This window comes from Pseudomonas sp. LBUM1648, from assembly GCF_059716145.1.
This window is the reverse complement of the sequence record NZ_CP166808.1, coordinates 704007-761677: the sequence shown is the minus strand read 5'-3', so window position 1 is coordinate 761677 and position 57671 is coordinate 704007. Positions and strand designations below refer to the sequence as shown.

Sequence of the window (57671 nt, the reverse complement as noted above, 5' to 3'; positions counted from 1 at the left end):
ATCGTTTTCGCCGGCCCAGTATTTCGCCAGTTGCTGTTCATCGGCACTACGCACCGCGAGGCGCAACACCCCGGCGCTGGACGCCAGCATCAAGCGGCTGACCAGTGGTTCCGGCACTGCCAGCACCACACTGCGGGCGGCCATGCGCTGTTGTTCCTGTTTGAGTCGCTCGTCATCACTGCGCGCCGGGCCGGCGGATTGGCCGTCGTTGGTCAGGCCCATCTGGCTGCCGACGCCGAGTACGCGCACGGCCGTCACCACCCGTTGCGCCGAAGCTTGTGGATTGTTTTCGTCCTTACGCAAGAACAGCAACACATCGACGTAATCGCCGGGGGCCAATTGCCCGCCGGCGTTGATCACTTCATCCACCGCCACCGCCAGTGCCCGCTCACCGGGACGGATCATCCGCGCCAAAGGGCTGCCCGGCTGGAAGCTTTCATCACTGAGCCAACTGCCGGCGCTCAAGGGCCGCCACGGTGTGCGGCCGATGACCTGATCGACATTGCCCAGGCTGCCGGCCGGCGCGGTGCGCAGTTTTTCCACGGCCACATCGGCGGCGGTGATCTTCACGAAAGGCGGGATGTCGCGCAGCAACACAACGACGGGCTGACGCGTTGGATCTTCAACAGGTTCGGTGCTGGCGACGGGCGTTGCGGCTGGCGCCACGGCGGGAGCCGCAACCGGTTCGGCCACCGGCGGCCGGCTCAAGGTGAGCCCCCAATACCCGGCAATGATGGCGCCTACCAGAAACAACCCGGCCAGACCCAGAGTGACGCGACTGTTCATGACGGCTCTCCCTTTCCCGCTGCGTTTTGTCTCTCATGCAATGACCCGTGACTTCCAACGAGATAACTTCGCAATCAGGCAGCTATGAACAAGCAACTATTTCGCTATTTGACGGTAGCGCAGCCAGAACAAAACGCCATTACGAACAGCAAAAAATCCAACGAAAGTAGCGGCTTGAAGCGCCAAATGTCGTTTTCTGCCGTTAAACGGCTCACTACTACTTAGGTATTAATCTGTTCTTACAGTTGTAGGCTCGCGATTTGCCAACAATGCTGATGCTGGCACAGGGAGATCATGTTGCGAACGCGCAACACCTGGCGTGCTCAAGGAGAATTCTCATGTCGTATTCCCGCGTTGTACAAAAAATCAAATCCGAGATCGCATTCTTCAAAGGCCTGGCCAAAGACACCGAGGGCGCGTCCGCCATCGAGTACGCACTGGTCGTCGGTCTGGTGGCGCTGGTGATTGCCGCGTTCGGTAACGGTATTGGCACTCAGGTCACCGCAATCCTGACCGCCATCCAGACCGCGCTCACTCCAACCCCGTGATCGGACCGATAACTTGTCAATGCGGCCATTGAGTTCTAACGTCAGCACTCAGTCCATTGCAGGTGTTGCCCATGAACTCCTCACATACTCCGCGCCAGCAGTTGCTCCTCGTCGACGATGAAGAGGACGCACTGCTGGAGCTTGCGGAGTTGCTGGAGGGCGAAGGGTTCATCTGTCATACGGCAACGTCGGTGAAACTCGCCCTGCACCACCTGACCCGCCATCCCGATATCGCCCTGGTGATTACCGATCTGCGCATGCCGGAAGAAAGCGGCATCTCGCTGATCAAGCGCCTGCGTGAACACACCTCGCGCCAGCATCTTCCGGTGATCGTCACTTCGGGGCATGCAGACATGGAAGACGTCAGCGATATGCTGCGCCTGCAGGTGCTGGACCTGTTCCGTAAACCGATCTATCACGTGCGCTTGCTGGAAACCCTGGACAACCTGTTTCCCAAGTCCAAGGCCAACATCGGTTGAGGGGTTTGACCCCGCTCAATGGGCGGGGTCATCAGCAATCAGTGCGCGGTCACCCGTTGACGCAGTCCTGAACTGCTCGGCGACAACGCAAGGGCTAACTGGGTGCGGTTATGCATGTGCGTCAGGCGCAAGACCTGCGAGACATACAGCTTGACGGTGTTCTCGGTGATCCCCAATTCACAGGCAATCTGATAGTTGGTCTGGCCCTTGCCCACCAACCGGGCAACGTCCAGCTGACGCGGCGACAGCTGATTGAAAATCGTCGGTATCTCCACCGCCCCTTCAGCATCACCCGCCCCCTCGTCCCTCACAGGCGCAGGGCCGCGGCGGACTTTGTCGAGGTCCTGGTAAAGATCGTCGATCGACTCGGAGAGGAATTGCAGCTTCTGATTCAGGTTGCCCAGTTGCAGGGTTTTCTGCCGTTCCTGCAACGCCACTTCCTGGCGCTGCAAACCCTGGAGCAGTTCGTTCAGATCAATAGGTTTCTGGTAGTAGTCGGCAATCCCGGCGCGCAAAGCTTTGATCACGTCCTGCTTGTCGGCACGCCCGGTGAGCATGATCGCTTCAAAGGCCCGATGCTTGCCCGATAAACGTTGCAGTTCCTGCACCAGTTGAATGCCGTCCATGTCCGGCATATGCAGGTCACACAGCACCAGACCGATGGCGGTGTCTTCGATAAATTGCTCGATCGCCTGCTTGCTCGATACGCAAGGGACACAACGGTAGCCGCTGCTCTCAATGAATTCGCAGAGTTCTTCGACAATCAGCGGCTGATCATCGACCACCAGAACTTTTACCGCAGACGTAAGCTTGTTCACTTGCCACTCCATGCCCAGGCCAAAGGCTGACCGTTCCTGTACTTACAGCGCGAGGCTGTACAACGTTGATTTGAAAGTAGACGCACTTTCCGACTATGTACATAGCAGTAGTGACAGGTGGCGACTAGCGGATCCAAAGCAACGCCAGGATTGTCCCAACCAGCACGAACGGCGCAAATGGCAGCTTTTTTGACTTTTCTGGAGCCATATATCGAAGACGTTCTCTAAGCCCTTGACTCATATGCAGCCAGAGTTTTGGCACCAGCAATAACCAGATCGCACTGGTCAGCGCTGCGCCGATAAACGCGCCAAGCAGGTGTGCACCGTCCGTCGCCAGCGCCAAGGCTGTCATTAGTTTCACATCACCGGCGCCAAAATGTTTCAACACGTAACCAGGAAGGGATAGCGCCAGGGCCAGCAGGACAGCCCAGCCCGCCTGCGTGGCTTCAGCGCCGAGCCAGGTAGTGCCGGTGATCAGCAAATACCCCAACGCCAACCCGCCAACTCCCAGGGTCAGCCCGTTGCCGATATGCCGTTGGCGGGCATCCTGTGCCGCGCAAAGGGTCAGCCAAATCAGTAGGACAAAGCTGTGCATACGGTAAAAAACGTCCGTTTTGGCCGATTGATTCTATGCTGAGATTACGTAGTGATTGTCAGGGTAGACGCACTCATGAAAACCGCCCTCCCCCGCAAGCAAAAAGGTGCCGTGGCCATCGAGTTTGCCTTGGTGTTCGTCACCTTCTTCGCCGTGTTTTATGGCTTGGTCAGCTACAGCCTGCCGCTGTTGTTGATGCAGTCGTTCAATGAGTCGACGGCCGAAGCCGTGCGCCGCAGCGTGGCGCTTGACCCGGCCACGGCCAATTACTCCACGGCGGTCACCGCCACGGCCCGAACCGAACTGGGCCGGCAATTGGCCTGGCTGCCCGGCGCGCTGAACTTCAACACCGCCACGGACAGCAACATCACCTATGTCGGTGGCGTGCTAACGGTGACCATCAACTATCCCACCAGCAAATTGAATCAGGCGCTGCCGTTTCTGGTGCTGCCGGGCATCGGTACGGTGCCGCGCCTGCCTGCGACTTTGCGCGCCTCGTCGAGCCTGCAATTTTGAGTTCCGGTGACAAGCTGTTCGGCCGCCTGCTCAATCGACACCCCGAAACGGTCCAGCCAATGGACAGTCCTCTGGTGCCGAGCGTCGGCCTGCAGCTCTATCTGGATGGCGAAGGCCGGGTCAATCATATGAGCGGGCCGTTGCGGCATGTGCTGGCGCAGCGGATATCCACCAGCCATCCCGCACCTCTGGTGGAGTATGTGTTGCCCCACAGCAGCCTCGCACTAGAGGGACAGCCTGCGGACTGGCAAGGACAATTGCTCGACCTGGATTTTTTCAGCCTGAGCGGCCCGCCGCTGCACCTGCGCGGTTGGGTGCAGGCGCAGGGGGACGGCTGGATTTTGCAGTTGTTGGACATCGGTGATCTGCTCAGCGAACGACGTCAGGCGCACAGCCGCGAGCAATGCCAGTGGCTGGCCACGCAGATTCGCGATCAATTGCGCCTGGGCAGCCTCGCACGCCTGCCCGAGGTGCTGGGCGAACAGTTGCAGCGCTTGAGCCAGCATTTGCACATTCCCTGCCTGGCAGTGGCGTTGCTCGATGAGCAAGGTCAGGGCTGGCAGATTCATCAGCATTATGCGGCGCTGAACGCGCCGCAGGTGTGGCGTGATCAACAGCAACTGGGCACGGGCCTCGACAGCCTGAACGGCGCATTGCCGCAACGTTTACTGGCTGGCGAGCAGCCACGCCTGAGCGCGCTGCTCGGCCCGAATGAGGGTTTCGCCGTGCCTTACCGCGATGCCCAGGGCGTGGCGGCGTGGTTGCTGTGCGCCGGCTATAACGCGCAGCAGCAGGCACCCGATCTCGGCGATCACGACTGGCTGTTGCTGGCCGCTGCCGTGGCCGCGCCCCTGCTGGAGCGCCTGCGCGAGCATCGCCATCATCTGCAATTGGAACGTCTGGAAAGCCTGCAAGCGCTGCTCGGCAGTGGATGGTGGGAAATGAGCAGCGACAGCACAGCAGTGCAACTGGCCCCGACTCTGGCTGACAGCTTGGGTTTGACGACTGCGCGGTTGCCGATTCAGGACTGGTTCAACCAGGTGCACCCTGCCGACCGTGATGAGCTACGCAGTCGTCTGCGAGCTTTGCAGGATGAAGGCGCACCGCTGGAGTTGAACGCGCGCTGGCAACGCAGCGATCAATCGTTGCCGCTGTGGTTTCGCTTGCAAGGCCGGTCTTTGGGCATCGGCGCCGAGCGGCGGCTGGTGGGGTTCATGCTCGACATCAGCGACATCAAGAATCAGCAGCAACAGGCGGCCGCTGCCCATGCGCGACTGGACAATCTGATCGCCAGCTCACCCGCGGTGATCTACGTGCAACGCTACGTCGAAGGGGCGCTGCAACCGACGTTTTTCAGCGCCAGTCTGCAACCGTTGCTGGGCTGGAATCTGGCCGATTGTGACGGCGGCCGACTGGTGGAACACGTCCACCCCGAAGACCGCCCTCGCTATTTCGAACGCACGCGGCAGTTGCTGCGCGAGGGCTCGGTAAGCGCGCGTTATCGGGTGCTCGACCGCCAGGGCCATGCACACTGGTTGCTCGACGAAGCCAAATTGCTGCGCGACGATCTCGGCCTGCCGGTGGAAGCTGTCGGGCTGTGGCTGGACGTCACCGAAGCGACCCTCGCCGCCGAGCAGGTCAAGGCCAGTGAGGAGCGCTACCGGATGCTGGTGGAAGATTCGCCGGCGATGATTTGCCGCTATCGTCCGGACTTGACCCTGACCTTCGGCAACCGGCCCTTGGCAACTTATCTGGAGTGCGCGCCGGAGCAATTGCCCGGCGTGAACCTGGGCGGCTGGATGTCCGACGAACAGCGCCAGGCGTTCGTCCAGCGCTTGGCGCAACTGACCCCGGAACTGCCAGTGAGCACTGCAGAAATCAATCTGCGCCTGCCCGGTCGCGAACATGCGTGGTGGGTCTGGTCGGATCGCGGGGTGTTCGATGAGCACGGGCAACTGATCGAGGTGCAGGCGGTGGGCCGTGACAACACCGAGGTGCGCCGCTCGCAACAACAGCTGACCCAAAGCGCGAAAATGGCCACCCTCGGCGAAATGGCCACCGGCCTGGCTCACGAGATCAATCAGCCGCTGAACGTGATGCGCATGGCCATCGTCAATGTGCTCAAGCGCTTGAGCAACGGCGATGTGCAGATCGACTACCTGACCGACAAGCTCAATCGCATCGACGCGCAAGTCCAGAGGGCGGCGCGGGTTGTGGATCACATGCGCGTGTTCGGCCGCCGTTCGGAAATCGAACAGCATCCGTTCAATCCCCTCGATGCAATCGAAGGCACGTTGTCGCTGTTGTCTGAGGGGCTGCGCGGCAAAGGCGTCGAGCTGCGCATCAAAGAGGCAGGCTTTGCGGTTCAGGTGCGCGGTTACGTCGATCAGCTTGAGCAGGTGCTGATCAACCTGATGGTCAACGCCCGCGATGCCTTGCTCGGCAAGCGCGAGGCCGATCGCGACTTCCAGCCGTGGATCGCCCTGTACGCCGAGTGCGACGAGCATGTGGTGCGGCTATGGGTCGAAGACAACGGCGGCGGCATTGATCCGCGGCTGCTGGAGCGGATTTTCGAGCCGTTCTTCACCACCAAACCGGTCGGTGTCGGCACCGGTCTGGGCTTGTCAGTGAGTTACGGCATCGTCGAAAACATGGGGGGACGCCTGAGCGTGCGCAATGGCGACGAGGGCGCGCGATTCTGTATCGAGTTACCGATTGCGCTGACCGACTAGATCACCAGGATCGGTTGCCCCGGTGGTCGACAACTGAGGTTGGCGCCGACGTCGACCTTGTTCAGGGTGATGCCGAGGTTGGCGAGCAAACCGTCAAGAATCGGGTCTAGCACCGGGCTGAGCAAGTTACCGATGACCACGCCCAGCGTGCTGTTGACGCCGGCCAGCACGTCGGCGGTAGTAGTGAGCAAGCCACCCAGCAGGCTCGAACCGGTGGGTTTGTAAGCCTGAACCTGAACCCCGCTCAAGGTGCCTTTGAGGCTATTGACGACCCCTTGCGTGCCGAAGCTGAAGTTCTGCGGCGTTTGCTTGATTTCCGGTGGCTGGTTGTAGGTGTGGATGCTCTGCATACTGGCCACCGAGGTATCCACCATCACCCCGAGGCCACCGCCGTAGAACGGTTTGCGCGAGTTGGGATCGCAGGTTGGCTGGCCCAGGCCCAGCAGTGGAATGGTGCAGGTAATAACGCCGACATCAATCAACGCCAGCGGCTGCACGGTGACATCCCCCGAGGATGAAAACGCGTTGGTGGCGTCGATCTTGCCGACCTTGAGTTTGACCACCGAGGAGTTGGTCTGGGTGGTCAGGGTCTTGGTCGCATCGCTTGTGCAGCTGTAATCGGTGACATGGCTGTCGGCGGCGGCGGCCTCCAGCAAAATGTCGATGGTCGAGGTGGGCAGAATCTTCAGATCGGTGCGCTGGCAGGTGCCACCCAAGGCACAGAACACCGAGTTCAATGCCCCGGCAATGTTCAGGTGCAGCACATTGTTCAAGGTATCGGTCAGCCCGCCCACCAGCGGCGTACTGACAATGGCATTGGCAAGCCCGGCCACGCCAGACAGCACCGGCAGATTCAGAGAGATCAGCGTGCGCACCTGCGCGGTTTTCACGTAGATCCGGTTGGCACCCATGGGATCAGCCTTGGCCAGCAGCGGATTGCCCACGGCCGACAATTGCGGCGGCTGGATGACTTTGGTTTTGACCGAGCCATTGACCAGTCCCGGAATGCTCAACGGCACGCTCGCTACCAGCGCGTTTTGACTGTTAGCCACTTGCACGACGGCTTCGATCAACTGGAACACTTGCAGATTGGCATTGAGCGCCGCCGATGTGGCCCCGGTCTGCAATTGCAGCAATTGCCCGAGCGCCACCGAAGTGCTGCCAACCGCCCCCTTCAGTCCGAGCAGACCGTTGACCGCCACGCTGGTGGTGGTACCGCCCTTGGTCAGTACGGTGATGGCGGTGTCGATCAGTTGGGTGATCTGGATGTTCTTGCTCAGCAATTGGGTGTAATTGCCCGCGTCCACATTAACGTCGACCGCCAGTTGATTGAGGTAACTGAGCAGATTGATATGGGTCTCGACCAGCCCCTGCCAGCCAGCGACGCTGAGGTTGAGGCTGCCGCCGAGCATCTGCCCGATCAACGAATTCAGAGCAGCCGACTTACTGGCATCGATGGTCAGCGCCGTGGTGCCGATGGTCAATTGGGCTTGCGGCGGCAGAATAGCCGAGGCACCAACCGCCGTGGCCGAGAGCCGCGTGGTCGGGGACACGCTGCCCGGCGAAAACAAGGCGTAGAGCGCGGCGGCCACACTGGTGGGCACAACATGGGTGGCGACCACACTGATGGCTTCTTTTTTCGAGGCGTCGGCGGCGAAGGCTCGCAGGTTGTTTGCACCGGTTTGCACGGTGCCGCACGTTACGGTCAGGGTCCTGCCCTGCGCCACGGTAAAACTGTTGCGTGCCGCACTGGCCGTGGCGTAGCCGTTTGCGCTGGCGCCTGTCAGGCAATCGCCACCGCGCGAAATCGCCTCCAGCGCGGCCACATCGACCACCCGCTGCAAGCTGCGTTGCTCCATGTATAAACGACCGCTGTCGACCACCAGCACCATGCACACCAAGGCCAGGCCGAGGGTCAGCGCCGCCACCAAACCGATCGCCCCGCGCTGGCGGGCCGGGCCATTGAATTGCGAACGAGGTGACATCGCGCACTCCTTTGCCGGCGCACTGCCGAGCGCTACCTCCGTGGGTGGTTTTGAGTGTAGACGGGGCTGGTGGCAACGCGCCATTCCGTGCGCCACAAAACAACAAGGGGTGGATGCTAGCGCGGTGGGTAGTTGGTGAGGATACGCGCCACCGTCTCGCGAATGGCATTGCTGCGATCCGTCGGGTTCGGCGTGCTGCTGAGCATCTGCTCATCGCTGCCGCGCCACACCAGTTTGCCGTCCTTGCCATCGAGCAGGTCGATCTGGATTGTCGCCACCTTGTAGGTAATGTTGCGCGTCTCGTTGTACATCGGCGCGCCCCAGTAACCATTCCACGGGCCACCCCAACCGCCGCCGTAGTTGGTCGTCACTTGCTGCTGACGATCCTCGACGATCAGGTAGGTCTGCACGCTCAAGTCACCCTTGGCGCCGGCAGGCGCCGGGCGCAAACCGCGCTGGTCCAGTTGATCGGTGACGGCCTGACGGATGCGTTGCTCGGTCAGGTCGCTTTTGATCCGTGGATCATCGGGACGGTATTGCAGGGCGGGGTCTTTCCAGCTCCAGTTGCGATAGCCGGCAAAGTCGCGGCTGGCGTCGAAGTCGTGATTGACCCGGTTGGCGGCACAGGCGCTAAGCAGCGCAACCATGGCGAATAAAGCAAGACGGCGGTACATGGTTTTTCTCCGGTTGAAAACATGAACCTGCTAGAGCTTCTCGATTAACCGAAGCTAGCTCGGAGGATACGCCGACATGGCCTTTTCCACAGCCTCGCGAATCGCGTCGGTGCGGTCGATCTGGCTGCCCTTGTTGGCGGTTTCGGCGCTGGCACTCCACACCGGTTGGCCGGTGCCGGCGTCGAACAGGTCGACTCGCACCACCACAACCTGTTCCTGATAGGTGCGCACGACCGGCACGCTGTTGTACATGCCATAACCGCGACCATAACGATCATAGCCACTGTATCCGCCGTAGCCGTATCCGTAATCGTCCTGGACCTGTCGCAAGCGGGTTTCCAGACGCAGATTGGCGGTAACGAACAGGTCGGCCGGGCGATTGTCGTGCAGCGGACGCAAGCCGCGCTGATCCAGCGCGTTGCTCACCGCTTCAGCCACTTGCGCCGAATCCGCCCATGCCGTGCCTGGCGGCAGTTGGCCGTTGAGCCAGGCCCAACTGCGGTAGCGCCCGTAATCACGCGGCGGCGCCGGATACGCGCTGCGGTCAAAGGTGTTGGCGGCTTGCGCTGGCGCCGGCGGCAAGGGCCGCGACTGCGCCACGTAGGGGTTGCTGCCCTGACAGGCGGCCAACCCCAGACAGATCAGCAGTAACCCCGATTGTGCTTTCATTTTGCGCTCCGATCAGATCGGCCGGCAGATCCAGTGCAGGTAGCGCCCAAGCCCGGCGAAGCTTGGGTGACGACGGTGGGCGAGTTCCATCTCGAGCAAATCCACGAGTTCGGCGCGGGCCTGGAACTCCACCGGCATGTAGTCGTGGAAAACCCGCACCCCGCTTTGGCTTTCGACCTGCCACAAGCCTTCGAGTTGCGTTGCCAATTCTCGTGGGTCAAGCGGCATCTGCGGGGTCAGGCTCTGTTTCTCGCCAGCCATGACGTTCTTGCGCATTTTCTTGAAATGGCCCTTGAGCAGATTGCGGTAGATCAGCGCGTCGCGGTTGTAGAACGCCAGCGACAGCCAGCCACCGGGTTTGGTCAATTGATGCAGCACCGGCAGGATTGCGTGGGGTTCGGACAGCCATTCCAGCACGGCGTGGCAGATCACCAGATCATAGGGTTCGGTGAGTTGCCCGAGCAGTTCCTGCCACGGCGCCTGAATAAACGTCGCCGTCTGCCCCGCTTCGGCGAACCGCTGGCGGGCGCCTTCGAGCATCGGCTCGGCCGGCTCGGTAAAGGTCACGTCGTGCCCGCGCTCGGCCAGCCACAACGACATGTGGCCCAGACCGCCACCGATGTCGAGCACCCGCAACGGACGATCCGGCAGTGCTTCGGCAAGGTCAGCCTGCAATACTGCAAGGCGAATCGCACCCTTGGCACCGCCGTAGATTTTTTCAGCGAAACGGGTCGCCAACTGATCGAAATGCCGGTCGCTCATCAGCCGAACCGCCGTTCGCTGTCGGCGAGCTTGCTGCGCACCACTTCATTCATGTCCAACCCCAATTCGCTGCACAGCAGCAACAGATACAGGACGATATCGCCGACTTCCTGCCCGGCGTGGGCGAGTTTGTCCGCCGGCAACTGGCGCGACTGGTCTTCCGTCAGCCACTGGAAAATCTCCACCAGTTCAGACATCTCGACGCTGGCGGCCATGGCGAGGTTTTTCGGGCTGTGAAATTGCCGCCAGTCATTGCGGTCGCGAATGGCATGCAGGCGTTCGGTCAGTTCAACAAGGTTCATCGGGCTCTCCTGAAGGCGTATAGCTTCGGGGGGTTGCCGGTTGAAGGCAAGGGCCAAAGAAAGCTCTATGCTTGCAGGGAACTCGGCCACCTGCGTTGTGGCCCAAGGCTCAGCTCTTTCATCAGGATGCACACATGCAGGTAGAAAGCTTTTTCGAATGGCTCGGCCAGGCACTCGGTTCGGTCATCCGCTTTATCGTCGATGGCCTCAGTGGCTTGTTCAACATGCTGAGCAATGCCGGCGGCAACTTTGTCGATGGGTTGGCCAAGACGCTGGGGATGGACACTTCGATCATCAGCATCATCGCGCTGATCGTCGGGTTGATGCTGCTGTGGTCGGCGATTCGCGCGTTCATGAATGCGTCGATCATTGCCGGGATTATCTGGTTGCTGCTGGGGTTGTGGTTGTTGAGCTGGATTATTCACTGACCTCACATAAAACCCCTCACCCCAGCCCTCTCCCAAGGGGAGAGGGGGCCGACCGAGTTGTTCTTCAGCTATACGCCGACCTGAAACTTCAGGGTTGAGCAGCATGAAGATCGGCTCCCTCTCCCTCGCGAGAGGGCTGGGGTGAGGGGCTGGTTATCCGAGCAAAGCAAATCCCCAACGAACCGCTACAATCCCCGCTCCCCCAAGGAGCCCGCATGTCCAACCTGATTGCCGACTGGCGCGACCGCCCGACTCACCGCAAGGTCTGGGTGCTTGCCGCGCCGATGATCCTCTCCAATATTTCCGTGCCGCTGGTAGCGCTGGTCGACAGCACCGTCATCGGCCACTTGCCCCACGCTCATCAATTGGGCGCCGTGGCGGTTGGCGCCAGTCTGTACACCTTTCTCGCCTGGGCCATGGGTTTTCTGCGCATGGGCACCACTGGCTTCGCCGCTCAGGCAGCAGGGCGCAGCGATGGCGCGGCGTTGCGGCAGATTCTCTTGCAAGGGCTGCTGCTGGCGATGGGGCTGGCGCTGGTTCTCGGCACCTTGGGCGTGCCGCTAAGCGGCGTTGCGCTGCACTTTATGCAGCCGTCGGCGGAACTCGATCAGCTCACTCGCGACTTCTTCCACACCCGACTGTTCGGGCTGCCTGCCGCACTGGCCAGTTATGCGCTGGTCGGCTGGTTCCTCGGCACCCAGAACGCCCGGGCGCCGCTGGCGATTCTGCTGACCACCAACCTGATCAACATTGCGCTGAATCTGTGGTTCGTCATCGGTCTGGACTGGGGCGTGGTCGGCTCGGCCCGGGCCTCGGTGATTGCCGAATGGAGCGGCGCCCTGCTCGGTCTGCTGCTGACCCGCAAAGCCTTGCGCGCCTATCCCGGGCACATCGCCTGGGCTGCGCTGAAAGTGTGGCAGAGCTGGCGCCCGCTGCTGGCGGTCAACCGCGACATTTTCATCCGCAGTCTGGCCCTGCAATCGGTGTTTTTCCTGATCACCGTGCAAGGCGCGCGACTCGGTGATGCGACGGTCGCCGCCAACGCGCTGTTGCTCAACGGCTTGCTGCTGACGGCCCACGCGCTGGACGGTCTGGCTCACGCGGTCGAAGCCCTGTGCGGACATGCCATCGGCGCCCGCGATCGCCTGGCCTTGCGCCGCTCGCTGGTGGTGTCCGGTGGCTGGTCGCTGATCGCCAGCCTTGGCTTTGCCCTGCTGTTTTTACTGGCCGGGCATTTGTTCATCGAGATGCAGACCAACATCCAGAGCGTGCGCGACACCGCGTTCGTCTACCTGCCTTACCTCGCCGTGCTGCCATTGATTGCGGTCTGGAGCTACCTGCTCGACGGCCTGTTCATCGGCGCCACCCGCGCCCGGGAAATGCGCAATGGCATGCTGCTGACGGTGGTTCTGCTGGTGCCATTCGCCTGGGCATTGCAAGGTCTGGGCAATCATGGCCTGTGGATTACGTTCCTGCTGTTCATGGTGCTGCGCAGCCTGACGCTCGGCGCACAGGCCCTGTGGCTCAAGCGTAATGACGGCTGGTTTAACGGCGCTGCTCACTGAGCCGGCGTGTGTTCGATAAAGCCGACCACTTGATCGAGCACCGGCGCCAGCCGCCGCAGTGGCCGTGACAATGTCGCCACCAGCGTGATGTGATTGGGTCTCGAGTAATACAAGTCCTGCACCGGCACACCCGCCTCGCGCAGTTTATGGGCGAGACCGCCGGTGTTTCGCGTCGGGTTGACCAGATTATCCTTGCTCGCAGCAATCAGCAGCGCTGGCGGCGCGCCGCGATTGACATGGTTGATCGGCTGCGATTGCGGCGGTGAGTCCGGCCAGAAAAACACCGGGCGCACATCAGGATTCACGATTGGCAGAAAATCGTACGGCCCGGCCAGACCGATCCAGCCACTGATGTCCTTGGGCGACATCCCCACCGCTGCGAGCAAGTCGCCATCCAGCGCCAGCATCGCCGCGTTGTAGCCACCGGAGCTGTGCCCCATCAGATACAAGCGCTGCGGATTACCGGAAAACTCGCGAATGTGCGCACGGGTCCACGCCACCGCCCGCGCGTTGTCTTCAAGAAACAGTGGATAACGCACCTGCGGATACAACCGATAATCCGCCACGACCGCGACAATCCCCCGGGACGCCAGCGCCTCGCCAACAAAAGCGTAATCCTCGCGCGCGCCGCTGTTCCAGCTGCCACCGTAGAAAAACACCACGACCGGCGCATCGGCCAATGCATCACGCGGCACGTAGACATCGAGCTTCTGCCGGGGATCGTCACCGTAGGCAATGCCCGTGGTTTTTTCAAACGTGCTATCCGGGGTCAGCGCATTGAGCAGTTTTACCGGCGAACACGCACTGAGCAGCAACAGTACTAAAGCGCCGATCACTGCGCCGAACCCTTGCCGGAAAAAACCTGCCATACGCGTGAACCTCACGATTGATCGCCACCCCATTGGCGACGCACATGGTCGAGCCGCTCCTGCTGGGTCAGCCCCACCGGCGGCGGCACCAGCACGGCACGCGGATGCAGCAAGCGTAGCCACAACCAGCCATCGAGCACACTGCGGTCGCTGAAGCCCAGCGCCAGACCCTGTTGAACATGGGAGGCCATCGTTACGTAATCGGTTCCGAATGATTGGCACCAGCGCCAGATGTGCTGCTCCAACAGGCAGGTTTGCAGGCGTTCGCGCTGCCGTCGCGTAAGGCTTTCTTCGATGTTCAATGGTTCTACGGCAAGCCCGGGGTTGCGCAACTGCTGCCAGCCCTGACTGCCAATCGCACGATCGGCCCAGGTGCCACCGAACCAGCGCAATTGGCGGATCGGGCCAAGCCAGCGACTCAATTCGCCAGCGTCACAGGCGTCGAAGAAATAGCTGGCGGTCTGGCGATTGTAATAACTGAGCAAGGCCCGATGGTTCAATCCGAACGAGACCGTGAGCATGCGTTGCAAGTGGCTCAGCAGTTCAGGCGCCGGCGCCTCGCTGCCGAGCAGCAAGCCGCGCCAGGTATCCGGATCGCGTTGACACAACGACCCCAGCGCCTGGCTATCACGCAGGTCGATCAGCACCGGGCCGTGCTCGCTGACCGGCTCGAACTCGGTACCGTCAAACAGCCAGAAGCGCCGCACGTCGGCGAAAGCCTGTCGCAGTAACGTCAAGGCCCGCGCTGCATCCGGGCCGTCGAGCAACAGCCATTGCGCCATCGGCTCCAGCGCCGCACCGCTCATGTTGCGCCGCTCTGTTCAAGCGCGGTGAGTAACCGACAACTGCAGACGACCTCTGTGCAGTGGCTGAAACTGCCGCCTCCGGGCATCAGGCATAGCAACAAAAGCGGCTCGCCGGACGTCAGCAATTGCTGCAAGCCTTCACTGACCAATTTCTCCGGCAATGGTGGTGGCGGGTCATCGGTGATGTTCGGGGCGGCAACCGGTGGTTGCAGAACCCCGCTGATCATCGGCTGATCCGGATCGCCTTCAAAGAAGCTCACCACTACCTCGACGCCATCGCCCAGCGCCGCCAGCGGCGCATCAGCCAAGGCTGGCGCGAGCGGCAGCCAACAGTGACTCGGCGCCGCACCTTCACCCTGATAGAGCCAGTCGAACTGCACCGCCACCGGGCGAAAATGATCGGGCTGCGGTTCGTCGACCGCCACCACCCAGGCCCGTTGCAGACTGTGCATACGCAGTCTCGACGGCTCGGCGGCCGACGCACACGCTGGCACCTGCTGCGCACCGAACAACCGGTTGGCATAAGGCAGATCAAGGGCCGGATCGGCGCTGTGTTCCACCTTGGTCAGCAACCAATGGCGATTGCATTCGGCGAAGGGATGCCCGACCAGACGCAGCCATTGGCCGCTACGCAACGCCGCCAGGTCACTGCGTCCTTCGGCCTGTGGTGCCAGCCAGGTGCCTTCGGCCTGACACGTTTCCTGCAATTGCCAATGGTGTACCGCGGGCCCGGCAAAAGGATCGCCGGGCTCGCCCTGATACAACGCGGCGTCAGCCAACGGCAACTGCGCCGGATCATCGCCGAATACCAGGCAATGGCCGCCGCGCTGGTGCTCGAAGAAATAGTGAATCCGCGCCTGCGCGCACAAGCGTTGCAGCAGTTGCAGATCCGATTCACGGTATTGCGTGCAGAACGTGCGCGCCGGGTAGTCGCCACGCAACTCGAAGCGGCGCTGCGCGCCGACGATGCCGTGCTCCCTGAGCACTTGCTCAATGATCTGTGGCACCGAACGGCCACTGAAAATCCGTTGACTGATCCGCAGATCGAGGCAGCCAAGTTTCGGCCCCAGGCGGATCCGGCTCAGTCTGGAACCGTGCCCCTGCTCATGCTGGACAAGGCTCTGCAATTGCCCGTGCACGCCCTCCCCCGACGGGCCGAAACACAGGAAAGCCGAACGGTAAAGCAGGCCGGCAAGGTCCAGTTGCGGATCGTCGATCAACACATCGATCTCGAACGCAAAGGGTTCGTTGAGGGCTTCGCTACCGGTAAAGGCCAGGACTTCGAAAGGGTCAGACAGGCCCGCTACATCGAGACGAAACGACGACTCGTTGACTGGATCGAACATAGGCGGATCTCTACAGGAGGGGCGGTCGGGGATTCTCGCCGAGAGCCATGGCCGAGTAGAGAGCTGAAGTACAACTTAGGAAATGACCTACGCGAAAAGCAGACCGGATGACTTTGCTGGCCAGGATAGCCAAGCATTTCGCGAAGATTTTGGGATGTATCCCACCGGGTCATCCGAATTTTCCACAGCCTGCGGGAAAATTTCAGACAACCCGGCGAGATCGCAACCTGGCCTCAGGAAGACAGGTAGGAGGAGCGGGTCAGGCCCAGACGCAAGGCATCGAGAAATTGCGTGCGCTCGCTGGCACTGATACGGGCACTGGCGCATTTGTCGCGATAGTGAGTCATCAGTTCTTCCGGCGACAGGTGCACGTAACGCAGCATGTCTTCGATGGTGTCGTGGGTTTCGATGCCGGCGTGGTACACGCTGCCATCGGCGTTCTGATAGATGTTCACCGAGTCGGTGTCACCGAACAGGTTGTGCATGTCGCCGAGGATTTCCTGATAGGCGCCGACCAGGAACACGCCCAGCAGGTAGTCTTCACCTTCGTTCAAACCGTGCACCGGCAGACTGGTCTCGATGCTCTGCTCGTCGACGTACTGGTTGATCTTGCCGTCGGAGTCGCAGGTCAGATCCTGCAGCACCGCGCGACGCAGCGGCTCTTCGTCGAGACGGTGCAGCGGGATGATCGGCAGCACCTGATCGATTGCCCAGGTGTCCGGCAGGCTCTGGAACACCGAGAAGTTGCAGATGTACTTGTCGGCCAGTTTGTCGTTGAGTTCGTCGAGCACTTGGCGGTGCGAACGCTGACGTGCTTTGAGCGAGTTGTGCAGGCGACGGCACACCGCGAAGTAGCACTGCTCGGCCAGGGCTTTTTCAGCCAGGGTCAGCTTGCCGTCGGCGTACTGTGCAGCCACGTCGCTCATGTAGTGGGTGGCGCGCCAGTAGGTCTCGGTGACCATTTCAATATCTGTAGGGCCGAGCAGGTCAACCAGCCACTGCACGGTTTCCGGCAGGTTTTCCTTGTTTTCGATCAGCGGGATTTCGTCGTTGTGTTTCTCGACGTCGGTCACCTGCACCACCAGCATGGCGTGGTGCGCGGTCAGCGAACGGCCGCTTTCGGAGAAAATGTGCGGATGCGGCAGGCTCTGCGCATCGCAGAATTCCTTGAGCATGCCGACCACGACACCGGCGTAATCGTCCATGTCGTAGTTGATCGAACTGGCGTTGCGCGAGTGGGTGCCGTCGTAGTCAACGCCCAGACCGCCACCGACGTCGATGTGATCGACCGGCAGACCGAGATTGCGCAGCTCGCCGTAGTAACGGATCGCTTCTTTGAAGCCGTGCTGATAGTCAGCCAGGTTGGCAATCTGCGAACCCATGTGGAAGTGCAGCAGGCGAATGCCCTGATCCAGGCCGGCCGCGCGGAAGCGCTCGACCACCGACAGCAACTGCGCCGCCGACAGACCGAATTTGGATTTCTCGCCACCGGTGTCCGCCCACTTCGACGACGCCAGCGACGACAGACGCACGCGCAGGCCAACCTGTGGCTTGACCTTCAGCGAGGCGGCCTCTTCGATCACCAGACCGACTTCGGATTCTTTCTCGATCACGATGAACACGTTGTGGCCGAGCTTCTGGCCCATCAGCGCCAGACGGATGAACTCGCGGTCCTTGTAGCCGTTGCAGACGATGGTGCCGCCCTTCGGCGCCAGTGCCAGCACCGCCAGCAGCTCAGGCTTGGAGCCGGCTTCCAGACCGATGGAGACGTCCTGGGTGGCGATGATGTTCTCGATCACCGCTTCTTGCTGGTTAACCTTGATCGGGTAAAGCGCGGTGTACTTGCTCTGGTATTCCAGGCGCTCGATGTTCGAATCGAAGGCGCCGGTCAACTGACGTACACGGTCTTGCAGGATGTCGGGGAAACGAACCAGCAACGGCAAGGACAAACCGCTTTTGCGCAGTTGGTCGACTTGCTCGAACAGGTCGATAGGCGAGCTGCTCGGGCCGTTCGGACGAACTTCGACGCGACCGGCGTCATTGATCGCGAAATACCCGGCCCCCCAATGGCGAATCCCGTAAACACTGCGGCTGTCCGCAACTGTCCATTGGCTGCCATCGTCTTTGCGTGTGCGTCGTACGGACATCGAAGTCCCCTATAAAGAAGTCATAGTGCGTTACCTGAAATGCAGGCTGGCGCAGTCTAAAGAATGAAAATGACGGTTCGTCAGCGCGGCGGTAGACCGCGCTGACCGCGTGGAGTTTAGAAACCGGTCATGAACAGGCTCTGTGAAAACCATGGAGACGACGCCGGAACTGACAACCATCAGCACCGGATCAAGCCGCAGGTGGTTTTCACAGAGGCTGCTAGCCGCCGGACTTCTTCGCTTTGAAACCGTGCTTGATCAGTTCAGCCAAGAGTAGCTCGACATGATCGCCCTGGATTTCGATGATCCCGTCTTTCAAGGCTCCGCCGGTGCCGCAACGTTTCTTCAACGTTGTAGCCAGCTCCTTGAGTGCGTCTTCGGCCAGGGGCAAGCCGGTGATGGTGGTCACCGTCTTGCCGCCACGGCCTTTGCTTTCGCGACGCACGCGGGCAATGCCGTCTCCGGCCGGGATCACGGTTTGTTTGCAGATACAGGCGTCAACCGGCTTACTGCATTCCGGGCAATGACGACCTGCGTCGGTGGAAAATACCAGACCGCCCAGGGCGGCGAAGGATGCGGCTTTTTTGGCCACCGGCAATCCTCTTGGGAGGACAAAGACTGATCGCGACCTTGGGCAAGGTCATCGACCGCGAAGCCCCACTCAGGCAGGGGCAGCGCTACTGCACCGATGCTTCAACAAACGCAGGCCGGTACAGCTTGAAAAGGTCGCGCAGTGTAACGGCAAAAAACCCAATTGCTAAGTGCCAATCGGCGCCAATTTATGTGTTCTTTGCGACGTCGTTTTGTTGAGCCTTGAGATAGCGCTGCAACGCTGCCAAAGAGTCCGGGCAATAGGGCTTTCGCTGGATTTCCTGCATGACTTGCTCGACCGGGATAAAGCGCGCTTCCAGCACTTCTTCCGGTTGCAGTTTCAGAGGCCCATCCCACACGGCGGAAAACGCCGAGCACCACAGGCGGTTGCCGGTGTCCTCGAAGTAGAAATGGTCGTGAGCGGTGAGTTCCACGCCACTGACGCCCAACTCTTCTTCCAGCTCACGGGCCGCCGATTCGGCGTAGGTTTCATCGGCTTGCACCATGCCGCCCGCCGCCACGTCCCAGTAACCGGGATAAATGGCTTTGCTCAAGGTGCGCCGATGCACACAAAGCTCACCAGCGGAATTGAACAACATGATGTAAGTGCCCCGCCCGATCAGCCCGCGTTCGCGCAAATCGGCACGCACCAAGGCGCCGAGCAGGTTGTCCTGCTCGTCGACCCAGGCGATCTGTTCGGCATCCGAGGCGGCGCGATGGGCCGCCTCTTTGGCGTTGTGGCTCATGAATCAACCCTGGTTGAGCAGTTGACGCAAGTCGATGACTGCCGCGTTGGCCCGGGAAATATAGTTGGCCATGACCAGCGAGTGGTTGGCCAGCACGCCGAAGCCGCTGCCGTTGAGAATCATCGGGCTCCAGACAGGCTCTTGCGAAGCCTCCAGTTCACGAATGATCTGACGCACGCTGACCGTAGCGTTCTTCTTCGCCAGTACGTCGGCGAAGTCGACTTCGATGGCACGCAGCAGATGCGACAGTGCCCAGGCCTGACCACGCGCTTCGTAGAACACGTTGTCGATCTGCATCCACGGGGTTTCGACGATTTCTTCATCAACCTGCGGTACTTCACCCACAGCCGGTGTTTCGGTTTTCAGCGCCGTATTGAGTTTGACTCGACCGACACTGGCCGACAGTCGCTGGGACAACGAACCCAGACGGGTGCCGACATCGCCCAGCCAGTTGTTCAGGTTGTCGGCGCGGGCATAGAACAGCGCGTTTTTCTGCGATGGATCAGACAGACGTGCCTGATAGCGGCTCAGGGAATTGATGCCTTCCTGATACTCCGACTCGCTGGACGGCAGGATCCAGCTCTTGTTGTCGAAGTTGAAGCGCGGTTCGGCCTTGGCCAGATCGGCGTCTTCGGCCGATTGCGATTGCGAACGGGCAAAGTCTTTGCGCAGGGCGCGGGTCAGGTCACGCACCTGCACCAGCACGCCGTATTCCCAGCTCGGCGTGTTGTCCATCCACAAGCCCGGCGGGAAGCGGTCGTTGGAAATGTAGCCGCCCGGCTTGTCGAGCAGGGTGCCGGCGACGGATTTCAGGGTTTCCACCGTGGTGTAGCCGATGACCATCTGCTTGCCTTCTTTCTCGGCAGCCACTTGTGCGTTCTGCGCCACGGGAAACAGCGCCGGTTCCTGGCTCCAGTACCAACCAAGACCGATGGTTACCAACAGGTAAATGCCGACCAGGGTGGCCAGCGCGCGGCTGAACAACAGCCCGCCAACATAGCTGCGGGTGGCCGACTTGGGCTCGGCGGCACGTTCAGGCGCGGCGCCCGCGCGGTTTTTCCAGTCCAGCATGGCGATATCCTTTCAATCACTTGGGTTCAACGGTTCGACCACAACCATACAACAACGTGCCTTGGGCCGGCACCCGCCAGTAAAGATAAGCCGCAAATCGTGTGTACGCTTGACGCATCTGTCAGAACTAGGGGAATCCCTGATGTCATCTCCTCTGACGCATCAGCGCAGAGTATTGAAAACAATCGAAAAGCATATTCACCACGCTGATGTGAGCGGCGCTGCAAATCTTCCCGAATCTACCCGGCCTTGGCGGCAAGCCCCTGACTCTCGGGCACATGCCCGACGAACAGGTCAAAAACAAAACCGCTCGGTCAGAAACTGAATAGTGACGCATTGCAGATTATTGACGTGTGACACTCGTCTAAGGGAAAAGAGGTGCTAGCATAGAGCCACCAGTCGACCTCAGCATGCAGCCTAACTAGTAGTCAGGATATGACCGAGCCAGAAGACCCCAGCCGTGAGCGTCTCAAGCACCACTTTGCCCAGCGGGTAATTCATCAGGCACGTCAGATTCTTGAGATATGGCAGCGCCTGCAACGCAGTGAATGGTCCACCGTCGACCTCGCCGAACTGAGCGAGGCCAACCTGCGTCTGTTGCGTTTTGCCGAGCGCTTCGAACAGCCTGAGCACACCCAGCTCGCGCGCCACATCGGCCAGTCGCTGGAAGCAGTGGACGCCAATCGCGGTCGCCTCAGTAGCGGCCTGATCACCGACCTCAATCGTTTGATGCAGCGCTTGTCGCGTACCGGCCTGCGCCATGGCGATCAGCTCGATCAGACTTTCCTGCCGCCGCTGCGCAAACCGATCTACGTGATGCTGCAGGATTACGACCGCGCCGAACGGCTGGCCAAACAACTGGAATTCTTCGGCTTGAGCGCGCAGGCACTGGACAGCGTGGCGGCGTTTCGCTCATCGATGGTCGAGCGCTTGCCCGCCGCAATCGTCATGGACGTGGACTTCAGCGGCGCCGGCGTAGGCCTGAAGCTCGCCGCCGAAGCTCAGGTCGGTCTGGATGAGCCGCTGCCGCTGTTGTTCTTCAGCCTGCACGAAACCGACACGCCGACCCGTCTCGCCGCAGTGCGCGCCGGGGGCCAGGAATTTCTCACCGGCACCCTCGAAGCATCGAGCCTGCTGGAGAAGATCGAAGTCCTGACCTGCGTCGCCCAGTACGAACCTTATAAAGTGCTGATTATCGATGACTCCCGCGCCCAGGCCTTGCACACCGAGCGCCTGCTCAACAGCGCCGGGATCGTCACCCGTACCTTGATCGAACCGATTCAGGCGATGGCCGAACTGGCGGACTTCCAGCCGGATCTGATCATCCTCGACATGTACATGCCGGCCTGTACCGGCACCGAATTGGCCAAGGTGATCCGCCACAACGACCGCTACGTCAGCGTGCCGATCATTTACCTGTCGGCCGAGGACGATCTGGATAAACAGCTCGACGCCATGAGCGAAGGCGGCGACGACTTCCTCACCAAACCGATCAAGCCACGACATCTGATTACCACCGTGCGCAACCGCGCCGCCCGTGCGCGCAATCTGAAAGCGCGGATGGTGCGCGACAGCCTCACCGGCTTGTACAACCACACGCACATCCTGCAATTGCTCGAAGACTGCTCGTTCCGTGCCCGTCGAGAGAACAAGCCGCTGAGCTTCGCGATGCTCGACATTGACCACTTCAAGCGGGTCAACGACAGCCACGGCCATCCGATGGGCGACCGAGTGATCAAAAGCCTGGCACTGTTTCTCAAACAGCGTCTGCGCAAGACCGATTTCATTGGCCGATACGGTGGCGAAGAGTTCGCCATCGTCATGCCCGACACCGATATCGAAGCCGCGCACAAAGTGCTCGATGAGATTCGCCAGCGTTTTGCCGAAATCCATTACCCGGCCCAGCCGCAAGACTTGTGGTGCACCTTTAGCGCCGGGGTTGTGGAGATGCGCGATGACTCCGATAGCCTGATGATGGCCAGCCAGGCCGACGAGGCGCTTTACCGTGCCAAGGGTGCCGGACGCAATCGGGTGCAGACCGCGCGGGACACAAAGCAAAGTGCCACTTTTTCATCGGAATCCACTGATTCGGTCATAACCCTGTAACAGAATCGCAATAAATTCAGGCGCTTACCATTTCTGCCGTTGGTAGCCGTCATGCGCCTGAAGTTGCTCACCAATCTCAATACTCTGCTGCTGGTCGCCGTGTGCCTGGCACTCGGCGCCACGCTGTGGTGGTCGCAAAAAGCTCTGGAACGTCCTTATCTGTTGATGGAGCGTTATTTGGGGCTGTCGCAGCAATTTCAGAACGAGGTGGCGCGCAACGTCGAGGATTACCTCGCCAGCGGTGATGCCCTGCGTCTGAGCAGCGCCAGTCAGGCCATCGATAGCGTGCAGAAAGAACTCGGCGAACTGCCGCCCGCTCTGGCCGACACCCTGCGCCCGAGCATCTCAGGCCTGGAAGAATTCAGCAAAACCGACTTGCTCGCCGCCGGCAAACTCGCCGGTGATCCGCAGGCATTGCTGTTGCAGGCCGAACGCGAACTCAGCGCCAGCCTCGACCAACTCAGCACCTATGCCAATGGCAACGCGACTTGGCTCGCGCCACTGCTCGCCGCCTCACAGCATCTGGGCAAGCTGTCGCTGGCACGGGACAAACTGGTCAGCAGCGGCCGCAGCGAACTGGCCGCTGACGTCGAGCGCGAAGTCGACAACATCCGCACTCAGGCGCAGGCGATTGATGCCCTGCCCCTTCTCGGCGTGATCGCCAGCAACGAATCGAGCAGTGATGACTTCGCGGCGATGATGGGCATCGAAAGCACGGAAAAAGCCGTCGCCGAAGACGCTGGTGTCGGCCTCAAACGTGAACTCAACAGCCTGCTCGGCCGCTACCCGGCAGAATTGCAACGCACCCGCGAGCAGATTCAGAAACGCACCGATCTGAGCACCGCGACCCACCTGAAAATCGCTGCCGTGCAGCAAGCCATCGCAGGCCTGGAACCGGTAGTGCGCGCCCAGCACGGGCAAATCCAGGGCGAAGTACGACTGATGCAAGGCGTGATGATCGGCCTGATTCTGCTGATCGCACTGCTTATCGACACCCTGCAGCGCCGCCTGGCCCGCACACTGACCAATCTTGCGCCAGCATTGTCGACCTGGGCCGAAGGCGATTTCAGTCAAGACATTCAACTGGGCAAGACCAACCGCGAATTGCACGACATCGAAGCGTCGCTCAATCGCTTGCGCGCGTATCTGGTGGATCTGGTCGGTACGATTCGCGGCAACGCCGAGCAAGTGGCGGGCAGCAGCCGCACCCTCGCCGAACTGAGCAACGATTTGCACAGCGGCGCCGAGCATCAGGCCGGGGATACGGCATTGATTCGCGATTCCCTCGGCGAACTGGAGGCCACTATTCAGCAAGTCGCCGGGGATGCCCGTCAGGCGGCCGATGCCAGCCGTCATGCAGGTTTGGCCGTCGAACATGGCCAAACCGTCATCGGCCAGAGCCTCACCGGACTGCACGCTTTAGTCGGCGAGGTGCAAGGCAACGCGCAGATGATCGAACATCTGGCCGAAGAGTCGGCGACCATTGGCGGCGTATTGACGGTGATCCGCTCGATTGCCGATCAGACCAACCTGCTGGCGCTGAACGCGGCGATTGAAGCGGCACGCGCCGGGGAAATGGGCCGTGGATTTGCCGTGGTGGCCGAGGAAGTGCGTTCGCTGGCGCAGCGCACCGCCGGGGCGACAGCGGAGATTCAAACCCTGATCGCCGGCCTGCAAACCGCCGCCCGGCAATCGGTCGAAGGCATGCGCGCTCAGGTCGAGCACGCCGAAGCCACGGCCAATCAGGCGCAAGCGGCGGACGGCGCGCTGGACAAGATCGTCGGGGCGATCCAGACCATTTCCGACACAGCGATCCGCATCGCCGATATCACCGCGCAGCAGAGCGGCGCGGTCAGCGAGATTCGCGATCACAGCGAGCGGATTCATCAATTGGGTGGGGATAACTTGCTGCGCATCGGCCAGGGCCGTGAACAGGGCGAGAACCTGCTGGTATTGGGCGGGCAGTTGCATACGGCCGTTCAGGCCTTCCGTGTCTGATAAATCGCCTTCGCGAGCAGGCTCGCTCCCACAGAGGTGTGCATTCCAATGTGGGAGCGAGCCTGCTCGCGATAACGCCAGATCAATCACCACAATGACCGGATCAGATCACTCGGTCACAAATTTTGCGCAAACATCGGCCATCGTGCTGGCTATTGCATAGAACTGGACAGTCACAAAGTCTTTGCGGCATAGTCGCCGGGTTCTGACGACTGCTTATTCATAACAAGGACACGCAGATGGCAACCCTACTGGTGCTGCACGGCCCCAACCTGAACCTGCTCGGCACCCGCGAACCGGGCACCTATGGGTCGACGACCCTGGCACAGATCAATCAGGACCTGGAGCGCCGCGCCCGTGAAGCCGGCCATCATCTGCTGCATCTGCAAAGCAATGCCGAGTACGAATTGATCGATCGCATCCACGCCGCGCGCGGCGAAGGTGTGGATTTCATCCTGATCAATCCAGCAGCTTTTACACATACAAGTGTTGCATTACGTGACGCGCTGCTGGGAGTGAGCATCCCATTCATCGAAGTGCATTTGTCCAACGTGCACAAACGCGAACCTTTCCGCCATCACTCTTACTTCTCCGATGTAGCGGTAGGAGTGATCTGCGGCCTTGGCGCCAGCGGTTACCGACTGGCCCTGGAGGCTGCACTAGAGCAGCTTGAACAACAAGCTATACGCCCCTGACCGACCCTTGGGAGTTGATGATTCATGGATATCCGTAAAGTTAAGAAACTGATCGAATTGCTGGAAGAGTCCGGCATCGACGAGCTCGAGATCAAGGAAGGCGAAGAGTCCGTACGCATCAGCCGTCACAGCAAGACCCCGGCTCAGCAGTACTACGCACCTGCACCGATGCAAGCACCGGCTGCCGCACCTGTTGCAGCCGCTCCTGTTGCTGCTGCTGCCCCGGCTGCCGCTGCTGCTCCAGCGTTGAATGGCACTGTTGCCCGTTCGCCGATGGTTGGCACGTTCTATCGCAAGTCTTCGCCAGCCTCGCCGTCCTTCGTTGAAGTCGGCCAGACCGTGAAGAAAGGCGACACCCTGTGCATCGTTGAAGCCATGAAGATGATGAACCACATCGAAGCTGAAACCAGCGGTGTGATCGAGTCCATCCTCGTCGAAGACGGCCAGCCGGTTGAGTACGACCAACCGCTGTTCACCATCGTTTGAACTGCGGAGAGCCTTTGATGACTGCGAAGTTGGAAAAAGTTCTGATCGCTAACCGCGGTGAGATCGCCCTGCGGATTCTGCGTGCCTGCAAAGAGATGGGCATCAAGACCGTCGCCGTTTACTCCAAGGCCGACAAAGAGCTGATGCACCTGGGTCTGGCAGACGAATCCGTCTGCATCGGCCCGGCGTCTGCCGCTCAGTCTTACCTGCACATCCCGGCCATCATCGCTGCGGCTGAAGTGACTGGCGCTACCGCCATTCACCCGGGCTACGGTTTCCTCGCGGAAAACGCCGATTTTGCCGAGCAGGTCGAGAACTCCGGCTTCGCCTTCATCGGCCCGAAAGCCGACACCATTCGCCTGATGGGCGACAAGGTATCGGCCAAGCACGCGATGATCGAAGCGGGTGTGCCAACCGTTCCAGGTTCTGACGGCCCACTGCCGGAAGACGAAGAAACGGCGCTGCGTATCGGTCGTGAAGTCGGCTACCCGGTGATCATCAAAGCCGCTGGCGGCGGTGGTGGTCGCGGCATGCGCGTGGTTCACAAGGAAGAAGACCTGATTTCCTTCGCCAAACTGACCCGCACCGAAGCAGGCGCGGCGTTCGGCAACCCGATGGTGTATCTGGAAAAATTCCTGACCAACCCGCGTCACGTGGAAGTCCAGGTTCTGTCCGACGGCCAGGGCCACGCCATCCACCTGGGCGACCGCGATTGCTCGCTGCAACGTCGTCACCAGAAGGTTCTCGAAGAAGCGCCGGCACCGGGCATCGACGAGCAGGCGCGCCAGGAAGTTCTGGCTCGCTGCGTCAAGGCGTGCATCGACATCGGCTACCGTGGCGCCGGCACTTTCGAGTTCCTGTACGAGAACGGTCGTTTCTACTTCATCGAAATGAACACCCGTGTTCAGGTGGAGCACCCGGTTTCGGAAATGGTCACCGGTATCGACATCGTCAAGGAGATGCTCAGCATCGCCGCTGGCAACAAGCTGTCGTTCACGCAGGATGACGTGGTGATCCGCGGTCACTCGCTGGAATGCCGGATCAACGCTGAAGACCCGAAAACCTTCATGCCGAGCCCGGGCACGGTCAAGCATTTCCACGCCCCAGGCGGCAACGGCGTTCGCGTCGATTCGCACCTGTACAGCGGTTATGCGGTTCCGCCGAACTACGACTCGCTGATCGGCAAGCTGATCACTTACGGCGCTACCCGCGACGAAGCCATGGCGCGCATGCGCAATGCCTTGGACGAAATCGTGGTTGACGGGATCAAGACCAACATCCCGCTGCACCGTGATCTGGTTCGTGACGAAGGCTTCTGCAAAGGGGGCGTGAACATTCACTACCTCGAGCACAAGCTGGCTGGCGAGAAGCACTAAGCTTCAGCCCGCACCAGACAAAGCCGCCTTCGGGCGGCTTTGTTGTTTCTGCAGTAAATATCAAAAGATCGCAGCCTTCGGCAGCTCCTACATGTGTAATGCATTCCCCTGCAGGAGCTGCCGCAGACTGCGATCTTTTGATCTTCGACCATAGTCGTGTTCTGCGGCGCGCTCGCGTAAACTTGCGCGCTTCTCGCTGGCCGCTAGGCTGCAATCATATTTTTTCAAAGGTGCCCGCCATGCCTTGGCTGCAAGTACGACTCGCCATCAGCCCGGAACAAGCCGAAACCTACGAAGACGCTTTCCTTGAAGTGGGCGCCGTATCGGTGACATTCATGGACGCCGAAGATCAGCCGATCTTCGAGCCGGAACTCAACACCACACCGCTGTGGGCGCACACGCACTTGCTGGCCCTGTTCGAGGGCGGCACTGAAGCCGCACCGGTACTGGCCCATCTGGAATTGCTGACCGGCAGCCCGCTGCCGGAGCATCACAGCGAAGTCATCGAAGACCAGGATTGGGAACGCAGCTGGATGGACGGTTTCCAGCCAATGCGTTTCGGCCAGCGCCTGTGGATCGTGCCGAGCTGGCACGCCGCTCCGGAGCCTGACGCGGTCAACCTGCTGCTCGATCCGGGTCTGGCGTTCGGCACCGGCACGCACCCGACCACCGCGCTGTGCCTGGAATGGCTCGACGGCCAGGATCTGAAAGACTGCAACGTGCTGGACTTCGGCTGCGGCTCGGGGATTCTGGCCATCGCCGCCCTGTTGCTCGGCGCTAAAGAAGCAGTCGGCACCGACATTGACGTGCAGGCGCTGGAAGCCTCGCGTGACAATGCCGGTCGCAACAACATTGCCGACGAGCTGTTCCCGCTGTACCTGCCGGAAGACCTGCCGCAGGTCAAAGCCGACGTGCTGGTTGCCAACATTCTGGCCGGCCCGCTGGTTTCGCTGGCTCCGCAACTGTCCAGCCTGGTCAAGTCCGGGGGGCGTCTGGCGCTGTCTGGCATCCTCGCCGAACAAGGTGAAGAAGTCGCTGCCGCTTATGCTCAGGACTTCGATCTCGACCCGATCGCCAATCGCGATGGCTGGGTGCGCATTACCGGGCGTCGGCGCTAGAATGGCCGCCTGCATAATCCGGATCGCCGCATGACCGACAGTTTCGTCACTCAGTGCCCGCATTGCCAAACCAGCTTCCGTGTCAGCCATGCTCAATTGAGCGTGGCCCGCGGGGTGGTTCGCTGCGGCTCTTGCCTGCAAGTGTTCAACGCCGCCAAACAGCTGCTTGAGCAACACGCTGGCAAGGACGCGGTGACGCCGGTCGCGCCGCCGATTGAAACGCTGCCCGTCGAGGAGCTACCGCTTGTCGAGCCCCCGGCCATCGTCGAGCCGCCCGCGCCGCGCGCCATCAGCCAAAAGCAGTGGAGCGCCTCGGAGCTGGACCTCGACAGCCTGGATCTGGACGAAGAACTCGCCCGTCTCGAACAACGGGAAATCCAGCCGACCACCGAATTCGGTCGTCCGCGCGAAGACTCCCTGAGCGCCCGGCGCGATAGCCCCGAAGCCGATGAAACCGTGTGGCGCGACAGTCTGTTCAGTGCGCGTGACGACGAGCACACGCCCACGCCCGAGGCAGAAGACGAAGCCGATCCGCAAATCCTTGACGTCGAACAGGTAAAAACCACGCGCACCGAGCCCTCGCTGTCGCTGGAACCGGTGGATCTGGACGACGAGCCGGCGATCCCGCAACTGCGTCTGCACGATCCGATTGATCCGAATGCCCGTCGCGAGCACCTGTCCGCCAGTGACGAAGCCGATGACGACGATCTGCCTGCAATCGAGCCATCGCGCAAAAAACGCGAACGCGCAGAACCCGGCGTGCGCGCCGAAGTGTTGCAGGACCTGACTGACGACCCGCTGCAACTGGACTGGCAGAAACGCCGCTCGCCGTGGGGTCGACGCCTGCTATGGCTGACGCTGGTGCTGCTGGCCGCCGGTGGTTTGGCTTTCCAATACATCGCCTATCATTTTGATGAACTGGCACGTCAGGATCAGTATCGTCCATGGTTCCAGCAAGTCTGCCCGCAGATCGGTTGCACAGTGCCGTCCAAGGTCGACATCGCCAAAATCAAGAGCAGCAATCTGGTGGTGCGCAGCCATCCGGAGTTCAGCGGTGCGCTGGTGGTCGACGCGATCATCTATAACCGCGCGACGTTCTCCCAGCCGTTTCCGCTGCTGGAACTGCGTTTTGCCGACCTTAACGGCCATCTGATCGCCAGTCGCCGCTTCAAACCCGGCGAATACCTCAACGGCGACCTCGAAGGTCTGGCGGAGATGCCGCCGCAAACGCCGATTCACATCGCTCTGGATATTCTCGATCCAGGCCCGAAAGCGGTGAATTACAGCCTGAGTTTTCACTCGCCCGAGTGAATTGCTTCACCGCTTCTTGATTGACGGCAATTTTCTGACTTCGCGCCGCGCAACCAAACCGCTGGCGATAACGGAATAACTGTTCAGATTTTGTTCAATTCAGCCTTTATCCAGTCATCGAGAGCGGGTATCATGCCCACCCTTTTTCGAACTCTCATGATCCGGCCCCACTTCAGGGAAGTCCTATGTCGGCGGTACGCATCGGCCCATATACATTACAGAACGGCTTGATTCTCGCCCCGATGGCGGGCGTCACCGACCAGCCCTTTCGTCAGCTGTGCAAGCGTCTGGGCGCGGGGCTTGTAGTCTCGGAAATGGTCACCAGTGACATGAGCCTGTGGAACACCCGCAAGTCGCGCATGCGCATGATCCACGAAGGCGATCCCGAACCACGCTCGGTACAGATCGCCGGTGGCGACGCGCAGATGCTGGCGGATGCAGCACGGGCCAACGTCGAACTGGGCGCACAGATTATTGATATCAACATGGGTTGCCCGGCAAAAAAGGTCTGCAACAAGGCCGCCGGCTCTGCGTTGCTGAAGGATGAAGCACTGGTCACCGAGATCCTGCAGGCCGTCGTGGCTGCGGTTGATGTGCCGGTGACCCTGAAGATCCGCACCGGATGGGATCGCGACAACAAGAACGGCCTGACCGTGGCAAAGATCGCCGAGCAGGCCGGGATCACCGCGCTGGCAGTGCATGGCCGCACTCGCGCCGATCTGTACACCGGCGAAGCCGAGTACGACACGATTGCCGCGATCAAGCAGGCTGTGTCGATCCCGGTGTTTGCCAATGGCGATATCGATTCGCCGGAAAAGGCCCGCTACGTGCTCGACGCGACCGGTGCCGATGGCCTGTTGGTAGGCCGTGCCGCCCAAGGGCGGCCATGGATTTTTCGCGAGATCGATCATTACCTGCGTACCGGCGAGAAATTGCCGGCCCCGCAACTGATCGAAGTGGAACGCATACTGCTAGAGCATCTGGCCGCACTTCACGCTTTCTATGGGGACGTGATGGGCGTGCGCATTGCTCGAAAGCATGTGGGCTGGTATCTCGCAACCTTGCCGGGCGCCAGGGAGTTTCGCGCCCACTTCAATCGTTTGGATGGTACGGAAACACAATGCGCCAACGTTCGGGAGTTCTTCGCCGAGCGTTACAAAAGCCTGACAGGGGACGAAGAAGGGGTGGCCGCATGACGATGATGACCGAGACTTTAGTGAGTGGAACAGCACCCGTGAGCGACAACGTGAATTTGAAACAGCACCTCAATACTCCGAGCGAAGAAGGCCAGACCCTTCGCGGGAGTGTCGAGAAGGCGCTGCACAATTATTTCGCCCACCTTGAGGGCGCGTCCGTCACGGATGTGTACAACCTGGTGCTCTCCGAAGTCGAGGCTCCCCTGCTCGAAAGCGTGATGAACTACGTCAAGGGCAACCAGACCAAGGCCAGTGAGCTGCTGGGACTCAACCGCGGCACGCTGCGCAAGAAACTCAAGCAGTACGATCTGCTGTAAGCATTCAATCAAACCAGAAAGGCGCCCGCGTAAAACCGGTCGCCTTTTTTGCTGACTTCCTTTGCTTTTGATGGAAATTGAGATGACCGACCAGACTACCCGCCTGCCGATCCGCCGCGCCTTGATCAGCGTTTCCGACAAGACCGGGATCCTCGAATTCGCCAAGGAGCTTGAAGCGCTGGGCGTCGAGATCCTCTCCACCGGCGGAACGTTCAAGCTGCTGCGCGACAACGGCGTTGCCGCAGTGGAAGTCGCGGATTACACCGGTTTCGCTGAAATGATGGACGGTCGGGTGAAAACCCTGCACCCGAAAATCCACGGCGGTATCCTCGGTCGTCGCGGTATCGACGACGCGATCATGAGCGAACACGGCATCAAGCCGATCGATCTGGTCGCGGTCAACCTGTACCCGTTCGAAGCCACCATCAACAAGCCAGGCTGCGACCTGCCGACCGCCATCGAAAACATCGACATCGGCGGCCCGACCATGGTCCGTTCGGCGGCGAAAAACCATAAAGACGTTGCGATCGTGGTGAATGCCAGCGATTACGCCAACGTCCTCGAAGGCTTGAAAGCCGGCGGCCTGACCTACGCTCAGCGTTTCGACCTGATGCTCAAGGCGTTCGAACACACCGCCGCCTACGACGGCATGATCGCCAACTACATGGGCACCGTGAATCAGGCTGCCGAGACACTGAGCACTGAAGGCCGCAGTGAATTCCCGCGCACCTTCAACAGCCAGTTCATCAAGGCTCAGGAAATGCGCTACGGCGAGAACCCGCACCAGAGCGCGGCGTTCTACGTTGAAGCCAAACCGGCCGAAGTCGGCATCGCCACCGCGACCCAACTGCAGGGCAAGGAACTCTCGTACAACAACGTGGCCGACACCGACGCCGCGCTGGAATGCGTAAAGAGCTTCGTCAAGCCTGCCTGCGTAATCGTCAAGCATGCCAACCCGTGCGGCGTGGCCGTGAGCCCGGACGCCGAAGGCGGCATCCGTCAGGCCTACGAACTGGCCTACGCCACCGACACCGAATCGGCGTTCGGCGGCATCATCGCCTTCAACCGTGAACTGGATGCCGAGACCGCCAAGGCGATCGTCGAGCGTCAGTTCGTGGAAGTGATCATCGCCCCGAGCGTCAGCGAAGAAGCCCGCGCCATCGTTGCTGCCAAAGCCAACGTGCGCCTGCTGGCGTGTGGCGAGTGGTCGGCTGACCGCGCTGCGGCCTGGGACTACAAGCGCGTCAACGGTGGCCTGCTGGTGCAGAGCCGCGACATCGGCATGATCGGCAGTGAAGACCTGAAAGTCGTGACCAAGCGCGCACCGACCGAACAGGAAATCAACGACCTGATCTTCGCCTGGAAAGTCGCCAAGTACGTTAAATCCAACGCGATCGTTTACGCCAAGAACCGTCAGACCATCGGTGTCGGCGCTGGCCAGATGAGCCGCGTAAACTCCGCGCGTATCGCCGCGATCAAGGCAGAACACGCTGGCCTGCAAGTAGCAGGTTCGGTGATGGCATCGGACGCGTTCTTCCCGTTCCGCGACGGTCTGGACAACGCGGCCAAGGTCGGTATCACTGCGGTGATCCAGCCAGGTGGTTCGATGCGTGATGCTGAAGTGATTGCTGCGGCTGATGAGGCCGGCATCGCGATGGTATTCACCGGCATGCGCCACTTCCGTCACTGATACACCGGTTCAAATGTGGGAGCGAGCCTGCTCGCGAATGCAATCTGTCAGTCATAGCTGTTTTGACTGACACACCGCTTTCGCGAGCAGGCTCGCTCCCACATAAAGCGCTCCAGCAGCGCCTGACAGAATTTTGAGGTTTTTGAAATGAATGTTTTGATCATTGGCAGCGGTGGCCGTGAACACGCCCTGGCCTGGAAAGTGGCTCAGGATCCGCGCGTGCAGAAGGTTTTCGTCGCACCGGGCAACGCCGGTACCGCGATTGAAGCCAAGTGCGAGAACGTCGCCATCGACGTGCTGGCCCTTGAGCAGCTCGCGGACTTCGCCGAGAAAAACGTTTCCCTGACCATCGTCGGCCCGGAAGTGCCGCTGGTCGCTGGTGTCGTCGACCTGTTCCGCTCCCGTGGCCTGGACTGCTTTGGCCCGACCGCGGGTGCTGCGCAACTGGAAGGTTCGAAAGCCTTCACCAAGGACTTCCTGGCACGCCACAAGATCCCGACCGCCGATTACCAGAACTTCACCGAGATCGAGCCGGCCCTGGCTTATCTGCGTGAAAAAGGCGCACCGATCGTAATCAAGGCCGACGGCCTGGCGGCCGGTAAAGGCGTGATCGTTGCGATGACCCTGGCCGAAGCCGAAGACGCCGTGCGCGACATGCTCGCCGGCAATGCTTTCGGTGACGCCGGTTCGCGCGTGGTCATCGAAGAGTTCCTCGACGGTGAAGAAGCGTCGTTCATCGTCATGGTCGACGGCAAGAACGTGCTGCCGATGGCCACCAGCCAGGACCACAAACGCGTCGGCGACGGCGACAGCGGCCCGAACACCGGCGGCATGGGTGCTTACTCCCCTGCCCCGGTGGTCACTGCCGACGTGCACAAGCGCGTGATGGACCTGGTGATCTGGCCGACCGTTCGCGGCATGGCCGAAGAAGGCAACGTCTACACTGGCTTCCTGTACGCCGGTCTGATGATCGACAAGGCCGGCAACCCGAAAGTCATCGAGTTCAACTGCCGTTTCGGTGATCCGGAAACCCAACCAGTGATGCTGCGTCTGCAGTCGAGCCTGGTGCTGCTGGTTGAAGCGGCGTTGGCGCAGGCGTTGGACAAGGTTGAAGCGCAGTGGGATCCACGTCCGAGCGTCGGCATCGTGTTGGCCGCTGGCGGCTACCCGGGCGACTACGCCAAGGGCGCGGCGATCAACGGTCTGGACGCAGCGGCAAGCCTGGAAGGTAAAGTCTTCCACGCCGGTACTGCGCTGAAGGACGGTCAGGTCGTGACCGCCGGTGGTCGCGTGCTCTGCGCCACAGCGATGGGCGCCAGCGTCGGTGCAGCGCAGCAGCAGGCTTACAAGCTGGCCGCAGCGATCGACTGGGAAGGCTGCTTCTACCGCAAGGACATTGGCTACCGCGCCATTGCCCGTGAACGTGGCGAAACCCAGGAGTAAGCTGTCGCTCAGGTTCGGCGCGGGATGCAGTCCCTCGCCGGGCTGTTCCGCTGCCGCGCATCGTTATATTCTGGCATCAACCTACGAAGGGATTTCGCCGTGCGCTGGCTCAGGATTGCCATAAGCTTCACCGTCACGTTGCTGACCTTGCTCTGCATGCTCCCGGCCCAGGCCACGCAAGGCAGTGGCTGGTCGGTATTGCTCGACGATCAGGGCGACCTTCAGCTGAGCGACATCCGCTCTGCCCGCTACATCAATCAATTCAGCCCTATCGACCTTGACCGCCTCACCGCGGCCGGGCCCGAGGGTGCTTTGTGGCTGCGTTTCAAGCTCGCACCCGGCCAGCACGAACAAGTGCTGCGCATCTTCGCCCCGGATCTGTCCCACCTGAATTTGTACGTGCTGGACGGCGACAAGCTGATCGAGCAACGCAAAACCGGCACCGACCAGCCCCAAGCCGAACGGCCGCTGCCAAGCAGTGATTTCCTGTTGCCACTGCCCCAGAGCGACAAACCCCTCGACATCTATCTGCGGATGGTCTCCGACCATCAGTTGCGCCCGCACATCACCTTGCAATCCGCCGTGATGAGCGCGGCCAATCACAATCAAACGCTGATCTTCGGTTTGCTGTTCGGCTGCCTCGGCATGTTGCTGCTGCACAACCTCGTGCGCTATGCCTACTCGCGTTCGCGCAGCAGCCTGTGGCTGGCCGTCTGCGAAGGTCTGCTGGGGCTCAGCCTGTTACTGCTGCTCAATCTCGCCGGCCCGTGGCTGCCGAACTGGCACGCGATCCAGACCCCGGGCGCTTATCTGGCATTGCTGCTGACAGCCCCGGCCGGGCTGATGTTTGCACTGCGCTTCTTCGCCCCACTCGGCCCGCATCCGCTGAACAAACTGCTGCTGGGCGACATTCTGTTCATCGTGATTTGCAGTCTGTTGCTGTTGTTCGTCAACACCCTGCCGCTGAACATCATCACTTACGCGCTGGTGGCACTGGCCGGCCTGAGCATGTTGTTTGTCGCGTTCTATCACTGGCAGAAAGGCTACCGCCCGGCACGCCTGTTCGTCGCGGCGATGGTGGTGTTCAACATCGGTACATTGATCATTCTTCCAGCCTTGCTGGGGCTGACACTGGTCGCACCGCAAGGCCTGATCATGACGTTGATGGCGTTCATCTGCATCAGCGGCCTGTTGATGAGCATCGCGCTGGGCGAGCGTCAGCGCAGCATCACCGAAAGCCGCTTCAGCATCAGCCGCGACCTCGCCGCCAGCAATGCCGAGATCAACGCCAAGGCCGAATTCCTCGCCAAGATCAGCCACGAGATCCGCACGCCGATGAACGGCGTATTGGGCATGACCGAACTGCTGCTCGGCACGCCGTTGTCGGTCAAGCAACGCGACTACGTGCAGACCATCCACAGCGCCGGCAACGAACTGCTGACGTTGATCAACGAGATCCTCGACATCTCCAAGCTCGAGTCCGGGCAGATCGAACTGGACGACGTGCAATTCGACCTCAACGCGTTGATCGATGACTGCCTGAGCATCTACCGCGCCAAGGCCGAACAGCAGAACGTCGAGCTGATCAGCTTCATTCAGCCGCAAGTGCCGCGCGTCATCAGTGGCGATCCGACCCGCCTGCGTCAAACCCTGTTAAGCCTTTTGGAAAATGCCCTCAAGAAAACCGCCGAAGGCGAAGTGCTGATCGTCGTCGCCCTCGATGAGCGCAACAGCAAACCGCGCCTGCGCATTGCCGTGCAGGACAGCGGCGTGCCGATGGAACAGGAGGAGCGTGATGCGCTCATGCACGCCGAACTTCACAGCAAGCACTTCCTCTCGGCCAATCGTCTGGGCGGCAATCTGGGGCTGGTGATCGCGCGGCAATTGATCCGCTTGATGAACGGTGAATTCGGCATCAAGAGCGGCGCCAATCAGGGCAGCACCTTGTGGCTGACCCTGCCGCTCGACCCTGATCGCCTCGAACACCCGACCTCTGATCTGGACAGTCCACTGCAAGGCGCGCGGGTGCTGGTGGTCGATGACAACGACACCTGCCGCAAAGTGCTGGTGCAGCAGTGCAGCGCCTGGGGCCTGAACGTCAGCGCCGTGCCATCGGGCAAGGAAGCGCTGGCCCTGCTGCGCACCAAGGCGCACCTGCGCGATTACTTCGATGTGGTGTTGCTCGACCAGAACATGCCCGGCATGACCGGCATGCAGCTCGCGGCCAAGATCAAGGAAGACCCGAGCCTCAACCACGACATCCTGCTGATCATGCTCACCGGCATCAGCAACGCGCCGAGCAAGATCATTGCGCGCAACTCGGGAATCAAACGCATCCTCGCCAAACCCGTGGCCGGCTACACCCTCAAGACCACCCTGGCGGACGAACTCAACCAGCGCAACAAAGGCCAGGTGGTGTTCCAGCCGCAAGTGCTCACCCCGGCCACAGCGGCCAAAGTGCCGAGCGACTTCCGCATCCTCGTCGCCGAAGACAACACGATTTCGACCAAAGTGATTCGCGGCATGCTCGGCAAGCTCAACCTGCAACCGGACACCGCCAGCAACGGCGAAGAAGCGCTGCAAGCGATGAAAGCCCAGCGTTACGACCTGGTGTTGATGGACTGCGAAATGCCGATCCTCGACGGTTTCTCCGCGACCCAGCAATTGCGCGCCTGGGAAGTCAGCAACCAACGCATCCGCACGCCGATCGTTGCGCTGACGGCGCACATCCTCGCCGAACACAAGGAACGCGCACGCCAGGCGGGGATGGATGGGCATATGTCCAAGCCGGTCGAGTTGTCGCAATTGCGCGAGTTGATCGAACACTGGGTCGCCCAGCGGGATGAGCAGAATCGGACGACCACGCAACCGTCGTGAGCCGACAGACCCGGTAGCGCCTGATAGACTCCCCCCACGACTTCCCTCGCCAGTGAGCGTGCACCATGCTCCACGTGTTATTCAGCGTTTACCTGAAGATGCTGGTGCTCTACAGCCCGTTCTTCGTGTTGTCCTGTTTTATCAGCCTGACCCGTGGTTATTCGCGCAAGGAGCAACGCCGCCTGGCCTGGAAAGTGGCCATCGCCACGCTGGTCTCCAGCGTTTTGCTGTATTTGTTCGGGCGGGTGATTTTCGATGTGTTCGGCATCACTGTGGATGCGTTCCGCATCGGCGCCGGCAGTGTGCTGTTCATCTCGGCCCTGGGCATGGCGCAAGGCAAGTCGGTGGTGCAAAGCGACAACGTACAGCAGGACGTAACTATCGTGCCGCTGACCATTCCGCTGACCGTCGGCCCCGGTACCATCGGTGCCTTGCTGGTGATGGGCGTCAGCCAGCCGCACTGGGACGACAAGCTCACGGCAATCATGAGTATTGCGCTGGCCAGTTTTACCGTGGGTGTGGTGCTGTACTTGTCCAACCGCATCGAACGGATTCTCGGCGACCAGGGTTTGCAGATTGTCAGTCGCTTGATGGGATTGTTCGTTTGCGCACTGGCGGCGCAGATCATCTTCACCGGGGTCAAAGGCTATCTGGTGCCCTGAGCCTCGGCGCCTGCGAGAGTCGCCTGACAGTAAAACGCCGCGAACGATAACGTTCGCGGCGTTTTGTTATCCGCCGGTTTTAGCTGGCGGCCGGCTCTGCGAGTAGCGTTTGCGGGGTGACGTTGGCCGTGCGTGCCGTCCTTGCCTGCAACCGCTGCACCCACGCAGAAATGGCGTGGGATTGCTGCTTGCCAAACGCCAGGAACACTTCACCGCGCAACGCCGGATCAGGGGAACACACATCACGGAAAATCAGCGTGTGTTCACTCTCAGGGTCAACGATCACCAGATGCTCCTCAACGATCTCGAACAGCAGTTTTTCCGGCGATTCAAAATCCCAAAGCAACTTGCCCGGCACTGCCGGCACTTCTCCCAGCGCATGCCGGCAATCGACGATGACAGCATCCAGTCTCTGCCAGGCAGCCTTTGACAAATGACAGGTCACGCCGCCCTGCCCCAGTCGCACAACCAACGTATTGATGTCATCGGGAAGCAGCGGTAGCAGATCATTCATTCTGTTATGGCCTTCAACGGTCAAGACTTGCCCATCGCGCTGGATGTAATCGAACGGCCCGATGCTGTGCTTGCCCGGATAAACCTGCACCGTTCCCTCCCGGCGCTGATGCAACAACACCTTGAACTGATTCCGGGTGCCCAGCATTACAAAGTCCGTGGGTAAATCGGTGGCGGCAATACTCACCAGTCGGGCGCTTTTCACGTCATACCATTGCAAATGATCTGGCCCGGACGCCACGGATACGAAGTCACCATGATCGGCACAAGCCAACAAGGTTTGCAGGCGTTGGATCAGAGGCGCGCCCTGCGCAGTCACCCAGCGACTTTCAACACCGATGACCACCGGCGCCTGCTGATGACCCAGTCGCAACGTGACACCCTCAACAGTGGTGCCCTGTAACCCGGCGCCATCGACTGTCACCTCGGCAAAATGCCAGGCGCTCCACACCCGCTCGGGAACCGGTAAAGCATCGCGGTGCAATAGCTGCTGACCCTCGCCAAAGGCGCGATCAAGCTGCTGCGGATCGACGAACGCCTGACGCCAGATTTCACCATCGGAAACACTGAACAACCAGGCCGTTCGATTATCCGGCGCCATGCCAAGCACGCGCACTGGCTTGTCGCGCCCCGGATCGCATAACAGCACGCGGTTGCTCATATGCCAGGCACTCAGTTGGCCATCACCGGCGGCATTGCGTAATCCGACAATCGCAAACCGCTCCACCGGGTAACGTTTGGAAATCGGTTCCAGTGCCTGCCACCAATGTGCACGCCCCTTGAGCCACTGCTCGCCGACACCGTGCAATTGCGCCTCACCTTGTGCGGTCAGGTTAAAGAGTCGGCCCTCTTCATCCAGTATCAGGTAGCCGTTCTCCACCGCCACAATCTGCTTGAGCCCTTCTGGTTCGACCCAACGATGCGACCACTGCTGCTTGCCCGGCGCCACGTCGCGCTGCAGTCGGCAAAGAACCTGGTCGAGGCGGTTGTAGATGAAATACACATCGCTTGCGCCCGTCATCGGCAGCAGCACCAGCTCGGTCAGATTCTTGATCGAGTCGGGCCAGCCACGGGCATGGCGAGGAAGCGGCAACGGGTGGATCAACAATCGATCACGGCTGCGAACCCATACGATGTCACGTCTGTCCGGTTCGAATTTCCAACTGACCGAAACGTAAGTCGCCGGCTGCCAGTCAACCGTCGTCGCACCGTCCCGTTCCGCACTGGGACGAGCCATCGTGTATTTGCCCAGCACCGTCGACCAGTCGGCCAGCGACTCGTGGGCGAACACGCTCGCTTGCAGCTCCCGCGCCATTGCATGGGTGACGGAACTCAGCAGCAACTGCTCCTGATGAATCAGGTAATTGAACCGGCGAGTGCCATAAGGGCTGCTGACGGTTTGTATCAAATGAATCACGCCGTGCTCATCGACTTCGACGGGGCCAATCGCACTTTCGCCCTCCGGCACCAGCAACCGGTATTGAACCTTGAGCAGCCCGCTGACCACATCGACCTGCCAGATGTTATAGCTGTCCGCCAGGTAGAAATAAGCAAATCCATTGGCCACCAAGGCCAGTTGCGCGTCCTCGGTATCGGCGATTTTCTCGTTGCGAATATAGAGAAAACGCTCTTCCCGGGCGTCATACCAGGCGGTGGTGTAACGCGGCTCCTGCGGCGATTCGAACGGGATCAACCAGTTATGAACCGGTGTATACGGCAGCACCAGACGATGCTCTCGGGCGAGGGTTTTGTAGTGTTCGAGCAACGCTTGTTCATCGAGCCCTTCATGCGCGCTTTGTTCAATGATGTTCACCTGACGCTTGCCGAAGTCAACGCTGAAGAGTTGCTGATTGGCCGTACGGATCAACACCGAGTGGCGTCCATGGCCGGATATCTTCAGGTGAACATCGCCGATGTACAGCTCGCCATACAGCTCGACCCGGATGTTCTCTTCATTGGCCCAGCCAGCCTGCAGCACCCAGCGGCCCTGCTTCTGACTCGGCGTGTGCAATTCGATGCTGGCGCCGTGATTGAGCAGCACGGAACAGGACGCACCGGCGCTGGAGATCCGATACGACACCTTGCCCCGCCAGGCAGTCGGCAGCGACGGCACTACCAAGGTGCGTTCGACCGCATCGAGGTGAACGTCGATGACGGTGTCGCGATACTCGGGAAACAGACGATGAACAATGTAATGCGAAGGAAACGAGTAAAACGAAAACAGAAACAGCCATTGACCATCTGCCATTTTTCTCTCCAGGCGCCGGGCGGTATCGAAACCGCGATCATGCCGCCAAGAGGCAAATGGTAGCGCCTTGTACTCATACCCATAACAAGTCTGAGGCGTACACGGCAGGACGATGGTTTGTCTGGCAGCCGGTAAGAACTGGACCTGTCCGGGCAAGCCTAACTGCTGACGGATATTGACCGCCCGAGCGTAATCGGAGTCGAAATCCGGGACGCCGAAATGGTCGCGCAATGGGTAGAGCTTCTGGCTGTCGAACAGCACCTTGCCAGCGGTCAGATCAATGCTTTTGACAATCAGCGACGGGTGCGCGACCCACGCCCCCAGCGCGTCATCGAAGCGGTAACCGAGCCCGCGATAGGCGCCTTCCATGTCTGCAAAAAACGCCCCGACATCCTGGGCGTTGCGCGCAATACCGGCAAACCCTTGGGCGAGCGCCGCGACACCGACCGCCAGCCCGCCCAGAATCACGCCGGCACCACCCAACACTGCAGCGGCGGTGGATGCGCCTGCCACGGCGGCACCAACCCCCCCGGCAGTCAATGCCAGGCTGGCCGAGTCAAAGGCCAACTGTGTCCCAAACTGTGCTTTTTCGACGTCGTTCTGTGCGCTCGCCAACTGGTAGATATCAAAACCAACGTTTGCCAGCCCCAGCACGGCGCCGACACCTTCATTGGCCGCATGTCCCAACGCTTCGGTGACGACCGAGGCACAGGTGCGGGCGATGATCTTCTCCTCCCCCAGCGCAGTTTTGACCAGTTGAATCAGACCGACTACATCTACGACATTGCCATGCACCAACTGCGCGTAATTGAGGTAGGCGTGCAGGCGCACCGCTGTGGTCAGCGTCCGATCCTCGCCTTCACGTCCACGCAAGGCATTCATCAGTGCCTGAATCGAAAACCCTGCGTTCAGGGTATGAACAGCGCCGGCCTCGGTAGGGTCCAGTACACCGACGCTGTCGATCGGTTTGCGTGCCAGAGTGGAGAACTGCTCGGACAGCCAGTTCTTGATCCGCAACAATCGGTGGTCATCACTGACCACTTGAACCACGTGTTCGGGCATCGAGGGGTCGACGAGGCTCAGCCGATATTTGCCTTCGGCGGTGATCTCCAGCGTTTCGAACAACGGCACCAACGGCGTGACCGAGGGATGCAGCTCTTGCAGCGCAGTGGTAGCGCCGGCGATCTGCTGCCCCCACCAATGGCCATCCAGCCCAAGCAAGCTGGCACCCAAATGCGAATTGTCGACCAGCGATCGACCATGGGCACTGTTCAGGCGCTGACGCAGCTTGCCTGGCGGTTGACCCGGGAGCGGATCGTTCGTCAGCACTTTCGCCACATCGATCCCGCCGGACAATGGCAAGGCCGCTACTTTTGCGCCATCCAGTTCAATCAGATCGAAGGTCGGACGGACACTGCCACCGTACGCGGCATAGTATTTGGCCATGCCCACTTTCAGAAAAAAGTGCTCGAGCGCCCGCTTGAACATGGCGGGGCTTTCAAATTCGAACAGACCGAAGTTGGGGTCGTAAAAATGATAGAGGGCTTGCGTACCCACAACGGTTTTCGCCACCAGCATCGAGTGGTTGTCAGAGTTGAGCATTAATGTTCGGGGGCTGGCATGGTTCTCCAGTGCAGCGGTGACCTGTGTCAGATCAGCACGACTGAGCGTCGTTCCCACTTCGCTCAGTTGAGCGCTTCGCAGCTCCTCCAGCACGTGCACGAAAGCCTGCGAATCACTCTGTTGCGGCTCAATGACGGACAGATAAAAACGTTCACGCAACCGATGTGAAGCCACTTCCCCGGTTGCGAAAGCGGCGGCCATCATCAGTGCCAAGGGATAACAGCGCCCACCGATGGCTTCGCCGGCGCCACCCAGTAATAAATCCTGCGGCACCGGTTTTACGCTGTTGGCCTCGATCTGGCCGAGCACCTGATCCATCCGTTCGCTGATCTGCAAGCGATGCTCAAGGGTGGCTGTCTGTTGAATTTGCGCGGCGTATCGGCCCCACTGCTGAAGTGTTTGTGCCTTCATCAGTGCGGCTTTTTTCAGATCCAGCGCGCTGATCGATGCGGCCGACTCTGCGATATCGCCGGCAAGACCGCTAAGAAACTGCGCATCACGGCGGCTATAGAGGTGTCTTTCAATGACTGCATAACGATTCGAAGCTCCCAACTCCCGGACGCTGTTGGCCAGGTTGTCCAGTTCGCCACTGAAGCGGTCGAAGTTCTGGCTGTGCAGTGAATCAATCCCCAGCAACACGCCCAGTGACAGACGTTGCAGTGGCGTTGTCTCGACGAGAGACAGTTCGCCATGGGCCAGCGCACTCAACACTTCATCCAGCCCCAGACTCCGGAATCGCTGATCGTTGAGAAAAACCGGAGGCCGCGCATTGAGTGGCTGATTCCTGATCAACTGACGGTCGGCAAAACTCAACGGCAACAGCTTCTCGAACCTGATTGCACCATCATGCCCCTTTCGCATGGCCTCAGTGAACGGTTCGCCAAGCCCGTCGACCAGACGCTGTAATACGTCAGTCAATAGCACCGCTCTACCTTCAATCAACGGCCAGCCTTGTTCGAACTCAATGATTGAGCCCTTGAGCAACTGTGCGATATCGCCCTTGTAGCGGGTCGTGTACTGACCTTGCTGCCAGCGCGCCTGCTCGTCCTCCACCCATTTCACCGGATCGTTCGCGTTGTCTTTCCAGGAGTGATCCAGCTCTTCTTCGGTGGCACGGTTGACCGACGCATAGCGCGCAATGGCCGCTTCGGCGCGGATCATCTCGGCCTGCCTGGGGGTCAGGTGTGCCTTGGCGTAATCGACCATGCCGTCGCGTATCGCGCCGGGGCCGGTCAGATAGATGGTGCCTTCACTCTGAGGACGGATGCCGTCACTGAAGTAGCTGGCGGCGGCACTGGCGAGAAAGCCTGCGAGGATCTCCTCCTGATTCGGCAGTTCGCGCAGCCGGCCGTAGGTTTTTTCCAAAACGGTCAGAGCCAGTGGCAGCACACCGTCGAAGTCGGTCGGTGCGACATTGCGTTGCGCAGCCATCTGAAGTGTCTCGTCGACCAACCGGTAATTGAAGCGGATGCGCTCGATCACCGCTTGCAGCGTCGCCGACCCGGCATGCGCCATCAAGAAAGCATTGGTCGTCGAACTGCCTTCGGCCACCGCACGCAACATGAACGGTCGCGCCAGCAAATCGGTCGGTGCCTGGAAAACCTGACTCAGTGCCGGGCCGCTTTTGGCGAACGCTTCAAGCGTCGCAAGATGCTCTGCCGGAATGCTTTTGGCGTAACTGTTGGACGACTGACGGCCCGGCATCCATTCGGGGTTGTGATTGAGCAGCAACTGCAGAATGCCCAGGCGGGCGTCGACGCTCAAGACACTGAGGTCGACACCGCTCAGGTTTTCCACCAGAGGCGGCAAGTTGTCGACATCGGCATAGCTGCCGCCTTCCCCGTACAGGACTTCGGCACGCACGACATCCGATGCGGCCGCCAGATTGCCGCGCAAGCGGATTTCCCGTTCATAGATATCTTGCAGTTGTAATGGCGTTGTCGCGTTGTCGAGATCACGCAACTGCAGATCACCCCCCAGCATGCCTTGCAAGCTGCTGCGATTTTGTTCTCTGAGTGCTTGCAGTTGCGCCTCGTCCTGGCCATAGGCGCTAACCAGCAAATCGATGCGGGCGTCATCGGCGGATTTACCGTTAGCCACGGCGGTATCGATGTGCGCCTGCATCTGCTGCTTAAGCACAATGGCGCGCGCTTCGTAAAGATCGGCCAGTGCATCTTCGGCAATTGTTTTACCTGCGACCTGCGCCAAGGCATCCGCCTTGGCCGCCTCGACAATCAGTTTATTGGTCTGATACGCCAGTAACGCGTCACTGTCGAACCAGAGATTAAGGGTGTAACCCTGCCCGGTGAGTACCTGTTTCCAGACATTGAGGTAGTCACGCTGGATGGGGCCGACGCCGCCACCGAGCCAGACGAAGTGCAGGGTCTTTGGAACGGGTGTCGGTACAGTTTTAATCAGTTCGACGCCGAGATGAACGCGTGATTCGAAGGCTTCAACTTTGTCGTAAATCCGCGAAAGCTCTGCGGCCGGTTTTTCGATCGTGGCCACCGGCGGTTCCAACTCCCGCCGCACTCGACTATTGCCCAACAGTTGTTCCAGTGTCTGGCGCAATAATCTCAGTGGTTCAATCAACTGCTGCGTATCGGTGGCACTCACACAGGCGGAGTAATAGCGCAACAGCGCTTCATAATGCTTACTTTCTTTATGCAGCGACAGTGTGCGCTCGAAATCCGCACGCCTGAACAGCTCAGAAAAGTTAACGTAGTTATCATTACTCACACCTTCAACATTTGACATAACTTACCCCAATGACTTCCACAGAACATTCCAGGGCCAAGCTAGCCACTAACAAAAGCAAAACTCAAACGAGATAAAACTCAATTTCTTTCAAAGACCAGAAATACCAAACAACGCACAAACGCGAGAGAACAATAAATTTCACTCTGTATATTTCACTGCAACCCCTCACGGGAAAAACACTAATAAAACCTGAGCAACAGAACACAAATTAAAACCAATTAAAAATAAAAATGGCCGCGAATATATATTCGCGGCCCTGAACTTTCAGTTTGACCTGATATTTCAATGTAACTGTTTTATCAGTGTTTCCACTGAGGCATGTCCTTCATCGCCTCGCGCTGCTGACAATGCGTTGAGCCACTCCCCGGTTCCCCGCAGGTACTGCTTTGCGCGAATCCTGATGCCGATCTGCATCGCTACGCCCTGCTCTTCACCTTGCGTCACGACATCCCGCACGATCAGGCTGTGAGCGTTGTCCGAGTCAGTGAACACCAATTGTCCGTCGACCAACGACACCAACAGGCGTTCATTGGCGTCCATGTCCAGCATCAGCGTGCAGGTGCTGGTAGTTTCTGCTCCCAACGGCCGCCGGGGATCGACCACAATGCAATCCAGCCGTTGCCAGGCTTGCTCCGACACTTGATAACTCAACGCCTGCGCCCCAAACCCCAGGATCAACTTGTCGACCCCGTCAGGCAACATGTCCAGGACATCAGTGACCTCACCGCTCATCTCAAGCGACAGTACTTCACCCTCGCGCCGGGCGTATTGGCCAGGCACCCAAACGGCATGTTCCGACTCTCGACTGGAGTTCAGGCTATCCAGCGGATCGAAGAGCATCGCTATCGACTGGTTTCGCGTGCCAAGAAACACCGCCCACTGGCCATCAGCCCGACCGGAAATATCGAACAGTTGGTCCAGTTCCGGCACAAAGTACGTGTAGCGATCCGAAGAGTTTTCGACGTGCAGAAACGGTGCATGGGACTGTCCTTTGAGCAACGCCTTCAAGCGGGCCTGCAATTGCTGCGGAGTCTGTCCGGCAATAGACACCCATTGTTTTTCGACGCCGACGATACGTGCCGGGTGCTGATCCAGCAGTTCCAGGTTGACGCCTTCGCGGGTGCGCCCGAGCAAGCCTTGCCCCTGCACCAGCACCTCGGCAAATGACCATGGGTCCCAGACTTTTTTCGCCATCGGCAACTGCTCGGGGTCCAGCAGCCGGGTGCCCGTGGCAAATGCCCCGCGTAATGCCTCGATCGACACCAGCGCTTGGCGATAGAGTTGCCCGGCCGAGACATCCAGTAGCCAGGCCGCTTGTTTGTCCGGGGTCAGCCCAAGCAACGCCAGTTCTTTGCCGCCAGCGACATCGGCCAGCAGCACCTGCTCCTCGATACACCACACCGCGAGCAACGCGCTGCCGGAAACACTGCCCAAACCGATGATCGGGAAAGGCGCCGCTCGATAGGTGGCGGCCAGCGCAGGTAATGCGCTTAGCCAATCCGGGTGACGTTGCAGCCAACGCTGACCAAGGCCGACAAACTTCAACGCCCCCAATGGGTCGATCTCGAACAAACGACCATCGTTCTTGGTGGCAATGTAACGTTCGCCTGCTTGGGTAACCTCGCTGACGCCCCTTTCGATCACTTCATTTCTATACTCGGCCCCTGCTGTTCGAGGTTCGATACCACGGCTGATTTCCCCGTTTTCTTTACTGTAAAAGAGCATCGCGAAGTCCTGGGGTTGATGCGGCATCAGCATCACCATGTCCGGCTGACTGCCAAGCCCCGCGCGGAAATAGCGGCCGCTGCTCAGGCCAAGCCAGGCCTGATCACGCAGCCCTTCGAGAACGTAGGCACGCGCATGCACAAATCTGGCGAGCCCCCCGGTGCTGATCGCCCCCCCCATGCCAGGCGTTGCATCCTTGAAAGGGCGCGACGTGGCAAAGTGACGTATCAAGGAGGACCAGTAAACCGCACCGGGCTTGTGGACGTAGTAGTGCTGCTGGGATGAGGTCTTGATACCCGTCAACTCGATGGCCCAACCCGTTATCCGATACTCCAGGGTCGTTTCGACCTCGCTCTGTTCCAGCATTCGTTGCGATATCCGCAGAGTGCTGTGCGCATCCTGAACACAGCCAATGATCTTTGCACCGCTCGCCGGGTTCATCAGTCGATAACGGTGGATGACCGTGCCGGTCACCGCATCGACGCGCCAGACCGTTGCATGATCCGGATGGTAGAACCATGCGTGCTGCGCGTTGGCGCCTGCCAGAACGACACCCTCATTGACGGTTTCAGGCAGGTTGCGGGCGTAGAGCAAGCGGTCACGCGCTACCTCATAGAACGCGTTGGTGACGACCGGTTGATTGGCAGAGGTGTAAGGCACCGTGTACTTGTAAAGCGGCACGTATGCCGATACCAAACGCTTTTCCCTGGCCCGTTTACGCATGTGCGAGAGCACCTGCGCTACGGTGCTCTTGGCATCGAGCGAGACAGACAGCAGAAGCAATCTTTTTTCCTGCCAGTCCACCTGGAATAGCTCACCCTTGGCCAGTTCGATCATTCCTTCGAAGGCATTGAGCACAATGCCGTCGACGATCAGGTTCGCGCCGTCGAAAGTGACGCGTTCAAGGGCAGCCCAAGGTGCGTGAATCACCCATTTCGCGTAGCTGACATCATCGAGCGTCACCGCTTTAACCCCGGGCGTGAGCCAGAGCTGATAAAGCCCTGACTGAGCGGTAATCGCATAAGAGATCAGTTTTTTCCATTCCGGCGGCAGCTCCGGAATCAGTAACTGACGCACATGCTCATCCAGCCGCACCTCGATATGGGTCGGCTTATAGATCGGATGCAACTTGTACAGAATGTGCGGGAACGGTGTATTGACGGTGAAATAGAACCGCTGGTTACCTAGCTCGTCATACTCCAGCTTCTCCACGACGCTGTTACGCAAGTCGGGATACCAGGTTTCGATTCGGTCGTCGAACAGACTCGCCAGCGCCAGGCCGGGGAAAAAACCAGAGAATACCGATGTGGGAACCTCACTCGATGCCCGACTCTCGTGCCGTTCTCCCGACATGGACTGATAGATATATCCTGGCGTTCCCAGTTGGTATTCGTAACCGTAATAGCAGACAGGCGTACAGGGCAGCACCACAGTCTGGATATCGTCGGGGACAACCCGGATCAGGCCAATCTTGCCGGGAAGCTTCAACGCCTCACGGATATCGATTGCCCGGTGAATTTGCATGGGATCGTCGTTGTATTTCGGCAACTCCAAACCACCGCGAACCATGGGATAGAACTTCTGACTGTCAAAGCTCACCTGATTCTTTTGCAGATCCAGCAACGTGATGACGGCCTCGGGTTCGAATCGCAACACCCCGTCCTTGCGGGAGTAACCGGCGGTCCCGTAGGCGTTTTTAACCTTGCGCAAATGTGCGCCCACGCCTTTGGCCTTGTCGCTGATCTGCCCCAGATTACTGGCGATGGCCGTCACGCCAATGCCGACGCCAAGCAACGGCACCGACAGAATCGCCGCAGCGGCGCCCACCGTTCCGCCAACAGCCAGCGCCACGATGTCGAGCCCCAGCGCCGCCACATTGAAGGTCAATTGAGTGGCAAGCCGAGAGCGCTGCTCCTGATTTTCCGCCACCGTCAGGCCATAAATATCGAAGCCGATATTGATGACTGAAAAGCCGATCCCGCCCACGATCGAAGCCTTGCCCAGCAGCCGTGCCGACAGCGATGACTGGCGCAGGGCCAGCGCTTGCTCACTGGCCGCCACCTGCCGAACCAGGTTGATCAACTGCACAGAATCACTCAACACGCCAAAACCCAACTGGGCATAGCTGACATAGACCTGCACCTGAAGTGCGATCGACAACGCCGGTACCTGACCTTCCCCGGCCTGATATTCACGATTGCGCATTTCGGTGATCAGGGTCTGGATTGCAAAGGCAAAACTCAATCGACTGCCGCCGTCGGCTTCACCCAAAGCGGTTGGTTTGCCTGCCAGCGTCTTCACCAGACGCTGAATATGCTGTTTGACCTTGCTGAACCGCACATCATGGGTGGTCACCACTCGGGTGTTCTGCGGATTGTGCGCATCCACCAGCGTCACGCTGTAACCCGCGCCTGGCTTTTGTTCAAGCGTATCCAACAGCGGCAAATATTCACCGCCCAGCGAGTGCTCGGTTCGCAGATTGCTGCTGGCCTGATCGAATTCCTGCGCCCAGTAACGGGCGTCCAGTTGCGCCAGACTGGCCCCCATCCGCGCGTTTTCATTCAGCGAGCGCCGGCGCCCCACCGCTTGTTTTTCCCAGACCGAAGCCGTTTTGGGCTCGACTATTGGCCCACTCTGCAAAAAACTGTCGAGCCGCGTATTCGACGCAAGCACTTTGCCGGCGAGCTCTGTGGTGTTCAGTTCAATGACGTTGAACCGCGCTGCCTCTCCATCCGCGAGACCGTAAAGTCTGGCCATCGCGCCGTTATCGCCGGCGAGGTAGCGCTGCATGCCTTGCTTGAGCTGTTCAACCCGTGAAAATCCGTAGATCGCGAAGTTAGGCTCATAAAAACGGTAGACCGTCTGACTGCCCATGAGCATTTTTGCCACCAGCATCGCGTGATTGCCGGTATCGAGCAGCATGACGCTCGGAGCCGTTTTCGCCTCCAGCGTTTGTGCGATGCTTTCCAGGCTGTGAGTGCCTTGGGGCTTGCCGACATCGTTCAACGGCAGCGCTTGCAATTCGTCCAGCGCCGACAGCAACGCCCGCGAGTCGGCGTCTTCGGGGGTCAGGCTGGCATTGGCCACTCGACCGATCAGCGCGCGTTCGGCCGAGTCGCCCTGGGTCAGTGCCGCCGCCATCAACAGTGCCAGCGGATAGCACCGACGGCCGGGATCGCCCGGCGTGCGCATCAGTAGATCCTGCGGCATTTGCCTGGCGGAAATGGCCCCGGCCATGAACAGTTCGGCACGAACCTGCGCACCGCGCCTGAGGATCTGCGTGTGATATTCACGTTGTGCGGTGCTGTTGATTTGCCCGATGCGCTCACCCCACTGGTGCAACGTCAAGGGATCTGTCAGAGCCAGTACCTTGAGTTCGCGCGCTGTGTGCGTGCCTGGCTGACGAGCGTTCGCAAGACCCACTTCAAACGCCGGGGACGCGTGTTGGCGCAAGGCTTTTTCGAGCGCGTTGTAACGGGCGAACAGGCCACCTTCGGCGGTTTGCGTTGCCAGGTCCATGGCCTGCTGCCACGCACCGGCAAAACCGCTGGTGTCCAGACGCGTAGCGCCAAACATCCCGCCCAGCACCACGCGCAACAACGGGCTGAGTTGCTCGACCGTCAGCGACCCGTGTGCAACCCGGGTAAACAGTTCGTTCAAGTGGCTGGTGGATTCGGCACCGTGAGACGGCGGCAGCTCGCTGACGGGTTGAGCGAGAATTTGCTGGCGGACGTCGAAACCGATGGCCACTGGTTTATCGAACGTGATGTCACCACTCAACTTGTCCTTCATTGCACGAATGAACGGATCGCCCAGCGTCTCCATCAGTTGTTGCAGGACGGAGGTCAACAGCACCGGCCTGCCTTCGATGAGCGGCCAGCCTTGTTTGAAGGTCAGTGTCTGCCCTTTGAGCAGGTCATTCAGATCGCCGGCATAACGTGATTTGAGCTTGCCGGTTTGCCATTTCTCCTGTTCTTTGACCAGCCATTTCTCGGGATCATCGTTGACGGTCCAGCCGGAGATCATTTCCTCTTCGGTATTGACGTTGTAGCCTTCAGCCAGCCGCAGTCGTTCCTGGATAGCGACCTGAGAGTCCGCGTGCAGATGCGTTTCAATGTATTGCTTGATGCCAGTGATGGCGGCACCGGGACCGGTCAGGGCGATAGTGCCGCGAGCTTCGATTCGAATACCGTCCTGGTAGTAACCGAAAATGGCCTGCCCCAAATTACCCAAAAAATCCTTAACGGATTGATTGAGCCCCCCTTCTGCTCTTTTTTCATTCAGTACGTTTTCAATGACATCCAGCAACCTGTCGCTTTGCGCCCAACTGACACCTGCCTCGGCAGCCCTTCGTTCAATCGCCTGCAGAGCGTCATAGTTGAAGCGAATCAACTGCATGATTGCCAGGGTCATACCGCTTTGAGCGTGAGCCACAAAATGAGCATTCATTTCCCGGTCGAACTGAGTTCCCATACGAAATCCATTCTTGGGCACTGGGGCATCGCGCGGCGCAACGAATATTTCATGGACATCGGGTTGGCTGCGCGCGAAAGCGAGCAAGGCCTCCTTAACGCGAGCCGGAACCTCGTCGGTTCTATCCACGTAGCGTTGACGGTCCCGACCGGGCATCAATGCCTCGTTATGATTGAGCAAAAGTTGCAACACGCCCAACCGCTGTTCATCACTGAAGCCGCTTATATCCACGCCCCCCAACTTATCGGCCAGCGGCGGCAAGTAATCCATATCGCTGTAACGACCACCCTCCAGATACTCGGCCTGCAACCGCACCACATCACTGGCCGCCGCAAAGTTGCCGCGCATACCGACTTCTCGCTGATAGACGTCCTGTAAAAAGTGACCCGCGAACTCATGTTTGACATCCCGCAACTGCAGATCCTGCCCGGCCATCGCCTGATGCGTGTCCAGACAGCGTTGTCGGAAAGCCTCTAGCGTCGCGCGATCCTTGCCGTAAGCACGAACCATCAGCTCGATACGCGCCTCGTCCGTGCGACCCGCCCACTGCGGCTGGTTGAGATAGTCGAACATCTGATTTTTCAAAACCCGGGCGCGGTCTTCAATCATTTGCGACAACTGCCGGGACTGCGTGACGTCACTCCCGCCGGACTCCATTGCATGCACCCTGGCACTGTCGAGAATCACGCGGTTCATCTCAAAAGCCAGTAACGCATCACTGTCGTACCAAAGGTTGAACTTGTAGTCCTGCGGTTTCAAAACCTCGCGCCAGATGTTCATGTAATCGCGCTGGATGTTGCCGACCTCGCTACCGCCTACCCAGACGAAATGCATGATTTTGGGCACGGGCGTAGCAGCGCCCGAGAGCAGGGTTACCGTATCGGACAGCGTCGTCACATACTGTTCTAGTCCGTCGTAGATCTGGTCGATTGCTGAAGGAACCGGTGTAACCTTTTGGCGCAGCAAGGACGCGAGTGTTTCCTGAAACAGTTTTGCCGACAGCATTTTCTCCGCCACATCGACTGCTTTACTTACCCCCTGATAGTGCCTGGCAAGTGCCGCGTACTCGGCAGAACCGGAGAACTCACTCAACACCGTTTGCAGAGTTGAATATTCTTGCGACGAAATAAAGGCAGACCGCCCTTGGTGACTTTCCGAAGTACCCATTACATCCCCATCCTTGAGTTGATAAAGCATTAGACGGACAAAACTATTGGGCAAAGACGAATGAATCAAACGCGAAAAAATTCAAACAATGTCAGGAGAAACATCGAACAACATTCAACTGTTAAGCAGGGATCCATCGGGGATAAACACCGCCGTCCAGTATTGTCTGCTGAAAAGCAAACAAGGCCACGAACCCAATGGTTCGTAGCCTTGTTTATATTCCGGGAAGTTGTACCCGGCGGAGTTAACTTAAGCTCACAAATGCGCGAAGTTACTTACAACTTCTCATGAGCCCTGAAAGAAACACCGTCAGGCATCCGGCTTCTCGCCGTACCAGCGCGGCGTGTAAACCCACTCGCCCCCCGTAGCGCGAGGAAAAGTGCACGTGGTGGACGAGCCGATCAGCACCATTGTGCGCATATCGACCTGATCCGCGGCCAGCGCGCCCAGCGTCGTGGTGCGCAGGGTCTGGCCCGGCCGGCCGATATCGCGGCCCAACACCACAGGCGTCTCGGGGGTGCGATGCTGCGCGACGATCTCCAGCGCACGCCCCAGTTGCCACGGACGGGCGCGGGAGATCGGGTTGTAGAACGCCAGCGCCAGATCCGCTTCGGCCGCCAGATCCAGACGCTTCTCGATGATCGACCACGGTTTGAGGTTGTCCGACAGCGACATCACGCAGAAGTCGTGCCCCAGCGGCGCCCCAGCCTGAGCGGCGGTGGCGAGCGAGGCCGACACACCCGGAAGGATTTCCAGATCGACGCAGTGCCAGGCCGGATCGGTCGATTCGTGCAACGCTTCGAGCACCGCCGCCGCCATGGCAAACACACCCGGATCGCCAGAAGACACCACGATCACCGAACGACCCGCAGCCGCCAGTCTGAAGGCGTGGCGGGCGCGCTGCATTTCTTCGCGGTTGTCGGTGCAATGCTGGATTTGATCGTCGCGGAACGGGCCGGCCATGCGCACGTAGGTTTCGTAGCCGAGCACGTCGGTGGCGCGGGCCAGTTCGGCTTTCACCGCCGGCACCATCAGTTCGGCAGCGCCGGGACCGAGACCGATTACCGCCAGGCGCCCGCGTGGGCGACCGATTTGCGCGACGTCCAGCGGCTGCTCGGAAACAGCCAAAGTGATGCCGTGTGCTGAGCCGATAATCGACACATCCGGCAGCGCATGAAGGTCGCTCGTTGCAGCGATAAACCGCAGCGGCACGCCCAACTCCAGCGCCGCTTCACGCAGATTCGCCGCGGCCATTTCAGTGTCGATCGCCACCAGACAGGCCAGCGATTGCACCGCCACTTTTGCCTCGTGCAACGCGCTACGCAGGGTATTCGGCAGATCCGGCACTTCAGCGCTGACCATCGCCGCGACACTGCGCGGGTAAATCAGCAGTTCATTGGCGTTCGCTTCGCGTTCGGCACTGCCGATATGGATCGAACGCTGCGCCTGCGGATCTTCCGGCAGCTGTGCCTGCGCCAGCCACGGCGCCGCACCTTCGATGCGTACGGGGTGCCCGGCCAGCAGGTCGGAGACAAACCGCTTGCCCAGTTCCAGATCCGCGAGCGCGTAGCCACTCGGAGGATTGAGCAGACAGGTGCCAAAGCGCAGCTCGCCGCTGGTGGTGATCGCCGCCGCGACTTGCAGCCCGGCCGCGATTTCCCGCGCCATGACATTCACCCCGCCGAGGCCGCCGAGCAGCGGCACCACGGCGCTGCCATCTTCGGCCACAGCCAGTACTGGCGGCTCGGCGCCCTTCTCCAGCAACAGCGGCGCCAGCGTGCGGATGACAATGCCGGCCGCGCACAGGGCAATGATCGGCGTGTCCTGCTGATAAAACTGGCGCAGGGTCGCGCCGAATTCCTGATAGGTGCAGTCGGCGCCTTCGACCCGACCGGCGAGGCCGTGGATCTGCGCCGCCGGATACACCTGCTGAATGCGCCGCGCGGTGGCCAGGCTGCCCTGACCGAGAATGACAATGGCGGGAGTGGATGGAGTCATCAGCCTTGCCACCGTTCGCCGGGCACGATAATCAGCGAGAAGTACGGCGACGACATCGGCTCGACCTGATCCATCGGCACGATCTTCTGATTGGCCATGGTCGCGCGCTCGACGTACAGCGCCCGTTCGGCGAGGCCGAGTTCTTCCAGCACCTGACGCACTTTGGGGAAATTGCGCCCCAGCTTCATGATCACTGCCGCATCGGCATCGGCCAAACGTCGCTTCAGTTCCTCGTGGGGCAAGACGCCGGAAAGCACCGACAGGCTCTGATTGCGGTACACCAAAGGCGCACCCAGCACCGAAGCGCCGCCCAGCATCGAACACACGCCCGGCACCACTTGCGCTTCGTAGCGGGTGGCCAGGCGATCATGCAGATACATATAAGAACCGTAGAAGAACGGATCGCCTTCGCAGATCACCGCGACATCACGACCGGCATCCAGATGCGCGGCCACCGTCTCGGCGGCTTCATCGTAGAAATCGCTGATGACTTGTTCATAAGAAAGAGGTGCCGGCAACGCTTCAGTGGTCACCGGGTACACCAGCGGCAGCAGGTTCTGCGCCTCCTGCAGGTGCGCTTCGATGATGCCGAAGGCGTTGCCTTTTTTACCCTTGGCGACGAAGTACGCGACCACTGGCGATTCGCGCAGCAGGCGCAGGGCCTTGACGGTAATCAGCTCCGGATCTCCGGGACCCACGCCCAGGCCAATCAAACGACCTTTTGCCTGCATCATTCGATCTCCGTGGCGAGGGCGTTGACTGCCGCAGCGGCCATGGCGCTGCCGCCGAGGCGGCCCTGCATGATCACGAACGGCACGCCACGGCTGTCGGCCGCCAGCGCCGCTTTGGATTCTGCGGCACCGACGAAGCCCACCGGGAAGCCGAGGATCAGCGCCGGTTTCGGTGCGCCGGCGTCGAGCATTTCCAGCAGATAGAACAGCGCGGTCGGCGCGTTGCCGATCACCACCACACTGCCTTCCAGATGCGGGCGCCACAGTTCCAGCGCGGCGGCGGAACGGGTGTTGCCCAACTCACGGGCCAGCTCCGGCACGCTCTCGTCGCGCAGGGTGCAGATCACTTCGTTGTTCGCCGGCAGGCGCGCACGGGTCACGCCTTCGGAAACCATCCGCGCATCGCAGAGGATCGGCGCACCGGCGGCCAGCGCATCGCGCCCGGCCTTGCCCGCACCTTCAGAGAATTGCAGACCGTCGACGGCCTCGACCATGCCGCAAGCGTGGATCACCCGCACCGCGAGTTTTTCCAGATCGGCCGGAATGCGCGCCAGATTGGCCTCGCTGCGAATGATCGCGAAGGAGTTGCGATAGATCTCCTGACCGTCGCGGATGTAATCAAGCATCAAGGGGGCTCCGGGAGCGGCCGGCGAGCAAGGTCGCGGCCGCTTCAATAGTAAGGTTGCGTGCGTGCAGCGCGCCGAAACCCGGCTGCGCTGCATCGCGAAAATAGAGGTCGTAATGCCCGCCACTGACGGCCAGCAAAGTCGCCGGGGCACAGTGGGCCGCGGCGCATGAACGCGGGCAGCCGGACAGATGCACGCTTTGTGCACGGGGCAACAGCGTTGCGAGAAGACGGGCATCGCGCTTGGTGTCAGCCAGGCCTTTGCCACAGCCGCTGGAACCGGTGCAGGCGATGATTTTCGACAATGGTTCACAAGCGTCGGTCAGCAGGTTCAGTTGCTTGAGCCCTGTGAGCACTTGCGCGGCATCGCTCGCGCTCACGTTGGGCAGCAGCAGACTTTGCCACGGCGTGAAACGCAGGCTGCCATCGCCGAACCGGCGGGCCAGTTGCGCGGCGCCGCGCAGCATGTCCGGATCGAGGCGACCGAGTGGCGGCACCGCGCCGATGTAGACGAAGTTGGCTGTGTTCTGCACATGTGCGCCAATGTGCAGATCGTCCGCCGCTGACATGCGTTGCCAAGCGCTAACCGCTTTGATCGGCAGGCGCGTCCTGAGCTGTTCAAGAAACGCCAGCATCGGCAGTTCGTCGAGCAAATGGCGCATCCGCGTCTGCTCGGGTCGAGCCAGTTCGAGGAACAACTCCAATACCGCGACCACCAGCGCATGGCCGCTTTCCAGGGCCACGGCGCCAACCGCGCGATCCGTCGGGCAACCCGCGAGACCGAATGCCAGCAGCGTTTCACCGTCGTGCTCGAACGCGGATAACCACAAGTCATGCGGATGTTCGAGCATCGCCAGCGCTTCACCGCCATCCAGTTGCACGGCGAACTTGGCGCTCAATTCATGGAAACGTGGATGGCTTTGCAGGGTGTCGAGAATCTGTTCGGCGAGCGCGCGAGTGTCTAAGCGCATTTGCCGGTCGATCCCGGCGGCCGGGCTGAGCATCAGGTTGCGCACATCGTCGCCCGCCGCCGTTCGCGGGCCGAGGCCAGCGGACAGCAGACTGTCGATCAGTGCAGCGGATTGCTGAGCGATGCCACGAATCTGCAGGTTGGCGCGGTTGGTCGCCTCAATCACACCGCCGGCGAACTGTTCGGCGGCATTGGCCACCGCGTCAGCCTGATCGGCGCTGATCGAGCCGCCGTTGAGTTTGATCCGGCAGATGCCGCCGTCCAATGCCTGGACGATACGCAGCAACCCCGGGCAGGCCGAGGGGCGTATGGCGGTGGACATCGGGCGTTCGTTCAAGGGGCTGACCGGCTGCGTGGGAAAGGCGCTTCGCGGGCGAAGGCGCGGTATTATGCCTGCTTTGGCCGGCGGCATGAAAAGTCTGCCCGTCGGAACGGCATGTTTAGAGGAATATAGATGTCACCCTGGCTGACGGTAGTGGGAATCGGTGAAGACGGCTTCAAGGGCCTGGGCAAAAACGCCCGGCGCGCCCTGATGGGCGCCTCGCGGATCGTCGGCGGCCAGCGGCAACTGGATTTGCTGCCGGTGTGCATTCGCGGCGAGCGTGAGTTGTGGCCGAGCCCGTTTTCCCTTGCGCCAGTGCTGCAACAACGCGGCGCAGCGGTGTGCGTGCTGGCCAGCGGTGATCCGATGTTCTATGGCGTCGGCGCCAGCCTCGCGCGGCAGGTGCCGAGCGAAGAGATGCTGATCCTGCCCGCGCCGTCCTCCTGCGCGCTGGCGGCCGCCCGTCTCGGCTGGCCGTTGCAGGAAGTAGTGACACTGTCGCTAGTGGCCCGGCCGCTGGCAGCCCTCAATGCGCAGCTGTTCAGTGGCGTGCGCCTGCTGCTGTTGAGCAATGACGGACAAAGTCCGGCGGCAGTCGCGCAATTGCTGCGCGAGCGCGGCTTTGGTTCGAGCCGGATGAGCGTTCTGGAACATTTGGGCGGCGACGCCGAGCGACGTGTCGACGCCACGGCCAATGAATGGAACGACGCGCCGATTGCCGACCTCAACGTGGTCGCAATCGAATGCCTGGCCGATGCCAATGCTCCACGTTTGTCACGCCTCGCGGGCCTTCCCGACTCGGCTTT

The 57671-nt window shown here is 60.3% G+C and carries 41 protein-coding genes (2 of these 41 cut by a window edge); 20 read left to right on the top strand and 21 right to left on the bottom strand.

Annotated elements, in window-relative coordinates; all coding sequences use genetic code 11:
- Positions 1-786: the 5' portion of a Flp pilus assembly protein CpaB gene (cpaB, locus tag ACA043_RS03275; RefSeq protein ID WP_497658609.1), read on the bottom strand. 162 nt of this gene lie to the left of the window's left edge; the window shows 786 of its 948 coding nt (coding positions 1-786); its start codon is at positions 784-786; its stop codon lies off the left edge, out of view.
- A 338-nt stretch (positions 787-1124) separates the two neighbouring features.
- Between cpaB and ACA043_RS03270 the strand changes: the two genes are divergently transcribed.
- Together ACA043_RS03270 and ACA043_RS03265 are read left to right on the top strand one after the other, a co-directional pair.
- Entirely contained in the window at positions 1125-1334 is a 210-nt protein-coding gene (locus ACA043_RS03270; protein ID WP_401268791.1) for a Flp family type IVb pilin, read from the top strand.
- A gap of 71 nt (positions 1335-1405) precedes the next feature.
- On the top strand, positions 1406-1813 hold the full coding sequence (locus ACA043_RS03265; RefSeq protein ID WP_401268794.1) for a response regulator: 408 nt from the start codon (positions 1406-1408) through the stop codon (positions 1811-1813).
- A gap of 38 nt (positions 1814-1851) precedes the next feature.
- Here the strand turns inward: ACA043_RS03265 and ACA043_RS03260 are convergent, their stop codons facing one another.
- Entirely contained in the window at positions 1852-2631 is a 780-nt protein-coding gene (locus ACA043_RS03260; RefSeq protein ID WP_497658608.1) for a response regulator, read from the bottom strand.
- A 124-nt stretch (positions 2632-2755) separates the two neighbouring features.
- Positions 2756-3226 carry a prepilin peptidase gene (locus ACA043_RS03255; protein WP_401268798.1) on the bottom strand — a complete coding sequence of 157 codons (471 nt, stop codon included), beginning with the start codon at positions 3224-3226 and terminating at the stop codon, positions 2756-2758.
- 75 nt (positions 3227-3301) lie between these two features.
- Between ACA043_RS03255 and ACA043_RS03250 the strand changes: the two genes are divergently transcribed.
- Together ACA043_RS03250 and ACA043_RS03245 are read left to right on the top strand one after the other, a co-directional pair.
- Entirely contained in the window at positions 3302-3742 is a 441-nt protein-coding gene (locus ACA043_RS03250) for a TadE/TadG family type IV pilus assembly protein (protein ID WP_187678504.1), read from the top strand.
- Positions 3739-6474, top strand: coding sequence for a PAS domain-containing sensor histidine kinase (locus ACA043_RS03245; RefSeq protein WP_497658607.1), 2736 nt, complete (start codon positions 3739-3741; stop codon positions 6472-6474). Before ACA043_RS03250 ends, ACA043_RS03245 begins: the two co-directional genes overlap by 4 nt.
- Here ACA043_RS03245 and ACA043_RS03240 read toward each other — a convergent pair.
- The 5 genes from ACA043_RS03240 to ACA043_RS03220 form a co-directional block, all read right to left on the bottom strand.
- A complete protein-coding gene (locus ACA043_RS03240) occupies positions 6471-8459 on the bottom strand; it encodes a TadG family pilus assembly protein (protein WP_497658606.1) in 1989 nt (662 codons plus the stop codon). The two genes, ACA043_RS03245 and ACA043_RS03240, sit on opposite strands and share 4 nt — an antisense overlap.
- 116 nt (positions 8460-8575) lie before the next feature.
- Positions 8576-9133, bottom strand: a complete 558-nt coding sequence (locus tag ACA043_RS03235; RefSeq protein ID WP_497658605.1) for a DUF4136 domain-containing protein — start codon at positions 9131-9133, stop codon at positions 8576-8578.
- 54 nt (positions 9134-9187) lie between these two features.
- Entirely contained in the window at positions 9188-9802 is a 615-nt protein-coding gene (locus tag ACA043_RS03230) for a DUF4136 domain-containing protein (protein ID WP_187678508.1), read from the bottom strand.
- A 12-nt stretch (positions 9803-9814) separates the two neighbouring features.
- On the bottom strand, positions 9815-10564 hold the full coding sequence (locus ACA043_RS03225) for a methyltransferase (protein WP_489880646.1): 750 nt from the start codon (positions 10562-10564) through the stop codon (positions 9815-9817).
- Entirely contained in the window at positions 10564-10866 is a 303-nt protein-coding gene (locus ACA043_RS03220) for a MazG-like family protein (RefSeq protein WP_187678510.1), read from the bottom strand. The genes ACA043_RS03225 and ACA043_RS03220 overlap by 1 nt, the downstream gene beginning before the upstream one ends.
- 134 nt (positions 10867-11000) lie before the next feature.
- Here ACA043_RS03220 and ACA043_RS03215 point away from each other — a divergent pair, with 134 nt between their 5' ends.
- Both ACA043_RS03215 and ACA043_RS03210 read left to right on the top strand, forming a co-directional pair.
- The gene (locus ACA043_RS03215; RefSeq protein ID WP_126359744.1) at positions 11001-11294 is read left to right on the top strand and encodes a hypothetical protein; all 294 of its coding nucleotides are present in this window, start codon (positions 11001-11003) and stop codon (positions 11292-11294) included.
- A gap of 215 nt (positions 11295-11509) precedes the next feature.
- Positions 11510-12859: an MATE family efflux transporter gene (locus ACA043_RS03210; RefSeq protein ID WP_187678511.1), complete on the top strand. Its 1350-nt coding sequence runs from the start codon at positions 11510-11512 to the stop codon at positions 12857-12859.
- On the opposite strand, the gene ACA043_RS03205 is transcribed toward ACA043_RS03210, so the two are convergent.
- The 7 genes from ACA043_RS03205 to ACA043_RS03175 form a co-directional block, all read right to left on the bottom strand.
- Positions 12853-13728 (bottom strand): alpha/beta hydrolase, encoded by an 876-nt coding sequence (locus ACA043_RS03205; RefSeq protein WP_497658604.1) that lies wholly within the window; start codon positions 13726-13728, stop codon positions 12853-12855. The two genes, ACA043_RS03210 and ACA043_RS03205, sit on opposite strands and share 7 nt — an antisense overlap.
- An 11-nt stretch (positions 13729-13739) precedes the next feature.
- Positions 13740-14534 carry a DUF4123 domain-containing protein gene (locus ACA043_RS03200; RefSeq protein ID WP_497658603.1) on the bottom strand — a complete coding sequence of 265 codons (795 nt, stop codon included), beginning with the start codon at positions 14532-14534 and terminating at the stop codon, positions 13740-13742.
- On the bottom strand, positions 14531-15880 hold the full coding sequence (locus ACA043_RS03195) for a type VI secretion system Vgr family protein (RefSeq protein ID WP_497616302.1): 1350 nt from the start codon (positions 15878-15880) through the stop codon (positions 14531-14533). Before ACA043_RS03195 ends, ACA043_RS03200 begins: the two co-directional genes overlap by 4 nt.
- 233 nt (positions 15881-16113) lie before the next feature.
- The gene (gene speA, locus ACA043_RS03190; protein WP_093430253.1) at positions 16114-18027 is read right to left on the bottom strand and encodes an arginine decarboxylase; all 1914 of its coding nucleotides are present in this window, start codon (positions 18025-18027) and stop codon (positions 16114-16116) included.
- Between the two features lie 220 nt (positions 18028-18247).
- The gene (locus ACA043_RS03185; protein ID WP_497658602.1) at positions 18248-18619 is read right to left on the bottom strand and encodes a translation initiation factor Sui1; all 372 of its coding nucleotides are present in this window, start codon (positions 18617-18619) and stop codon (positions 18248-18250) included.
- Positions 18620-18806: 187 nt separating this feature from the next.
- Positions 18807-19364, bottom strand: a complete 558-nt coding sequence (locus ACA043_RS03180; protein ID WP_401272161.1) for an NUDIX hydrolase — start codon at positions 19362-19364, stop codon at positions 18807-18809.
- Positions 19365-19367: 3 nt separating this feature from the next.
- Positions 19368-20435: a DUF2333 family protein gene (locus ACA043_RS03175; RefSeq protein WP_187678516.1), complete on the bottom strand. Its 1068-nt coding sequence runs from the start codon at positions 20433-20435 to the stop codon at positions 19368-19370.
- 435 nt (positions 20436-20870) lie between these two features.
- Between ACA043_RS03175 and gcbA the strand changes: the two genes are divergently transcribed.
- The 13 genes from gcbA to ACA043_RS03110 all read left to right on the top strand — a co-directional run bounded on the left by gcbA (position 20871) and on the right by ACA043_RS03110 (position 37710).
- Positions 20871-22541, top strand: coding sequence for a diguanylate cyclase GcbA (gene gcbA, locus ACA043_RS03170; RefSeq protein WP_187678517.1), 1671 nt, complete (start codon positions 20871-20873; stop codon positions 22539-22541).
- 51 nt (positions 22542-22592) lie between these two features.
- Positions 22593-24539 carry a methyl-accepting chemotaxis protein gene (locus ACA043_RS03165; protein ID WP_187678518.1) on the top strand — a complete coding sequence of 649 codons (1947 nt, stop codon included), beginning with the start codon at positions 22593-22595 and terminating at the stop codon, positions 24537-24539.
- A 239-nt stretch (positions 24540-24778) separates the two neighbouring features.
- On the top strand, positions 24779-25234 hold the full coding sequence (aroQ, locus tag ACA043_RS03160; RefSeq protein ID WP_064585783.1) for a type II 3-dehydroquinate dehydratase: 456 nt from the start codon (positions 24779-24781) through the stop codon (positions 25232-25234).
- Positions 25235-25258: 24 nt separating this feature from the next.
- Positions 25259-25720, top strand: coding sequence for an acetyl-CoA carboxylase biotin carboxyl carrier protein (gene accB, locus ACA043_RS03155; RefSeq protein WP_187678519.1), 462 nt, complete (start codon positions 25259-25261; stop codon positions 25718-25720).
- A 17-nt stretch (positions 25721-25737) separates the two neighbouring features.
- Complete coding sequence (accC, locus tag ACA043_RS03150) at positions 25738-27096, top strand: acetyl-CoA carboxylase biotin carboxylase subunit (protein WP_159813513.1); 1359 nt, start codon at positions 25738-25740, stop codon at positions 27094-27096.
- Between the two features lie 239 nt (positions 27097-27335).
- Positions 27336-28214, top strand: coding sequence for a 50S ribosomal protein L11 methyltransferase (prmA, locus tag ACA043_RS03145; RefSeq protein ID WP_187678520.1), 879 nt, complete (start codon positions 27336-27338; stop codon positions 28212-28214).
- A 30-nt stretch (positions 28215-28244) separates the two neighbouring features.
- Positions 28245-29525, top strand: a complete 1281-nt coding sequence (locus ACA043_RS03140) for a DUF3426 domain-containing protein (RefSeq protein ID WP_187678521.1) — start codon at positions 28245-28247, stop codon at positions 29523-29525.
- Between the two features lie 185 nt (positions 29526-29710).
- Positions 29711-30721 (top strand): tRNA dihydrouridine synthase DusB, encoded by a 1011-nt coding sequence (dusB, locus tag ACA043_RS03135; RefSeq protein ID WP_187678522.1) that lies wholly within the window; start codon positions 29711-29713, stop codon positions 30719-30721.
- Positions 30718-31038 carry a DNA-binding transcriptional regulator Fis gene (fis, locus tag ACA043_RS03130; RefSeq protein ID WP_003221275.1) on the top strand — a complete coding sequence of 107 codons (321 nt, stop codon included), beginning with the start codon at positions 30718-30720 and terminating at the stop codon, positions 31036-31038. The genes dusB and fis overlap by 4 nt, the downstream gene beginning before the upstream one ends.
- A gap of 82 nt (positions 31039-31120) precedes the next feature.
- Entirely contained in the window at positions 31121-32728 is a 1608-nt protein-coding gene (purH, locus tag ACA043_RS03125; protein ID WP_401266010.1) for a bifunctional phosphoribosylaminoimidazolecarboxamide formyltransferase/IMP cyclohydrolase, read from the top strand.
- 147 nt (positions 32729-32875) lie between these two features.
- Positions 32876-34171, top strand: a complete 1296-nt coding sequence (purD, locus tag ACA043_RS03120; protein WP_489880653.1) for a phosphoribosylamine--glycine ligase — start codon at positions 32876-32878, stop codon at positions 34169-34171.
- A 99-nt stretch (positions 34172-34270) separates the two neighbouring features.
- Positions 34271-37048: a hybrid sensor histidine kinase/response regulator gene (locus tag ACA043_RS03115; RefSeq protein ID WP_489880654.1), complete on the top strand. Its 2778-nt coding sequence runs from the start codon at positions 34271-34273 to the stop codon at positions 37046-37048.
- Positions 37049-37113: 65 nt separating this feature from the next.
- Positions 37114-37710: a MarC family protein gene (locus ACA043_RS03110; protein ID WP_187678526.1), complete on the top strand. Its 597-nt coding sequence runs from the start codon at positions 37114-37116 to the stop codon at positions 37708-37710.
- Positions 37711-37789: 79 nt separating this feature from the next.
- Here ACA043_RS03110 and ACA043_RS03105 read toward each other — a convergent pair whose 3' ends face one another.
- The 6 genes from ACA043_RS03105 to cobG form a co-directional block, all read right to left on the bottom strand.
- Positions 37790-44851, bottom strand: coding sequence for a TcdA/TcdB pore-forming domain-containing protein (locus ACA043_RS03105; protein WP_497658601.1), 7062 nt, complete (start codon positions 44849-44851; stop codon positions 37790-37792).
- 285 nt (positions 44852-45136) lie between these two features.
- Positions 45137-52219, bottom strand: coding sequence for a TcdA/TcdB pore-forming domain-containing protein (locus ACA043_RS03100; RefSeq protein ID WP_497658600.1), 7083 nt, complete (start codon positions 52217-52219; stop codon positions 45137-45139).
- 309 nt (positions 52220-52528) lie between these two features.
- A complete protein-coding gene (gene cobJ, locus ACA043_RS03095; RefSeq protein WP_489880657.1) occupies positions 52529-54217 on the bottom strand; it encodes a precorrin-3B C(17)-methyltransferase in 1689 nt (562 codons plus the stop codon).
- A complete protein-coding gene (locus ACA043_RS03090) occupies positions 54217-54951 on the bottom strand; it encodes a precorrin-2 C(20)-methyltransferase (RefSeq protein ID WP_370872600.1) in 735 nt (244 codons plus the stop codon). The genes cobJ and ACA043_RS03090 overlap by 1 nt, the downstream gene beginning before the upstream one ends.
- Positions 54948-55574, bottom strand: a complete 627-nt coding sequence (locus ACA043_RS03085; RefSeq protein WP_007914573.1) for a precorrin-8X methylmutase — start codon at positions 55572-55574, stop codon at positions 54948-54950. Before ACA043_RS03085 ends, ACA043_RS03090 begins: the two co-directional genes overlap by 4 nt.
- On the bottom strand, positions 55567-56865 hold the full coding sequence (gene cobG, locus ACA043_RS03080; RefSeq protein ID WP_497658599.1) for a precorrin-3B synthase: 1299 nt from the start codon (positions 56863-56865) through the stop codon (positions 55567-55569). Before cobG ends, ACA043_RS03085 begins: the two co-directional genes overlap by 8 nt.
- Before the next feature lie 132 nt (positions 56866-56997).
- On the opposite strand from cobG, the gene cbiE reads away from it, so the two are divergent.
- On the top strand, positions 56998-57671 hold the 5' portion of the coding sequence (gene cbiE, locus ACA043_RS03075) for a precorrin-6y C5,15-methyltransferase (decarboxylating) subunit CbiE (protein WP_497658598.1). The gene runs 538 nt beyond the window's last position; only the first 674 of its 1212 coding nucleotides appear in the window; its start codon is at positions 56998-57000; its stop codon lies off the right edge, out of view.

Bases quoted from the DNA above. Each gene is read 5' to 3' on its own strand.
- ACA043_RS03270 (WP_401268791.1), top strand. From the start codon at position 1,125: ATGTCGTATTCCCGCGTTGTACAAAAAATCAAATCCGAGATCGCATTC.
- ACA043_RS03265 (WP_401268794.1), top strand. From the start codon at position 1,406: ATGAACTCCTCACATACTCCGCGCCAGCAGTTGCTCCTCGTCGACGAT.
- ACA043_RS03255 (WP_401268798.1), bottom strand. From the start codon at position 3,226: ATGCACAGCTTTGTCCTACTGATTTGGCTGACCCTTTGCGCGGCACAG.
- ACA043_RS03250 (WP_187678504.1), top strand. From the start codon at position 3,302: ATGAAAACCGCCCTCCCCCGCAAGCAAAAAGGTGCCGTGGCCATCGAG.
- ACA043_RS03240 (WP_497658606.1), bottom strand. From the start codon at position 8,459: ATGTCACCTCGTTCGCAATTCAATGGCCCGGCCCGCCAGCGCGGGGCG.
- ACA043_RS03235 (WP_497658605.1), bottom strand. From the start codon at position 9,133: ATGTACCGCCGTCTTGCTTTATTCGCCATGGTTGCGCTGCTTAGCGCC.
- ACA043_RS03230 (WP_187678508.1), bottom strand. From the start codon at position 9,802: ATGAAAGCACAATCGGGGTTACTGCTGATCTGTCTGGGGTTGGCCGCC.
- ACA043_RS03225 (WP_489880646.1), bottom strand. From the start codon at position 10,564: ATGAGCGACCGGCATTTCGATCAGTTGGCGACCCGTTTCGCTGAAAAA.
- ACA043_RS03220 (WP_187678510.1), bottom strand. From the start codon at position 10,866: ATGAACCTTGTTGAACTGACCGAACGCCTGCATGCCATTCGCGACCGC.
- ACA043_RS03215 (WP_126359744.1), top strand. From the start codon at position 11,001: ATGCAGGTAGAAAGCTTTTTCGAATGGCTCGGCCAGGCACTCGGTTCG.
- ACA043_RS03210 (WP_187678511.1), top strand. From the start codon at position 11,510: ATGTCCAACCTGATTGCCGACTGGCGCGACCGCCCGACTCACCGCAAG.
- ACA043_RS03205 (WP_497658604.1), bottom strand. From the start codon at position 13,728: ATGGCAGGTTTTTTCCGGCAAGGGTTCGGCGCAGTGATCGGCGCTTTA.
- ACA043_RS03200 (WP_497658603.1), bottom strand. From the start codon at position 14,534: ATGAGCGGTGCGGCGCTGGAGCCGATGGCGCAATGGCTGTTGCTCGAC.
- ACA043_RS03195 (WP_497616302.1), bottom strand. From the start codon at position 15,880: ATGTTCGATCCAGTCAACGAGTCGTCGTTTCGTCTCGATGTAGCGGGC.
- speA (WP_093430253.1), bottom strand. From the start codon at position 18,027: ATGTCCGTACGACGCACACGCAAAGACGATGGCAGCCAATGGACAGTT.
- ACA043_RS03180 (WP_401272161.1), bottom strand. From the start codon at position 19,364: ATGAGCCACAACGCCAAAGAGGCGGCCCATCGCGCCGCCTCGGATGCC.
- ACA043_RS03175 (WP_187678516.1), bottom strand. From the start codon at position 20,435: ATGCTGGACTGGAAAAACCGCGCGGGCGCCGCGCCTGAACGTGCCGCC.
- gcbA (WP_187678517.1), top strand. From the start codon at position 20,871: ATGACCGAGCCAGAAGACCCCAGCCGTGAGCGTCTCAAGCACCACTTT.
- ACA043_RS03165 (WP_187678518.1), top strand. From the start codon at position 22,593: ATGCGCCTGAAGTTGCTCACCAATCTCAATACTCTGCTGCTGGTCGCC.
- aroQ (WP_064585783.1), top strand. From the start codon at position 24,779: ATGGCAACCCTACTGGTGCTGCACGGCCCCAACCTGAACCTGCTCGGC.
- accB (WP_187678519.1), top strand. From the start codon at position 25,259: ATGGATATCCGTAAAGTTAAGAAACTGATCGAATTGCTGGAAGAGTCC.
- accC (WP_159813513.1), top strand. From the start codon at position 25,738: ATGACTGCGAAGTTGGAAAAAGTTCTGATCGCTAACCGCGGTGAGATC.
- prmA (WP_187678520.1), top strand. From the start codon at position 27,336: ATGCCTTGGCTGCAAGTACGACTCGCCATCAGCCCGGAACAAGCCGAA.
- ACA043_RS03140 (WP_187678521.1), top strand. From the start codon at position 28,245: ATGACCGACAGTTTCGTCACTCAGTGCCCGCATTGCCAAACCAGCTTC.
- dusB (WP_187678522.1), top strand. From the start codon at position 29,711: ATGTCGGCGGTACGCATCGGCCCATATACATTACAGAACGGCTTGATT.
- fis (WP_003221275.1), top strand. From the start codon at position 30,718: ATGACGATGATGACCGAGACTTTAGTGAGTGGAACAGCACCCGTGAGC.
- purH (WP_401266010.1), top strand. From the start codon at position 31,121: ATGACCGACCAGACTACCCGCCTGCCGATCCGCCGCGCCTTGATCAGC.
- purD (WP_489880653.1), top strand. From the start codon at position 32,876: ATGAATGTTTTGATCATTGGCAGCGGTGGCCGTGAACACGCCCTGGCC.
- ACA043_RS03110 (WP_187678526.1), top strand. From the start codon at position 37,114: ATGCTCCACGTGTTATTCAGCGTTTACCTGAAGATGCTGGTGCTCTAC.
- ACA043_RS03105 (WP_497658601.1), bottom strand. From the start codon at position 44,851: ATGTCAAATGTTGAAGGTGTGAGTAATGATAACTACGTTAACTTTTCT.
- ACA043_RS03100 (WP_497658600.1), bottom strand. From the start codon at position 52,219: ATGGGTACTTCGGAAAGTCACCAAGGGCGGTCTGCCTTTATTTCGTCG.
- cobJ (WP_489880657.1), bottom strand. From the start codon at position 54,217: ATGACTCCATCCACTCCCGCCATTGTCATTCTCGGTCAGGGCAGCCTG.
- ACA043_RS03090 (WP_370872600.1), bottom strand. From the start codon at position 54,951: ATGATGCAGGCAAAAGGTCGTTTGATTGGCCTGGGCGTGGGTCCCGGA.
- ACA043_RS03085 (WP_007914573.1), bottom strand. From the start codon at position 55,574: ATGCTTGATTACATCCGCGACGGTCAGGAGATCTATCGCAACTCCTTC.
- cobG (WP_497658599.1), bottom strand. From the start codon at position 56,865: ATGTCCACCGCCATACGCCCCTCGGCCTGCCCGGGGTTGCTGCGTATC.